This is a genomic window from Enterobacter sp. BIDMC93 (assembly GCF_001037805.1).
GTDB classification, from domain to species: domain Bacteria; phylum Pseudomonadota; class Gammaproteobacteria; order Enterobacterales; family Enterobacteriaceae; genus Enterobacter; species Enterobacter hormaechei_C.
Genome location: NZ_KQ089962.1, coordinates 2,276,777 through 2,333,472 on the forward strand (window position 1 = coordinate 2,276,777; position 56,696 = coordinate 2,333,472).

Here is a 56,696-nt window from a genome sequence, read left to right on the forward strand (position 1 = left end):
CAGAGAGACGCTGAATATCGCCCGTGTTCAGTTTGGTATGGCGGATAGTCCGGTCGACTTCGTAGTTGGTCGTTTCGTTACGGCTGCTGTTACGCGGGCCGGTACTGTTCGCAGTCGAGGTCGTCTGCTGATTCGTTTGCTGACCGTTCTGCGGGTTTGCCGGCGGGGTGGAGATTGGCGCGGCGTTGGCAGGCGCAGGCTGGTTAGAGAGCGCGCCCGGCACACCGCCAGGATACTGTCCGCCGACCTGTTCCGTCTCATTGATCTGACGCGAGCGTAACACGGCGCGGGAGGCATCCCCGTTCGGAGCGTACTGCTCTTCGGTCTGTTCTTTATTCGAGAAATCAATCTGCGCGGTGACCTGCGCGTGTACGTTGCTGCTGCCGACCACCGGGCCCAGAATCGCTTCGATGCGACGCTGGAGACGGCCTTCCACGTCGGCGGCGTATTTCAACTGGGCGTCGTTGAGATCGCGCCCTGCGGTGTTGGACTGCGTCAGCAGATGACCACTCTGATCGACAAGCGTAACGTTACCCGGCGGCAGACCGGCCACCGCACTGGAGACCAGGTGCGTGACGGCGCTGATCTGCCCTTCATCCAGCGCACGGCCAGGTTCGAGGTTAACGGTCACAGAGGCCGAAGGGGACTTTTGTTCACGGACAAACAGGGACGGCTTAGGCATCGCCAGGTGCACGCGGGCACTTTTCACCGGGCCTAAGGTTTCAATCGTACGGGCCAGCTCACCTTCCAGTGCGCGCTGATAGTTAACCTGCTCGCTGAACTGACTGATGCCGAATTTTTCCTGATCCAGCAGCTCAAACCCAACCGCGCCGCCTTTTGGCAGCCCCTGCTGGGCGAGACGCAGACGAAGCTCGTGCACTTTATCTGCCGGTACTTCAAGCGCACCACCGTTATCGGCAAAGCGATACGGGATGTTCATCTGGGTCAGCTGGGTGACGATGGCGCCGCCATCTTGATCGGAAAGGTTGCTGTAGAGCGTGCGGTAATCCGGACTTTTTGCCCATAAGACCATCGCGACAACGATCGCAATGGCGGCAGCGCCTGCCACAATCAACGGGATCTTAGGGTTGGCGCGAAGGCGGTTCATCCACTCGAGTGATTTATTCTGCGGCGCTGTCGATGCTGCTGTCGCACTCATTGCGCACCTCTTAAATCCTGGTGGTTTACGTTATTCGTGTAGAGAAACAAAACTGACTCCCGGGTCGGCAAACACGACAAAAGTTCCATACTGATGGCCCTGCCATTATTTGATGATTCGGGATTTTCTATGCGTCAAATAACCTGGTTTTTTAACGCTATTTACCGCCATTATCTTATTGACAAGCTGTTAGTCTTGACCTCGTAAAAAACCATCAAGGGGAGAGTCATGGCTATACAGGGCATTGAAGGGGTACTCAGTCAGTTACAGGCAACGGCGATGACCGCCCGTAACCAGAGCGTGGCTGACCAGCCGCCGGGCGTCAGTTTCGCCGGTCAACTGCATGCGGCGCTGGACCGGATCAGTGACAAGCAAAACGCGGCCCGTACCCAGGCTGAGAGATTTACCCTTGGCGAACCCGGCGTGGCGCTCAACGATGTGATGGCCGATCTGCAAAAAGCGTCGGTGTCTTTGCAGATGGGGTTGCAGGTGCGTAACAAGCTGGTGTCGGCATACCAGGAAGTGATGGGGATGCAGGTTTAATCAATACCTATATTACGCTGGCAGCCTGATGGCTTTAATGCCACAATATTTTTTTCTTCGCATGCAGGAAAGATGATGAAAAAAGTAGCAATTGTGGCTGCGATGCTGACGTTAGCGGGATGTGTTCAGGTCGATAACTATCAGGAAGTAATTAAGCACCCGGTACCTTCGCAACTGGCAGGTTACTGGCAGTCGAAAGGGCCGCAGAGCGCGATGGTGAGCCCGGAAGCGATCGCCACGCTGGTGGTGACGCCAGAGGGGGATACGCTGGATTGCCGTCAGTGGCAGCGCGTTATCGCGGTGCCGGGTAAGATCATGCTGCGTTCAGATGATTATTATAACGTGACGCGTAAGCTGGATGTCTATCCGCTGGAGCGTGATGGAGCGGCGCTGGAGTATGACGGTATGGAACTGTACAAGGTTGACCGTCCAACGGTGGAATGCGCAGATTACCTGAGCAAGAATCCGCTGGAGAGTAAGCTTCCGTAGCGGTAAAAGCAAAACGGCAATCATATTGCCGTTTTTAGGGTTTGCTCCCTCTCCCGGTGGGAGAGGGTCGGGGTGAGGGCATCAGACCGCACTTTCCCAGCACTACAGCGCGTCCTCAATCACCCAGACGCTGACGCTGCCCCCGTTACAGAAGAACGTCCCTTCGCCATCCGCCGCCGTGGTCACGGTTTCCTCGCGGTTGCCTAAAAAATCACGCCAGGTCTTATTGCCGTAATTCTCCCCGAGGCAGATCGTCTTCTCGCCGTCATCGCCATTCGACAGCACCACCACACAGCCCGGGTGTTCCTCAGTCCCGCTGCGGCTGAACGCAATACAGTTTGGATGATCGAAAAACAGCGTCTGCACGCCGTGGGCAAAACGCTGCCGGGCGAGGATAAGCTCGTGGAGTTGTTCAATCACCGGCATATCGATGTGATACGTCTCGCCATCCCCGCCGGTGTCGTCATAGCTGGCGCCAAAAAGATCCGGGTAGAACACGCTCGGCACGCCGTTTTCACGCAGCAGGATGAGCGCGTAGGCCAGCGGTTTGAACCAGGCTTCAACCGGGGCTTCCAGCGCCTGCAAGGGTTGGGTGTCGTGGTTGGCAACCAGCGTCACGGCATGGAACGGATCGGCTTCCACCAGCGTACCGGTGAAAATCTGGCTCATATCGTAGTCGCGTCCCTGGCGTGACGCTTCGTGAAATTTCATTTGCAGCGGCGCATCAAACAGCATGGTTTTACCGTCCACCTGATTGATGTAGTGCTGCAATTTATCCACTTCGTGAGACCAGTATTCCGCCACGATAAACAGCGGCTGCGGGGCCACCTCCTGAACGTGCTCAATCCACTCTTTGTAGAACCAGGCCGGGATGTGTTTTACCGCGTCCAGGCGGAAGCCGTCGCAGTGGGTTTGCTCCATCACCCAGCGCGCCCAGTATTTGATCTCCTCCGTCACCGCGTGGTTGCGAAAATCAATATTTTCACCCATCAGGTAATCGAAATTGCCCATCTCGTCGTCGACCTGATCGTTCCAGCCTTCGCCGGTGTAGTCGTTCACGATTTTGAAGATACCGTCCTCATTGGGGTTTTCAATGTGGTCGATACCGCTGAAGCATTTGTAATCCCAGATGAACTGCGAATACTGCCCGGCCCGAACGGGGAAGGTGTAGCGCGTCCAGGCTTCACATTCGATGATCTCATCGCTGATTTGGGTGCGATCCTGAGCATCCACGCGCTGCACGCGGACGGGTTCCTTTTCATCGGCCCCCATTTTATGGTTGACCACCACGTCCAGAAGCACCGCAATCTGGTTGCTTTTTAAGGCGTTGATGGCCTCCAGCAGCTGGGCTTTATCGCCGTATTTGGTGGCGACGCTGCCTTTCTGGTCAAATTCACCGAGGTCGAAAAGGTCATAAGAGTCATACCCGACGGAATAGCCGCCGGATGCCCCTTTGTAGGCCGGCGGTAACCAGACCATATTGATGCCGATTTCGTTCAGGTTGGGGGCTAATGCCGTGACTTCTCGCCACAATTCGCCCCCGGTGGGGTAGTACCAGTGAAAACATTGTAAAAGTGTTGGGTTGCGCATGCACCATCTCCATGAGGTCGCGAAACTCAAGTATGGAGCAGGTTTGGCAGAAATGCCTGGCGAACGAAACGGTTAACGTTTGCCCGCCAGTTAAATGGCTAATTGATATCGCTATTACTTTGCGGAACCAGGACATGACCGCCCTGGTTACCGTAGGTGGAGAGAACGGTTTTCTGGATGGAGGATTGCCCGACCAGCTTCGCCAGCTCATCCATTCTGGCTTGCAGCAACGTTTTTACCTGGCCTTCGTTGTCCAGGATCACCCGCAGCGTCGGGCGAAGCTGCTCCTGAATCTGCATCGAAGGTTCACTTTCCTGAGTGAGACGAGCCAGTGAGTGCACCGCATTAACATAGTCGGTTTCACAGATGATCAGATCATCCCATAGTCCCTGCCGGGCCAGTCGCAACATCAACTGGCTCTGCTCAAGGAGTTGCTGATAAAGGGCATAAAGTTGCGGTGCGTTACTCATTAGACGGCGTCCTGGACAAGAGTTGGTATACCTGCTGCCTCCTTCCAGCCATCCGCAATATTGCGCAGTAAATTTTCCACCTCTTCGATGGCACTGGCATCATTGCGAAGGTTGGCCTGAAGCAGGCGACGAACCATATAGGCATAGAGAGCGATCAGGTTTTGTGTTAACTCGTCTTTACTCTCTTCATCCAATCCGACCTTCAGGCCATTTTCGATGATATTAATCGCTTTGGAGAGTGCCAACCCTTTTGCCGGGATATTACCGTCTGCTAGGAACAGACGCGCGCGTACCAGCGCGCTGAGGGCACCATCAAATAGCATGATAACCAGTTGCTGCTGGCTGGCGCTCATCACCGCGCTTTCAACTTCTATCTTTGCGTAGGCTTGCGTGCCTTTTGCGCCGTACATGTTATCCCCCTCGGGTCTGATTATCTGTTACTACTTGTTGGAAGACGTATTTTCGAACTGCTGTGTAAGGTAGCTGCTCGTAGAGTTCAGCGAGTTCATCATGACGTCCAATTGCGTAAACTGTTCTTTATAACGCGCTACCATGGTGTCGATACGCTCGCTGGCCGCGTTGTATTGCTTAGTTAAATTGTTCAGGGTTTTACTGACGCCATCTTTTGCAGCCTGAATGATGCCGGTGCTGGAGAGCCAACCAGTCAGATTCGTCCCAACAGTGGTAGTGATCCCCGATGTCTTACCGTCGCCTACCAGCAGATCCTTCATACCAGCGGAATTTGTCTTCATTGCTGCGCTAAGTTTGTCATCATCCACTTTTAGTTTGCCGGTGCTTGGGTCTGTCGTAATGCCAGCTTGTGCCAGGGTCTTAATATTGGAACTGGTGTGAGGGTTATTCAGCACGCTTTTCAACTGAGTCTGAATAGTGCGTAGTGTACTGTCGCCTAACAACGCGCCGTTGCTGGTATTCTGTGCGTCTGAACCCGCATCCACAGCAGTATATTTTGTGAGGCTGCTGAAAGTATCTTGCAGGGAGTTATACGCCGTAACCCAATCGTTTATCGCTTTGGTCGCTTTAGTGTTATCGGTAGTGATCGTTAAGGTCTGATTACCGGTAGTCACGTCGTTCAGGTTGAGGGTGATATCTTCCAGCGCATCACTAATGGTATTGCTGCTGTTTTCAATATCAACGTTATTAACTTTCAACAGCGCATTTTGAGCCGTAACGCTTTCCAGCATACCGTTAGCGGTGTCTGCGCTATTACCGTTGTAGCCCATGAAGGACTCAAGTGCCGTATCACCGCTGACACTAATGGTCATGGCATTGTCTTTACCGGTATCTTTCGACGTAATGGACAGACGATACTCACCATTTCCGACGTTAATAATGCTGGCACTTACGCCGGCATCCGCTTTGTTGATTGCATCTCGGATACCCGTTAGAGAACTGTTTTCTGCACTGATATTAATGGTGACAGGTTTCTTGTCACCACCTTGCTGAATGGTGATGGTGCTGTCTGCTGTCGCAATCGCCGTTTTATTATCGCTTTGCGTTTTTGCTGTTGTCAGGGTTTGCGCCTGCGCCAGCTGCGATACGTTAATGGTGTATTTACCCGCAATCGCGCTGCCGGTGGTTGTGGCACTGAAGGCTGTGCTGCTGCTGGCGGTGGTAGTCGCTGTAAACAGATCGGCTTTGCTAAGTGCAGTATTTGCCGTCTGGAAGGATTCCAGTGCACTTTTCAGCGTGCCGTAGGCACTAAGTTTTGCTGTATAGGAAGTTTGCTGCTTAGAGATCGGCGCCAGCTGTGCTTTTTGTGCAGCGGTCAGACTGTCCAGAATGTCACCTAACTGCAAACCTGAACCGACTCCCAACGTAGAAATACTTGCCATATTTATTCCTTAATGTAACGACACGTAGAACGAATAGTGGGGTTATCGGCCTCAACTCAAGAAAGTTTACGGTTATGTTCTTTTTTTTAATGGCGAGAATAACGCTAATAGAGAAGAGTATTTCTGTGGCTAAAAAAAATGACGCGATCCTGAAAAAAAATCTAAAGGTTGTTTTGGACCAGACGATAACACCATTGACGGCGATGAAGCCGAAGGGTGGAAACCCAAATCTAACCCACAGATTTGATGAACAACAGGAAACGTAATCATGGCACAAGTCATTAATACCAACAGCCTCTCGCTGATCACTCAGAACAACATCAACAAGAACCAGTCTTCAATGTCTACCGCCATTGAGCGTCTGTCATCCGGTCTGCGTATCAACAGCGCAAAAGATGACGCTGCGGGCCAGGCGATTGCTAACCGCTTCACCTCTAACATCAAAGGCCTGACTCAGGCTGCACGTAACGCTAATGATGGTATCTCTGTTGCGCAGACCACTGAAGGTGCTCTGTCTGAAATCAACAATAACTTGCAGCGTATCCGTGAGCTGTCTGTGCAGGCTTCCACAGGCACCAACTCCGATTCTGACCTGGCATCTATTCAGGACGAAATTACATCTCGTCTGGATGAAATTGACCGTGTATCTGAACAGACTCAGTTCAACGGCGTGAACGTGCTGGCTAAAGACGGTTCAATGAAAATTCAGGTTGGCGCTAACGATGGCCAAACTATCGAAATCGACCTGAAAAAAATCGACTCTTCTACCCTGGGTCTTAAGGGTCTTAACATTCAGACTGCAAATGTTTCAACTGGTAAAGAGCTGACTACCGTTCCTACCGATGTGACATTAAACACCACTGCGTTTAATACTGCTGTCGATGGTTTAGAAACGGGTAACACTACTGCTACTATCGTAAAAGGTGAAGACGGTAGTTATTTTGCAAAAGTAACAGGTGCAACTACTGATGCAACCAAAAATGGTTATTACTCAGTTAGCATCGACAACGCCTCTGGTGCAGTGACTCTGGGTTCCAAAGTCGCAGACCAAACTTCTGTTAAATCAGATGATGTTGCGCTGACCAAAGTTACTGTAGACAAAGCTATCGACATGACCGATGCCTCTGTCGCTGCCATCCCAGGTGCAAAACTGTATCAAGTGACCAATGCTGCGGGCGATAAAGCTTATGCATTAAAAGGCACTGACAACAAACTCTATGCAGCTGATGTCACCAACGGCGTTGTAACAGCAAAAACTATCAACTATACCGATGCAGACGGTGCCGCTGTAACAGGCGCTAATGTAACATTGGGCGGGACTAACGGCCTGACCGAAGTGGTAACCGTAGGTTCAGGCGAAAATGCCAAAACTTACAAATCCTCTGACCTTGGCGGTGCTAATCTCCAGACTCAAACTCTGTCTGCAATCAAAACGTCTACCAGCAATCCTCTGGCAGCGCTTGATGATGCGATTTCAAGCGTAGACAAATTCCGTTCTTCACTGGGTGCTATCCAGAACCGTCTGGATTCTGCTGTAACCAACCTGAACAACACCACCACCAACCTGTCTGAAGCGCAGTCCCGTATTCAGGACGCCGACTATGCGACCGAAGTGTCCAACATGTCTAAAGCGCAAATCGTTCAGCAGGCCGGTAACTCCGTGTTGGCCAAAGCTAACCAGGTTCCTCAGCAGGTTCTGTCTCTGCTGCAAGGCTAATCGCCTGATTAAGCTCAAACCCCGCTTCGGCGGGGTTTTTTCTGTCCGCATTTACGCGTAACCCCCCAAATAACCCCTCATTTCACCCACTATTCACCCGATTAAAACCCCTCCAGAATCGGATAATCATGCCGATAACTCAACTAACGCAGGGCTGTTTATCGTGAATTCACTCTATACCGCTGAAGGTGTAATGGATAAACACTCGCTGTGGCAGCGTTATGTTCCGCTGGTGCGTCACGAAGCATTGCGCCTCCAGGTGCGTTTGCCGGCGAGCGTGGAACTGGACGATCTGCTACAGGCGGGCGGTATCGGGTTATTGAATGCAGTTGACCGGTACGACGCTCTGCAAGGAACGGCATTTACGACTTACGCAGTGCAGCGTATTCGTGGTGCGATGCTGGACGAGCTGCGCAGCCGCGACTGGGTGCCGCGCAGCGTTCGCCGCAACGCGCGCGAAGTGGCGCATGCGATGGGGCAGCTGGAACAGGAGCTGGGGCGCAACGCGACGGAAACCGAAGTAGCGGAGCGTCTGGGCATTCCTGTTGAAGAGTATCGCCAGATGTTGCTCGATACCAATAACAGCCAACTCTTCTCTTATGATGAGTGGCGCGAAGAGCATGGCGATAGCATCGAGCTGGTGACCGATGAACACCAGCAAGAAAACCCGTTACACCATTTACTGGAAGGGAATTTACGCCAGCGCGTGATGGAAGCGATTGAAGCTTTACCGGAACGTGAGCAACTGGTGTTAACCCTCTATTACCAGGAAGAGCTCAATCTCAAAGAGATTGGCGCCGTGCTGGAGGTGGGCGAGTCACGGGTGAGCCAGCTGCACAGCCAGGCCATTAAACGCCTGCGCACAAAACTGGGTAAGTTATAGGTGAGTTATTCGCCTTGGAAATGCCGCACAACGTATTGACAACCAGGAGTTATCATGACGGTGCAGCAATCTAAAAGACGGCCTTTAAGCCGCTACCTGAAAGACTTTAAACACAGCCAGACGCATTGCGCCCACTGTAAAAAATTACTCGACCGCATCACGCTGGTTCGTCGCGGTGAAATCGTGAATAAGATTGCGATTTCCCGCCTCGACACGCTGATGGATGAAGCCGCCTGGCTTGAAGAGCAAAAAGAGTGGGTAGCGCTTTGCCGTTTCTGTGGCGATCTCCATTGCAAAGAGCAAAGCGACTTCTTCGATATTATCGGCTTCAAGCAATTCCTGTTTGAACAAACGGAGATGAGTCACGGCACCGTGCGTGAATACGTGGTTCGCCTGCGCCGCCTGGGTCAGCATTTGACCATGCAAAATATCTCCCGCGATCTGCTGACGACCGGATACCTGGATGAAAATCTGGAACCCTGGTTGCCCGCCACCAGTACCAATAATTACCGCATCGCGCTGCGAAAGTACGCGCAATATAAAGTCCAGATGCCGGGCGTCATAAAGCAGAAAGTCCGCGCCGGAACAACTTCTGATATATATTAAAAAAGAATAAGATGTAGCGCAGCCGCCTTTGACGTTGCAGGCGATTTCTCTACACTACTCAAAAATTCCACTGTATCGGGGTACTTATGAAATTAGCACTTCTGGGTCGTCAGGCGCTGATGGGGATGATGGCCGTTGCGCTGGTCGCGGGGATGAGTGTGAAAACGTTCGCGGCAGAGAATCTGCTCAACAAAGTTAAAGAGCGCGGCACGCTGCTGGTTGGGCTGGAAGGAACCTATCCTCCGTTCAGCTTCCAGGGCGACGACGGTAAACTGACCGGTTTTGAAGTGGAGTTTGCGCAGGAGCTGGCAAAACACCTCGGCGTTAAAGCCTCCCTGAAACCCACCAAATGGGACGGGATGTTGGCGTCACTGGATTCCAAACGTATTGACGTGGTGATTAACCAGGTAACCATTTCTGACGAGCGTAAGAAGAAGTATGACTTCTCCACGCCGTACACCGTGTCCGGTATTCAGGCGCTGGTGAAGAAAGGTAACGAAGGCAGCATCAAGTCCGCAGCGGACCTGAAAGGTAAGAAAGTCGGCGTCGGTCTGGGCACCAACTACGAAGAGTGGCTGCGCCAGAACGTGCAGGGCGTGGACATCCGTACCTACGATGATGACCCGACGAAATACCAGGATCTACGCGTAGGCCGTATTGACGCCATTCTGGTTGACCGCCTGGCAGCGCTGGATCTGGTGAAGAAAACCAACAATACCCTGGCTGTCGCGGGTGATGCGTTCTCCCGTCAGGAGTCCGGCGTGGCGGTGCGTAAAGGTAACGAGGATCTGCTGAAAGCCATCGACGGCGCCATTGCTGAGATGCAGAAAGACGGCAGCCTGAAGGCGCTTTCTGAGAAGTGGTTCGGCGCAGACGTGACGAAATAAGTCTCTGACTGACAAAAAAAGGCGCTTTTAAAAGCGCCTTTTTTATTTCTCGCGCGTCTGCGTGCATAATGAAATAACAATTGTTTGCGTGACCGGAGGAACCATGTCACTACAGAATTTAACGCGCTTTCCCCGTCTGGAATTTATCGGCGCACCCACGCCGCTGGAGTATCTGCCGCGATTTTCTGACTACCTGGGGCGCGATATATTCATTAAGCGTGACGATGTGACGCCCATGGCGATGGGCGGAAATAAGCTGCGCAAGCTGGAATTTCTCGCCGCCGATGCCCTGCGCGAAGGCGCGGACACGCTGATCACCGCCGGGGCAATTCAGTCTAACCACGTTCGCCAGACGGCGGCAGTGGCGGCGAAGCTGGGACTCCACTGCGTAGCCCTGCTGGAGAATCCGATCGGCACGCAGGCAGAGAATTACCTGACTAACGGTAACCGTCTGCTGCTGGATCTGTTCAACGTGCAGGTTGAAATGGTCGACGCGTTGACCGACCCGGCTGCACAGCTCGACGAGCTGGCGACGCGTCTGGAAGCGCAGGGTTTTCGTCCGTACGTGATCCCGGTTGGCGGCTCGAATGCGCTGGGTGCCCTCGGCTATGTTGAGAGCGCGCTGGAATTCGCTCAGCAGTGCGAAGGCGCGGTAAGTTTATCCTCGGTGGTGGTGGCGTCCGGCAGTGCGGGAACCCATGCCGGTTTAGCGGTCGGGCTTGAGCAGCTGATGCCAGACGTCGAGCTGATTGGCGTGACCGTTTCCAGAAGCGTTGCGGACCAGAAGCCGAAAGTCGTCACCCTGCAACAGGCGGTGGCTGAACAGCTTGCGCTTCAGGCGAAGGCGGAAATAGTGCTGTGGGATGACTATTTCGCGCCGGGCTATGGCACCCCCAATGATGAAGGGATGGAGGCGGTTAAGCTGCTGGCCCGTCTCGAAGGTATTCTGCTCGACCCGGTCTATACCGGCAAGGCAATGGCGGGCCTGATCGACGGCATCGCCCGCAAGCGCTTTAAGGATGAAGGACCCATTTTGTTTGTTCATACTGGCGGAGCGCCTGCGCTGTTTGCCTATCATCCTCATGTCTAAAAATCAGGTAGAAAAATAATAATGCAAGAAAGTATTCAACTGGTTATTGATTCGCTGCCGTTCTTGCTTAAGGGCGCGGTGTTTACTTTACAGCTCAGTATCGGCGGGATGTTCTTCGGGCTGGTGCTCGGGTTTGTGCTGGCACTGATGCGCATGTCGAACATCTGGCCGGTGCGGTGGCTGGCGCGGTTTTACATCTCCGTGTTCCGCGGAACGCCGCTTATCGCCCAGCTGTTTATGATTTACTACGGTCTGCCACAGTTCGGTATTGAGCTGGATCCGATCCCGGCGGCGATGATAGGCCTGTCGCTGAATACCGCGGCGTACACCTCTGAAACGCTGCGTGCGGCGATCTCCTCCATCGATAAAGGACAGTGGGAAGCGGCGGCCAGTATCGGGATGACCCCGTGGCAGACGCTGCGCCGGGCGATCCTGCCCCAGGCGGCGCGCGTGGCGCTGCCGCCGCTGAGCAACAGCTTTATCAGCCTGGTGAAAGACACCTCGCTTGCGGCGACCATTCAGGTGCCGGAGCTGTTCCGTCAGGCGCAGCTGATCACCTCGCGCACGCTGGAAGTGTTTACCATGTATCTGGCGGCCTCTCTGATTTACTGGGTGATGGCGACGGTGCTGTCCGCTCTGCAAAACTATTTTGAAAACCAGCTTAACCGCCAGGAGCGTGATCCAAAATGAGTGCAATTGACGTTAAAAACCTGGTGAAAAAATTCCATGGACAAACGGTGCTGCATGGCATTGACCTTGAAGTTGAGCAGGGCGAAGTGGTGGCCATTATCGGCCCGAGCGGATCAGGCAAAACCACGCTGCTGCGCAGCATCAATTTACTGGAGCAGCCCGAAGGCGGGACGATCCGCGTGGGTGATATCACCATTGATACCGGGAAACCCATCAGCCAGCAAAAAGGGCTGATTCGCCGCCTGCGCCAGCATGTCGGCTTCGTGTTCCAGAGCTTTAATCTCTTTCCGCACCGCACGGTGCTGGAAAACATTATTGAAGGGCCGGTCATCGTCAAGGGGGAACCTAAGGAAGACGCGACGGTCCGCGCCCGCGAGCTGCTGGCGAAGGTTGGGCTGGCAGGGAAGGAGACGAGCTATCCGCGTCGCTTATCTGGCGGGCAGCAGCAGCGTGTCGCCATTGCGCGCGCGCTGGCGATGCGCCCGGATGTGATCCTGTTTGACGAACCCACATCCGCGCTCGATCCTGAGCTGGTCGGGGAAGTACTGAACACGATCCGACAGCTGGCGCAGGAGAAACGCACGATGGTGATTGTGACGCATGAAATGAGCTTCGCTCGCGACGTTGCCGATCGGGCTATTTTCATGGATCAGGGGAGAATAGTTGAGCAGGGGCCGGCTAAAGCGCTGTTTGCCAATCCGCAGCAGCCCCGAACCCGTCAGTTCCTTGAAAAATTCTTAATGCAGTAGCATTTTAGCGTTCAATTTGCTCCAGATGCCGCTTCTGGAGCAAATTATCCTCCCTTAAACTCCGTTCTGTTGCTTTTTTATTCCGCCTGATGTGGATAAGCCATCGCCAAATTAAAGATAATCTGCCTGTGGCCGATATTTTATATAAATAATCATGCTTTATGTGTTAGGTTATATTCACCATAATAATGATTATCTTTATCAGAGGCTTCATTCAGTAAGTATGAGGGATATAGACTTTTTCACCTGGCGACGGGAATGCTTCCTCCGGTTTCAGGAAATGACCTGTGCCGAAGAGGTATATCAGGAACTTCAGCGACAAACGCAGGCGCTTGAATTCGATTATTATGCGCTTTGTGTTCGACACCCTGTGCCATTTACCCGCCCGCGAACCTCCGTCCATTCCAGTTATCCGCAACAATGGATGGCGCAATATCAGTCCGAGAATTATTTCGCCATTGACCCGGTGCTGAAGCCCGAGAATTTCATTCAGGGACATTTGCCCTGGACGGATGAATTATTCACGGATGCCCAGCAATTATGGGACGGCGCGCGGGACCACGGATTACGCAAGGGAATAACGCAGTGTCTGATGATGCCAAATCATGCGCTCGGTTTCCTCTCCGTGTCATGTACCAGCTTACAGGCACACTCGATATCCAGTGAAGAAGTTGAGCTGCGTTTACAAATGCTCGTCCAGATGGCGCTCACCACACTGTTACGCTTTGAACATGAGACGGTGATGCCGCCTGAAATGAAATTCAGCAAGCGTGAGCGGGAAATTCTGAAGTGGACCGCAGAAGGGAAGACGTCGGCAGAAATCGCCATCATTCTCTCCATCTCGGAAAATACCGTCAATTTCCATCAAAAGAATATGCAGAAGAAATTCAACGCACCGAATAAGATCCAGATAGCGTGTTATGCCGCGGCGACGGGGCTTATCTGACTGATATCACGTTCTGCGTGTCAGACGAGAAAACGGCTGAATGCTTTGCATCCAGCCGTTTTTGTTACTGGCGGTAGGCTTGTTTAATTTGCTTAACCGTATTGGCAAAAACAGCGGATTCCGCCTGGTCTTCCATCTGCGCGATCTGTTTTTCCATTTTAATGATCACACGACCAGCATCAGCCTGGCCCATCGCTTGTAGCATAAGCGTCAGCAGCGACTTCAGGCAGTTTACTTCCTGTGCCAGTTCCTGGTTATTCTCGGCAGTGGCAAATTCAGGTGTGCTCATTTATTTTCCTCATTATAAAACAGCGCATGAGCGCGACGATGAAAGTTAAGGCGGCGGAGTATACCACAAGCTACGGCAAAAAATGCAGTGGTTGTTTTTTATACTTATCGCGCAGTGATTATTGGGCGGCGCGGATTATGAAGGTACTCTGTCCAATATGTTAGCGACAATTAAATGTTTATCCCCGGTTCGCCATTCGTTAATTGTTGTTACAAAAAATCGCGCGCTCTTTTTCGTTTGAGTTAACAACTGTTTTAGTAACTTTTCGAATGTCGATGCTTTAAAATAGAGGTAAAAGCCCAGCGGGCAAGGGTTTTCTTTCCACTTACTGTACAGCTTAATTTCCAAAAACGAGACCAGAATCGAATAGCCGATTTTTTAGCGTTTTAATCTTGCATGGAAAACCGTTAATATAAACCCAATTAGCAGTCAGTAGCGTTATCCCTATTCTGGAGACATTTCCTTTGATCAACGTCCTTCTTGTTGATGACCACGAACTGGTGCGCGCAGGGATACGACGCATTCTTGAAGATATAAAGGGTATTAAAGTTGCCGGCGAGGCGTGCTGTGGCGAAGATGCCGTTAAATGGTGTCGCGCTAACTCCGCAGACGTGGTGCTGATGGATATGAACATGCCCGGTATTGGCGGGCTTGAAGCCACGCGCAAAATCGCGCGCATGTTTGTTGATACCAAAGTTATCATGCTGACCGTCCATACCGAAAATCCGCTGCCTGCCAGGGTTATGCAGGCGGGTGCTGCCGGGTATCTCAGTAAAGGCGCCGCGCCGCAGGAAGTCGTCAATGCGATCCGCACCGTACACGCCGGGCAGCGCTACATCGCTTCTGATATTGCTCAACAGATGGCTCTGAGTCAGATTGAACCGGAAAAAACGGAATCTCCGTTTGCCAGTTTGTCTGAGCGCGAATTGCAGATTATGCTGATGATCACTAAAGGTCAGAAGGTGAATGAGATCTCAGAGCAGCTGAATCTCAGCCCGAAAACGGTCAACAGCTATCGCTATCGAATGTTCAGTAAACTGAACATTCACGGTGATGTCGAACTGACTCACCTGGCCATTCGCCATGGTTTGTGCAATGCGGAGTCGTTAATAAGTCAGTGAGTGAAGCGTTCGATTCAAAAGCATTTCTGAAAACCGTCACCAGCCAGCCAGGCGTCTACCGTATGTACGATGCTGGCGGTACGGTTATCTATGTCGGTAAGGCGAAAGATCTGAAGAAACGCCTTTCCAGCTATTTCCGCAGCAACCTTGCCTCTCGTAAAACCGAAGCGCTGGTCGCACTTATACACAACATTGATGTCACCGTAACGCATACGGAAACGGAAGCGCTGCTCCTTGAGCACAACTACATTAAGTTGTATCAGCCGCGCTACAACGTTCTGCTGCGCGATGACAAATCCTATCCGTTTATCTTCCTGAGCGGCGACACGCACCCGCGGCTGGCGATGCATCGTGGCGCTAAGCATGCGAAAGGTGAATATTTCGGCCCGTTCCCGAACGGTTATGCCGTGCGGGAAACGCTGGCGCTTTTGCAAAAAATCTTTCCTGTTCGCCAGTGCGAAAATAGCGTTTATCGCAACCGCTCCCGGCCATGCCTGCAATATCAGATTGGCCGCTGCCTGGGGCCGTGCGTTGAAGGGCTGGTGAGCGAAGAAGAGTACGCGCAGCAGGTGGAATATGTCCGCCTGTTTTTAGCCGGGAAAGACGATCAGGTGCTGACGCAACTGATTGCCCGTATGGAAAAAGCCAGCACGGCGCTGGAATTTGAGGAGGCCGCACGCATCCGCGACCAGATTCAGGCGGTGCGCAGGGTGACCGAGAAGCAGTTTGTTTCCAATACGGGCGACGACCTCGATGTTATCGGCGTAGCCTTTGACGCCGGTCTGGCCTGCGTTCATGTGCTTTTTATTCGTCAGGGCAAAGTGCTCGGCAGCCGCAGCTACTTCCCGAAAGTGCCGGGCGGCACTGAGCTGGGTGAAGTGGTGGAGACCTTCGTCGGCCAGTTTTATTTGCAGGGCAGCCAGATGCGTACGCTGCCCTCGGAGATCCTGCTCGACTTCACGCTCGATGATAAAACCCTGCTGGCGGAGTCGCTTTCAGAGCTGGCAGGCCGCCGGGTGAATGTTCAGACGAAACCGCGCGGCGATCGCGCGCGTTATCTGAAGCTGGCGCGAACCAATGCCGCCACGGCGCTGACCACCAAACTGTCCCAGCAGTCGACCGTCAGCCAGCGTTTAACCGCGCTTGCTACGCTGCTTAAGCTGCCGGAAGTGAAACGCATGGAATGCTTCGACATCAGCCATACGATGGGTGAGCAGACCGTGGCGTCGTGTGTGGTCTTTGATGCCAACGGTCCGCTGCGGGCAGAGTATCGTCGCTATAACATCACCGGCATTACGCCCGGTGACGATTATGCCGCCATGAACCAGGTGCTGCGCCGTCGCTATGGTAAAGCGATTGAAGAGAGCAAAATCCCGGACGTTATCCTTATCGACGGCGGGAAAGGGCAGTTGGGGCAGGCGAAGGCGGTATTTGAATCGCTCGACGTGGAGTGGGATAAGAACCATCCGCTGCTGCTAGGGGTAGCGAAAGGGGCAGATCGTAAGGCTGGCCTGGAAACGCTGTTCTTTGAGCCGGAAGGCGAGGGCTTTAGCCTGCCGCCGGATTCCCCTGCGCTGCATGTGATCCAGCATATCCGCGATGAGTCGCACGATCATGCCATCAGTGGGCACCGTAAAAAACGGGCGAAAGTGAAAAATACCAGTACCCTTGAGACGATTGAAGGCGTCGGGCCAAAACGTCGCCAGATGCTGTTGAAGTATATGGGCGGATTGCAAGGATTACTCAACGCCAGTATGGACGAAATTGCAAAAGTGCCGGGTATTTCGCAAGGGCTGGCAGAAAAGATCTACTACTCGTTGAAACATTGAGGGCTCTGTAGCAACATAGAGCTAAATTTTACTGACAACAGACAGTTACCGTCATCATGCGATTTAATATCCCTACGTTGCTCACTCTTTTTCGCGTTGTGCTCATTCCGTTCTTCGTCCTGGCATTTTACCTGCCGGTCGTCTGGGCGCCTTTTGCCTGTGCGCTTATTTTCCTGATCGCTGCCGTGACGGACTGGTTTGACGGTTATCTGGCGCGTCGCTGGAACCAGAGTACCCGCTTTGGCGCGTTCCTCGATCCGGTTGCGGATAAGGTGATGGTGGCAATCGCGATGGTGCTGGTGGCGGAACATTATCATACCTGGTGGGTAACGCTGCCTGCCGCGACCATGATTGGCCGTGAGATTATTATCTCTGCCCTGCGCGAGTGGATGGCGGAGCTGGGTAAACGCAGTAGCGTGGCGGTGTCCTGGATCGGTAAAGTTAAAACCACCGCACAGATGGCGGCGCTGGTATGGATGCTGTGGCGTCCGAATGCCTGGGTAGAGTGGGCCGGCATTGGTCTGCTGTGGGTTGCGGCGGTGCTGACGCTGTGGTCAATGCTGCAATATTTGAACGCTGCGCGCGGTGATTTGCTTGAACAGTGATCGTTTCGGCTTAATTTTCAGCAAACGATCCTGAGATGCAAAAAATAACGTTGACTCAAAACGTCATATCAGTAGAATGCAACGCATCGAACGGCGGCACAGTTAGCCGGACGACAATGAAATCAAGTGGTTAGGAAGTAGTTAAATAGTTACTTGATGACATGCGGGAATAGCTCAGTTGGTAGAGCACGACCTTGCCAAGGTCGGGGTCGCGAGTTCGAGTCTCGTTTCCCGCTCCAGATTAATGCATCGGCAGCTTGCGGGTGCAGGTCGAAAGACAACAGATTTAAGGCGCGTTAGCAAAGCGGTTATGTAGCGGATTGCAAATCCGTCTAGTCCGGTTCGACTCCGGAACGCGCCTCCACTTTCTTCCCTGGCCGGATGGTGGAATCGGTAGACACAAGGGATTTAAAATCCCTCGGCGTTCGCGCTGTGTGGGTTCAAGTCCCACTCCGGCTACCATGGGAAAAAGCAGAATAATCAAAGCAATAAGCAGTGTCGTGAAACCACCGAAAGGTGGTTTTTTTGTGCCTGCCATTCTGCTAATCAACAACCTTCATTTCTGACCCTCACGTAATAAAACAACGATCCTTTTCAACGGAATTAAACAGATACCCATTATGCTATCGTGTAGCGGGCGCGATTTGCAGTGTGAAGATTTGCAGGTTTGCGATCCTGATTCCCCATGCCATCACCTCATTTAAGGGACGCTATGTCTTTACCGCCATTGTATGCACTGCGTGCGTTTGAAGTTGCTGCGCGGTTGAACTCCTTCAGTAAAGCCGCTGAAACGCTCAATATTACGCCGGGCGCGGTCAGCAGACATGTTCGTACCCTTGAACTGTGGTTCGACTGCGAGCTTTTCAAAAGGCAAGGTCCTCGCGTGGAGGTCACTGAAGCCGGGCGAGTGCTTGCCGGGCAGCTGAACGAAAGCTTCACGAGCATTGAATGGGCCTGCCGGGCATTTCGCAGTGAAAACCACCTGCTGCGGTTAAAAGCGCCCAGCACCCTGACCATGAGATGGCTTCTCGACGTGCTGCGATCTTTTCGCAACAACCATGCAAAACCACAGGTTGAGATTGCCAGCGTCTGGATGGACATTGACACCGTTGATTTCAATCTTGAGCCCTACGATTGCGCCATTCTTCTCGGCAATGGGCGTTTTGGTGACACAACGGAAAGCCAACTGCTATTTCATGAATGGCTTATCCCGGTTTGTACTCCATCGCTTATCGAACCGGCCCGGCAGCGGCTTCCGCAATGCGATCTGATCCATCCTTCACCGGACAGACGTGACTGGCGGCGCTGGCTGCGAAGAACAGGATTGTTCCCGGGGCTCGATATGAGCAGCGGTATGGTGTTCGATACCCTTGAACAGGGAAGTATTGCCGCGATGAACGGGCACGGCATCGCTATCGCCGACCTGCATCTCACGCTTGATGCCCTGAAAAGTGGCCTGCTGGGCCTGCCTTTCAGGGAAGCTATCGCGACGGGGGATGGCTACTACCTCGTCTGGCCAAAAAATTCACTCAAAAGAGAGAGCATTCAGCATCTTCTGGCCTGGCTGCAAAACCATACCCCGGTCGTTCCGGCGCTGGATATCGATTATCTGGCATACGATGACAGTCGGATTTATTAATACCGTTATGAATAAGATATATTTGCCATCTTTTTATAACGTTCTGGCAGAGCGCTGTTCAGGTTGAGCACCTTATCCAGAATATAAAATGCTGGCGTGTTTTTCTGCTGTTCAGCGTCAATGATTGCCGCACGTAATAGCGTGGCGGCAGACGAAATCTTGTGAAAATAGTCCTCAGACTCCTGCGTCTGTAATTCACCAGAGGTGGCATAACGCACGTCCGGCCAGCCAGAGAAGTTGAGCAGCGGGAGAGGGTTGCCTGCTTCGGGCTGGCAGGATGAAAGCAACGCAGCTGCTTTTTGGGGATCGCGATAGGCAACTGAAAGCATATACGCGCGCTGCGAAAACGGTAACAGGGCGTCAGAATGATTTTTGGTGGAGATAAGCAGGGTCATAAAATTCGCTAAATCGCCATCTGATGGAGTTTCAGATGGCGATATAATTTTCATTAACTGAAATAAAGCATCAAGTGTCATGTTTGCCCCGGTTCCTCTCATTATGACTATTCAGTTTGCGCCTGAATGTTTTAATTGGCCCACCGTCAGGGTAGGTCGAGAGGATAATATTGGAAGGCGTGCGTTTTTGAAAAACGATTAATAATGACAATCACTGTGAGTTTTTCTCACTATAACTTTTTCGTTTCACACGCCCCCCAGATACGCCTTCCTCACCTCCGGATCCTTCAGCAACGCCTCGCCGCTGCCGCTTAACCGAATCTGGCCGTTAACCATCACATAGCCGCGGTCGGACAACTTCAGCGCGTGGTGCGCATTCTGCTCGACCAGAAAAATCGTCATTCCGTTACGGGCCAGTTCGCGCAGCGTCTGGAAAATCTGTTTAACCACGATTGGCGCGAGGCCGAGGCTGGGTTCATCCAGCAGCAGAAGTTTAGGACGGCTCATCAGCGCGCGGGCGATAGCCAGCATCTGCTGTTCACCGCCGGAGAGCGTCATCGCCCGCTGGTTACGTCGCTCCTTGAGGCGGGGGAAGAGGTCGAACATGCTTTGCATATCTTCCGCTGCATGCTGATTGCCGACGGGGATTGTCCCCATCAGCAGGTTCTCTTCTACAGACATATCCGGGAAAATGCGTCGTCCCTCAGGTGCCTGCGCGATGCCACCGGTGGCAACATAGTGGGTGGATTTGTGGCTGATATCCTCGCCGCAGAAGAGGATCTGCCCGTTGCGGATCCGGGGCTGACCAAAGACAGACATCAGTAATGTTGACTTCCCCGCGCCGTTAGCGCCAATCAGGGCCACAGTTTCCCGTTTGTTAACCTCAAGCGAAACCTGCTTCAACGCCTGGATCACCCCGTAGAAAACATCCACATCCTGAAACTGAAGCATCGGTTCGCTCACAGATTTACCTCGCTTTCGTCGGTGCCCAGATACGCGGCAATCACTTTTTCATTGTGCTGGATCTCAGCCGGTTTACCTCTGGCAATCACATCGCCATGATCGAGCACAATGATGTCATCTGAAATGCCCATCACCATCCCCATATCATGCTCGATCAGCAAAACCGTGATGTCATGGTGGTCGCGCAGGAACCGGATGATCTCACTCAGCTTGTGCGTTTCCACCGGGTTCAGGCCGGCAGCAGGTTCATCGAGACAAATCATCTCCGGGCCGGTACACATGGCGCGGGCGATTTCGAGGCGTCGTTGCTGGCCATAGGACATTTCCCCGGCCAGACGGTTCGCGCAATCCACCAGATCCACCACCTCCAGCCAGTAAAACGCCCGGTCCAGCGCATCGTTCTCTGAGCGACGATACGCAGGGGTGTTCAGCACCCCCGCCAGCAGATTGCGGTTGACGCGCATGTGCTGTGCCACCAGCAGGTTTTCCACAACGGACATCTCGCGGAACAGGCGGATGTTCTGAAACGTGCGCGCAAGACCCGCGCGGTTCACCAGATGCGTGCCGCCAAACATCTTATAGAACAGGCGTTGACCAAGCTGCGCCGGGTTGAGCCAGTCGCCCGGCTGGAATTTCTGGCCGAGCACCTGAATGACATTGGTGGTTTTATTTCGTGCATTGAACAGAATGTTGCCGCCGGAGGCCCGGTAGAAACCGGTCAGGCAGTTAAAGACGGTCGTTTTTCCCGCGCCGTTAGGCCCAATGAGTGCGGTAATGGAGCCGCGTTGCACCTCAAGATTGACGTCGTTTAAGGCCTTGATCCCGCCGAAGTGCATCATCAGATGTTCTACACGTAAAATCGTTGCGTTCATGGCGCCACTCCTTTACGCACGGCAAATCCGCTGCGGTTGATGCGGATCAGACCGCGAGGACGCCAGATCATCATCACCACCATCAGCATGCCAAACAGCAGCACGCGATATTCCGCAAAGCTGCGCAGCAGTTCCGGCGTGACGGTCAGCACAAAGGCGGCCAGTACGACGCCGACGGTGGAGCCCATCCCGCCCAGGACCACAATGGCGAGGATCAGGGCCGATTCAAAAAAGGTGAAAGAGGTCGGGTTAACAAATCCCTGGTAGGTGGCAAAAAACACTCCGGCGATACCTGCCGTCGATGCGCCCAGGGTGAAGGCCGAGAGTTTGACCAGAACGTGATTCAGCCCCATTGAACGGCAGGCAATCTCATCCTCACGGAGCGCTTCCCACGCCCGTCCAATGGGCATTCGGGTCAGCCGGTGTTTAATGTACAGCACCAGCATGACTACCAGGAACAGCACCGCATAGATGAAGATAAACTTCAAGTTGGGGTTATAGGTCAGGCCGAAGAACTCGTGGAAGGGGACGCCGCCTTCTTTGGCGCGTCGGCCAAACTCCAGGCCAAAAAAGGTCGGGGCAGGGGCTGAAACGCCGTTAGGCCCGCCGGTGAAGGTGAGCCAGTTGTTCAGCACCAGGCGGATGATCTCGCCAAACCCGAGCGTGACGATGGCGAGATAATCCCCGTGCATGCGCAGCACCGGAAAGCCGAGCAGGGCGCCCGCGCCCGCGGCCATTAGCGCCGCCAGCGGCAGCATGCTCCAGAACCCAAGCCCCAGATACTGATACCCGAGCGCTAGCCCGTAAGCGCCGATGGCATAGAAGGCGACATAACCCAGATCCAGCAGCCCTGCCAGGCCAACAACAATGTTCAGCCCAAGACCGAGCAGGACGTAGATCAGTCCGAGAATGGCAACCGTCAGAACGTATTTAGTGGCCACAAACGGGAAGCAGATCGCCAGCGTGACAATCAGCGGAATGATCCAGCGCATGCGGCTTTTATACGCCGGCGGCCGGACATACACCCCCGCATTGTCGGATTCAAACCGTGCCTGTAAACGTCTTCCGGCCGCCGTAGCTGAAAAGGCGCTCAGTAAAAAGCGTCCCACCATCACCGTGCCTACAATCCACGCCAGCCGCTGGCCGTCAAAGGTAAAGCTGTAACCATCCAGTATCACGCCCGCAATCGGGCCGAAAATAATCAGGGCGATCATTCCGGAAAAAATCGAGTCCAGAATGCAGCGCTTCAGGGAAAAACCGTCAGAGGTCATCGCGTTGTTCCTTACACTTTAGCCACGACAGGGCGGCCCAGCAGCCCCTGAGGACGGAAGATCAGAATTAAGACCAACAATCCAAACGAGAACACGTCTTTATAATCCGAGTTCACCATCCCGGAGAATTGCGCCTCTGCGACGCCCAGAATCAGCCCGCCAAGCATCGCACCGGGCAGAGAGCCGATGCCGCCCAGCACCGCCGCCGTAAAGGCCTTGATGCCGATAACAAACCCGACGTAAAAATCAAAGGTGCCGTAATTCATGGTGATTAGCACGCCCGCCAGCCCGGCCATGGCTGCGCCGATAACAAACACCAGCGAAATAATTCTGTCGGTGTTGATACCCAGGATGGAGGCCATCTTACGATCCTGCTGTACCGCACGGCACATGCGTCCTAAGCGGGTACGGTTGATAATCCAGGTCAGCACCAGCATGCCCGCGAACGAGGCGATGAGAATAAAGACTTTGGTATAGGTTATCTGGACAAACCCTTCGCCGAGGTGAAAACGCAGCACGCCATCAAGCATGGTGGGCACGCCCTGCTGGCGCGGGCCCTGGCTGAGCTGGACGTAGTTTTGCAGTATCAACGACATCCCGATGGCCGAAATCAGCGGTGCCAGACGCGTCGAGTTGCGTAGCGGCTTATAGGCGATGCGCTCAATCGTCCAGCCGTAAACCCCGGTGACCACGATGGTGAAAACCAGCGTCCCCAGGATCAGCAGCGGAAAGGAGTGGAGTCCAAAAAACGCCAGCAGGGCCAGGCCAATGGCCGAGAGATAGGCGGAGATCATATACACTTCGCCATGGGCGAAATTGATCATACCGATGATGCCGTACACCATGGTGTAGCCGATGGCGATAAGACCGTAGACCGAACCCAGCGTTAAGCCATTAATTAATTGTTGCAGGAAGAATGTACTCATGGTCGCGCACCTGAATAAAGGGTTACGCCGACAGTCAGACCTGCCGGCGCTGAGCAGATTCCGTCCCGTTATGGCACTTCTTTATATTTGCCTTTGTCATCCCACTGGTAGACCACGTAGTCAGAGACTTTGAGGTCACCTTTGCTGTCCCAGGCTTTTTTACCCATCACCGTGTCGACAGGGTTGGCCTTCAGCCACTCACTGGCTTTTGCGGAATCCGTACCTTTCGTGGCCTTGAATGCCGCCGCGATAGCCTGCACAGACGCGTAGGCGTAGAGGGTGTATCCCTCTGGTTCAAATTTACCAGCGCGGAATTTCTCGATGACGGCTTTTCCGTCCGGGATCTGGCGCGGATCTTTACCGAAGGTCATGTAAATACCGTTGGTGTACTGCGCCCCACCGGCGGCGGTGACCATCTCTTCATTGACGATACAGTCTCCCGAGAAGAACTTCGCCTGCACGCCCTGTTCACGCATCTGGCGAACCAGCGGGCCTGCTTCCGGGTGACAGCCCCCGAAGAACACCACGTCCGGTTTTTGTGCGCCAATTTTGGTCACCAGCGCGTTAAAGTCTTTCTCCCCGCGGGATAACCCTTCGTACATCACCTCCTTCACGCCGCGTTTCGCCAGCGCCGCCTTAGTGGCGTCCGCCAGCCCCTGACCGTAGGTGTCTTTATCGTGGATGATGACCACCCGTTTGGCTTTCAGCTTATCAAGAATGAAATCGCTGGCGACCTGGCCCTGCTGGTCGTCACGTCCGCACATGCGAAATATATCGCTCATGCCACGTTCGGTAATCAGCGGGTTCGTTGAGCCGGGGGTGATGGAGAGGATCCCGGCATCGCTGTAGACCTCGGAGGCGGGCATGGTCGACGAGGAGCAGAAGTGGCCGACGACCGCTTTCACTTTATCCTGATCGACTAAGCGGTTGGCAACGGCGACGGCCTGTTTGGGCTCGCAGGCGTCGTCGCCCTGAACCAGTTTGATTTTCTCACCGTTGATCCCACCGGCGGCGTTAATGTCTTCCGCCGCCTGCGTAGCGCCATGCCAGTATTGATCGCCGTAGGTTGCGTTCGGGCCTGTGAACGGCCCGGCCACGCCGATGACGATATCGGCCTGCGCGGAAAAGGCCGTCACCAGACAACCGGCCAGCACCAGGGAGAGGGGAGTTTTGATAAATTTCAGCGACATTATTATGTTCCTTAGCAAAGAGGTTTTTGCACCAGGTATAAACCCGAACGCCTGATGGCATCGTAAATCCAAAAACAAGAGCGAGAACAAAATGCACTTTAGAAGCAATCTCATGCTTAATACGGCGAGGATCCCACGCACCGCGAAGCGCGCAGAACATTAAGCAAAAAGGTTGCCAGAATGGTTAATCCCTTGACCGGGTCACAACACGTTGAGTATAGAGCGCCGTTTTATGCGCCTTTGCGGGATGAGATGAATTTACAGCGGAGATCACATCTCCTTAACAACAAAGCCCATAAGTTGTGCAACGGTCACGATTTGCACGTTTTTGCAGCAATAAAGACCTAAACTTCAGATAGGCACGCGCGGCGATATATGTCAGGATCGTTTTTTTTATCAGGAGTATCAGCAATGGCTGAAGGCCCATTAAATGAAAGCGAGATGGCGTGGCTGGAAGAGACATTAATCTCTTACGGTCACGACGATGCATCCGTGATTGACGTGTCCGAACTGGACGGCATGCTTACCGCAGTACTTTCCGGTCCCGTTGTGGTGGAGCCCGACACCTGGCTGGTGGCGGTCTGGGGTGGTGAGAAATATATTCCGCGCTGGAAAAACGATCGTGAGATGAACCGTTTTATCGATCTCTGCTTTAAGCACATGAACGATATTGCCGAGCGTTTGAGCGAATACCCGGATCAGTTTGAACCGCTGTTTGGCTATAACGACGTTGACGGTCAGAGCTATACCGTGGTGGAAGAGTGGTGCTATGGCTACATGCGCGGCGTGGCGCTGACGGACTGGTCATCCCTGTCGGAAGCGCTGGAAGCGGACCTGGCGGTGATTGCCCTGCACGGGACGGAAGAGAACAGCGAGAAGCTGGATGCGCTGACCGAAGAGGAGTACATGGCCAGCATCGAGAGCATTCAGCCTGCGGCGCTGCGTTTGTATAACTACTGGGTGGCTAACCCGCAGCAGCCGGAAGCGAAAAAGCCGATCGTGAACGGGTCGAAGGTGGGGCGTAACGATCCGTGCCCGTGCGGGAGTGGGAAGAAGTTTAAAAGCTGCTGCCTGCATTAAATCATTAATTACTGTGGCCTGAATGGGGCACGGGTGTTGAGTCCCCGCTAAAATCGGCGAACCGGAGACCAGATGACAAGGGCTGGACGCCATGGATGGCGGCCAGAGGCGAATCGAGACAGGATGTCGAGTTGAGCCGACCGCAGGCAGATGGTCGGGAGGTGAGCGCAGTGCGAAGCACCGATTTTCCGCGGGGCCGCGGGGATTGATAAGGGGGCCGCGGCGGCCCCCTTATCCCGTTCACATGCTGTGAAAAAATTATATTCTGTTGATCTTAAGGTGAACGGAACAGTACCTCAGGACCTGTATAAATAAGTTATCCCACTTCCGGCAGCATCCCCGCTGCAATCAAAATCTGCACCAGAATAATCACCACCCCACAACCAAACACCGCGCAAAGCATTGGCGTACCGCCCGCTACGCGATACCCCTGCTGCGGATGTTGCTGGCGGCTCTTCCACGCCAGCAGGGAAGGCAGCAGCAGGGCCAGTACCGATAACGCCACGCCAGCATACCCCAGCGCCATCACAAACCCGCGCGGGTAAAAGAGCGCGAAGGCCAGCGGCGGCAGGAAGGTCATCGCCCCCGTCTGTAAGCGTCCGGCAACGGTATTGCGACGCTGGAACAGATCCGCCATATAGTCAAACAGGCCAAGCGCTACGCCGAGGAAGGAGGTTGCCAGCGCCAGGTCTGCAAACAGATGTACCGCCAGCTCCACGTGTGAAGAGGCCACCACGTTACGCAGGGCAACCAGGAATCCATTCAGACCAGAATGCTCTGCCATCAGGCCGATAAAGGTATTGGAATCAATACTGCCCAGCGTCACCAGCTGCCAGAACAGGTAAGCAATCAACGGAATGGCGCTGCCGATAACAAAGACGCGGCGCAGCTTGCGAATATCACCGTTCATATAGCTCACGATGCTCGGCACGCTGCCGTGAAAACCGAAGGAGGTGAAAATAACCGGGATGGCCGAAAGCGCCAGACCTTTCTCCAGCGGGAGGGAGAGCAGGTTAATCTTGTGAACATGCGGTGCCAGCAGCACCAGCATCACAATCAGGAAGAGAATTTTGGCGCTGAACAAAAAACGGTTAAACAGATCGACCAGCGATGTGCCCGCACAAACCACGCCGCCACCGATCAGCGTAAAGACAATGGCGCCTGTTTCCGGTGAAAGTGACGCACCGAAGCCGTCATTGATACTTGACGCAATCAGCTCCCCGGCGCCGCTGATGTAAGCGGCAGTCAGGGCGTACATCAGGAACATCATGCTGAAACCGGTGATCCACTGCCCGTAGCGTCCAAGATAGCGTGCAGCCAGGGAGCCTAAGCCAGTATCGGCAGGGACATGCTGATAAACCTCCAGCAATAATAGCGCGGTGTAACACATCAGGGCCCACAGACCGCCCAGCAGCGCTACGGTAACCCCAAACCCGACGCCGGCGGCAGCCAACGGCATGGCCAACATTCCTGCGCCAATTGTCGTTCCGGCGACGATAAAAATACTTCCCAGAGTTCTGTTCTTCACGCTTTCCTCTACAACGCTTCCATACCGCGACTCATTCTGCGGCGCAGAGTAAGGGAAAAGCACCATCTCGTCAAATCACCGTTACATAGGGTGTAATAATTAATTTACAAAAAGAAAAGGGTAACCTGCGCCAGCGCAAAGCGTGCCGTAGAGGGAACGTTTAGTCTGCTTTTTATTTGCGAGAGGTAACCATGTCAATTCACGGACACGACGTGCTGAATATGATGATTGAGTCAGGTGAGCGCTATACGGAGGAGAGTCTGGTTGAGGCGATACATGCCCGCTTTGGCGAAGCGGCGCGTTTCCATACCTGTTCAGCTTCGGAGATGACGGCCGCGGAGCTGGTGGCGTTTCTGGCGGCGCGCGGAAAATTCATTCCAGCAGCAGACGGATTTTCCACTCACGAAAGTAAAATCTGCCGCCATTAAATAATGCGGTGCTGAAAACTCAGCACCGCTTTTCTGTTAATTCTGGGTATCGAGCGTCGACAGCTCTTTATCAATGAAGTACAGACCTTCCCCGGATTTACCTGCCAGAGATAATTTATCCAGCACGGATTTAAACAGCTTCTCTTCTTCGTGCTGTTCAGCCACATACCACTGAAGGAAATTAAAGGTTGGATAATCTTGGCTGGTCATGGCGGCATGAGCCAGTTCATTAATTTTCTGGGTGATCAGCTGTTCATGCTCATAGGTGGCGCGGAACAGTTCATCAAGAGAGCCGTATTCGGCAAAAGGCGATGCCACGTTATCAATGCGCGGCAGGCTGCCGGTGTCCGTCAGGTAATCAAACAGACGCTGCATGTGCGTCATCTCTTCCTGGGCATGACGACGCAGGAAGGCGGCCGCCCCTTCAAAGCTGTGATAGCTGCACCAGGCGCTCATCTGCTGATAAAGCAGGGAAGAAAAAAGCTCAAGATTCATTTGCGCATTGAGCTTGTCGATCATTTCAGTTTTTAACATGGTGCAGCTCCGGTTTATTAATTCTGGTTCACGATGAGCGACACTATAATTTGTTATTTAATTATTTGCAAAAAGTAAAATAAATATTTATTTATTAAAAATACGAATGGGAATAAAACGCATTGCCGTCATTTATATTTATTAATGAGAATTGTTTTAGTTCTTGTTAAATAAACTGCCAGCGTGACTGGCAGTAGCGGTTAATACCACGGATTCTGGCTGGAAGAGGTAACAGCATATCCCTGACATTTATACTGAATGGTCACACTTTCGTTCAGACAGAGTGAACCGCTGATCAGGGTGCAGGTTTTAATTGGCTGCCCGTAGGCTGACGCAGTGGCGTAGCCCATATGTTGACAGGCTTTGGTTGCCGTACCGTTATTAACATACTCATCAGACCAGGCGTTTTGCAGCATGGCCTGGCCATAGTCGAGGCGCACAATTCCGTTTGGGGCATCCGTACTGCTGACTTCTGCCTGACGGTTGATACTGCACCCGGCGAGCAACAGGATCGTTCCGGCTATGATTACACGTTTCATGGTTCACTCTGCGTGACGGGAAATACGCCATTGTAACCAACGCGATGGTACGCAATGGCTGGAATAGCCGGAGGATCTGCCCTCTCACTGTGCAACGAGCCGGGCCACCGCGCGAAATTGTGAGCGCATCTTTGTTTTTTAAAACAAGTTTTCACTTAATTTGAAAGTGCGTTTGTTTGATAGTAAGGTTAAGTTGAAAAGGTATCCACAGCGGGATCGCCCGCCATGCATTCAGGAGAGACAAGATGAAAATTGCACTGATGATGGAAAACAGCCAGGCCGCTAAGAATCCCATCATCCTTAATGAGCTGAAAGCCGTTGCTGATGAGAAAGGTTTTCCGGTCTATAACGTCGGTATGAGTGATGAGAACGATCATCATCTCACCTATATTCACCTGGGCATCATGGCGAGCATTCTGCTTAACGCTAAAGCCGTTGATTTTGTTGTTACCGGCTGCGGTACCGGGCAGGGCGCGCTGATGTCCCTGAACATCCATCCGGGTGTGATTTGCGGTTACTGCATCGATCCTGCGGATGCTTTCCTGTTTGCGCAAATCAACAACGGTAACGCGCTTTCTCTGCCGTTTGCGAAGGGCTTCGGCTGGGGGGCAGAACTGAACGTACGCTTTATCTTTGAGAAAGCCTTTACCGGACGCAATGGCGAAGGCTATCCACCAGAGCGTAAAGAGCCGCAGGTGCGTAACGCCGGGATCCTGAACCAGGTGAAAGCGGCGGTGGTGAAAGAAAACTATCTGGATACCCTGCGAGCAATCGATCCTGAGCTGGTTAAAACCGCCGTATCAGGCCAGCGCTTCCAGCAGTGCTTCTTCGAGAACTGCCAGGACAAAGAGATTGAAGCCTTCGTGCGCGGTATTGTTGGCTGATTTACTTTGCCGGGCGGTGCGTTGCCTGCCCGGCAGATAGCGTTACTTTTTCGATGAGACCGCGCTGCCCGCATCTTTAGTCAGCCGCAGCGTGTCAACCATTCCCACCAGGCAGATCAGCGCGATTGCCACAAATGCCAGCCGGAAGCTCATTCCCGGCATACCGGCAATCCCCATCGCCTCACTGACTTTTTCCCCGATACGAATACCAATCGCCCCGAGCGTGATCCCAAGCCCCACGGCAAGCTGCGTTGCGGTTGAAAACAGAGTATTGGCATAGCTCATCTGCGCCGATGGCACATCCGCAAAAGCCAACGTACTGATGGCTGTAAACTGAATCGAACGGAAAACGCCGCCCAGATAAAGGATCAGCATGATGAGCCACGCGGGCGTCTGCGGCGTAAGAAACGCGCAGGCCAGCAACGCCAGGACATTCAACGCACCGTTAATCAGCAACAGCCGCTTAAACCCCAGGCTGCGGATCAGCGGCGTCGTCGCCGGTTTAATGGTGAGATTGCCAACGAAAACCGCCAGCACCAGCAGGCCAGAATGGAACGCGTCCATGCCAAAGCCGACCTGGAACATCAGCGGTAACAGGAACGGAACCGCGCTGATGGAGGCGCGAAACAGCGATCCGCCGTACAGGGTGACGCGAAACGTCGGCACCTGCATCGCATCGAGCCTGATCATCGGCCAGGTTGCCCGCTTAAAGTGACGCAGCGCCAGGCTTAAGGCGACGACACCGACGATAAACAGCGTGGCGGTTAATCCTGTTCGCAGAGGCTCTGCGCCCATCAACTCCATCGCATAAACCAGGCTCACCATGGCAAGGGTGGTGACAACAAAACCCGGTAAATCAAACGGTCGGCGCGTATCTTCATGCAGGTCTGGAATGATGCGCAGTGCCAGCAAAATGGCGATTATCCCCAGCGGCACGTTAATAAAGAAGATCCAGCGCCAGTCGGCATAGCTGGTAATGAACCCACCCAGCGGCGGGCCGATGATCGGCGCGACCAGCGCAGGCCACGTCAGGGTGGCGATTGCCGTGATGAGCTGATGTTTTGGCGTGGTGCGTAGCACGGCCAGGCGACCTACGGGCACCATCAGCGCGCCACCCATGCCCTGGAGGACGCGCATCGCAACGAACTGATCGAGCGTGGTGGACAGGCCGCAAAATACCGAGGCCAGCGTGAAGATCGCCAGCGCGAGGGCAAACACTTTTCGCGCGCCGAAGCGGTCGGCGATCCAGCCGCTGGCGGGGATCAGTACGGCCAGGGTGATCAGATAGGCGCTGATGCCGATATTCAGATCCACCGCCTGGTCGCCGAAGCTTTTTGCCATATCCGGCAACGCGGTGGCGATCACCGTCCCATCCAGAAACTCCATAAAGAAAGCACCGGCCACCAGCAGCGCCGCAGGCGATAATCCACGGCTCTCTTTGCCGGATACGTTTTCACTCATTCTCTTCCTGCCCGCTCAAAAAATTTTATAAACATTTACTGGAATTTATAAGCCTGTAACGTGCGGATTTATCATGGCTTTTTTTAACAAACCAGCAGCACTGAGGGTTTAATAACCGTGACGCAGGTCACAAAATGGTTGATTTTTGTGATGGTGGTCATATTATAAGCGTATTGACAATAACACCTGCATAACACGTTACTGGAGCAACATAATGAAACTGCGCAAAATCCTGAAAAGCATGTGGGCAAACTACTGCACAACGTTTAAAGACGTCCCACCGGGCGCGATGTTCTGATAAAAAAACCTGCTTCGGCAGGTTTTTTTATGTCTGCGGACGACGAGAGGGAGATGGAAGGGCGTCTGTTTTGCTACTATGGCGGCCTTTGAATAAGGAGAACCCCATGTCACAAAACCTGAGCGCCGATCAGGAACTGGTATCTGACGTCGTCGCCTGCCAGCTGGTTATCAAACAAATCCTTGATGTGATTGACGTTATCGCGCCGGTTGAGGTACGCGAAAAGATGTCGACCCAACTGAAAAACATCGATTTCACCAACCATCCTGCTGCGGCGGACCCGGTTACGCTCCGCGCGATCCAGAAAGCGATTGCGCTGATTGAACTCCGATTCACACCGCAGGGTGAGTCTCACTAAAATAAACCGATGTTTTAAAATTAGAAACTCTTTTCTGCTTTTACGTCGAAGGGCGACAGAGCCTGTCGCCCGCAGAAGGATCAGAAGAACGTCTGCACCAGCAGATAGCTCACCACGCAGGCACAGCTGACGCCAATCAGCCCCGGCAGAATAAAGCTGTGGTTGATGATGAATTTACCGATGCGGGTGGTGCCGGAGCGATCGAACCCGATACAGGCCAGATCGCTCGGATAGGTGGGCAGCACAAAGTAGCCGTAGGATGCCGGGAAGAAGGCCACCAGCATTTTCGGATCGATGCCCAGCATCAACCCCATCGGGGCGACCGCGGTCAAGGCCGCAGCCTGGCTGTTGACCAGTTTTGATACCAGGAACAGCACGATGGCATACGTCCAGGGATGACTCTTCACCACCCCCTCCAGCGCCATTTTCAGCTCGTCGAGATGCGCCTGAAAAAAGGTATCGCTCATCCACGCCACGCCAAACACCGAGAAAATCGCGACCATCCCCGCCTTAAATACCGCCCCGTTTGAAATGGCCGACGCATTTACCTTGCAGGTCATCAGCATAATGGCCCCGGCGATCAGCATCATCATTTGAATGACAAGGTTCATCGACAGGGCCGTCATTTTGCCTTTGATCTCAAACGCCGGACGCAGCTCGGGCAGCGCACCCAGCAGGACCACTACGGCAATCCCGGCGAAGAAGATCCACGTGGACCAGTAGGCCTGTTTCGGGAAACGTTGATCCATCAACGTCTCCGTTCCTCCATAGATAAACTCCCGCTGTTTCGGATCTTTCAGCTTTTCCTGAAATTCAGGATCGTCTGCGAGGTTTTTCCCGCGACGCAAGCTCCACAGTGCCGCAATGGCGACGCCAGACAGTGAGGCCGGTACGGAGACCGCAAGAATTTCAAGGATCCCCCACGCGTGGCCGATACCGTGCTGCGCACCAAGAATCGAGACCAGCGAAACGACGGCCACGGAAACGGGGGAGGCGGTGATCGCCATCTGAGATGCCACCGAGGCCACCGCCATCGGCCGTTCCGGGCGTATGCCTTTTTTCAGGGCGATATCCGCGATAATGGGAAACATGGTGTAGACGACGTGCCCGGTCCCGCACAGGAAGGTCAACATCCAGGTGGTAAACGGTGCGAGAAGGGTGATGTGCTGGGGATGTTTACGCAGCAGGCGCTCTGCAAACTGCATCATTACATTCAGGCCACCGGCGGTCTGTAGCGTGGCCGCACAGCCGATGACGGCGAGGATCGTGAGCATCACGTCAACCGGCGGTTTACCGGGTTGCAGACCAAAGACAAAACTCAAAACAAACAGGCCGATGCCGCTTATCAGCCCCAGGCCCATCCCGCCGAAGCGGGTGCCTATCAGCAGGCAGAGGATAATGACAATAAACTCAATGGTGATCATGATGCTCCCTCGTTAATGAATGTAATTAAACAAATCATTACACGATGCATGGTTATTCATTGGGAGCAAGATCTGATTTGTTAAATGTCAGCAAAAGCAGGGAGTTGGTACCCACTCCCTGACGGACTGAGGGATCCCCAGTAATTTGAAAGCAAAAGCGATAACGTTGCCTTCAGAATAACTGAAGGCTTTCAGCGATGCCTCGGTCCGGCTGTAAATCGCTGAGGTGTTTCCTGTAGGCCGGGGCGAGGCGCAGGGATGCGCCGAGAGGGCGGGCTTTACAGGGATGTTACCTCCGCCCGTCCCCGATAAGCCGGAAGGAATAAGCCGAAGGTACCGCGAAGCGGCGATTTTCCGCCGGAAGCCCGGGTCGCCAGGGTGGTGGCGACTGAGCCACCCTGGCACGTTCACCGGTTATGCCGTGACAGAGTAGCAAGGAACATAAAGTGAACGGAATGACCACCAGAGCCGTATGTTCCCCCTCACCCCAGCCCTCTCCCTCAAGGGAGAGGGGGCCGTCTGTGCAGGCATTATTTTGTGGGGAACTCTCAGCCCTGACGGGAGCGGGTGAAGGACTTAGTGGTGTTGCACGGTAGCAATGTCGAGAAGATGGCGGTCCGTCTGCTCCAGACAAATCCCCGCGCGTTTCGCGTTGCGGATTTCATCTGCGAGCGTCTTCAGCATCATGCCATCCTGCTGCTGCTCTCTGTCCATATCACGTAAAAACTTGAGGGTAATGGTGTCCCGTTGCGCTTTGGCTTCATCAGCCAGTTTGCTCAGCTTCGCACAACGTTGCTCATACTCTTCGAGCGTTTTCTGAAACAGTTCTTCCAGAGAAGTGTAATTATCTTCAATCGTTTCAAGCTCTTTGACGGTAGGGTTTGCCCCGACAGCTTTCAAAAAGTTAAAGACGCGCATCATGTGCGTGACGTTACTTTGCGCCTGAGTACGAAAGAAGGTGGCAGTGCCGTTGAGGCTTTTTCTGGAACACCACGCGCTCAAATGCAGATGCAGATTTGAAGCATAAAACTCCAGGTTCATCTGGGCATTCAGTTTTTGCATCATCGTTTGGGTAGTCATTCTCATATCCTTATTGACTGTGGGACTTGATGTCCGCTACTTAACCTGACCCGGCAGGTATTGACGATTGAATGGCAGAAATAGATTTCTGCAAGGTAAAAAACTCGAAAATTCACTTCCTGTGTTCGATTAAAATAAGCATACGCTTCTCTTTGACTTAAGAAAACTCTTAATTGGGCTGTGTTTACCATACATTACAAATTTAAATATAGCCCAGAACAGAAAGAGGGTTAAGAGATTGGATTTGATATAACTTGTTGATTTTAATGGGTGTGAAATTAATATCGCTCATTTTTATCGTTTCAGGAAACGTTCTTTGGCGGGAAATTCTGTAAAAGTGTTAAATCAGAAATAATATCTGCAAATATATCCTGTCGTATCAAATTTGAGCTAAATCAATTTTCACTCAATATACGGTTCTGTGATCGCGTCGCAAGATTGTGATCTGATAAAGAGTGAAAATGAAACACTGTTTTACATCGTTTCATTCGTTGAGGTTTATGATGGCTAACGTTGCGGTGCTGCTGGCACCCGGTTTTGAAGAAGCAGAAGCGATTATCACGATTGATATTCTGCGGCGTTTACAGATTGAGGTGGAGACGCTGGCCTGTGCGGAGTCCCGTGCGGTAGTGAGTTACCACAATATCCCCATGGTGGCTGACAGTACGTTAACGGAGCGCATTAATACGCTGTATGACGCAGTCGTGTTGCCCGGTGGGCCGCAGGGGAGCGTCAATCTTGCGGCTAGCCAGGAGGTGCTCCGCTTTGTTTCCGCCCATGACGAGCAGGGCAAACTCATCTGCCCGATCTGCTCTGCGGCCGCGCGGGTGCTGGGCGGTAACGGGCTACTGAAGGGGCGTCGCTACGTCTGTTCCGGCGATCTCTGGCAGAGCGTTGATGAGGGAGTATATGTGGATGCGCCGGTCGTGGTGGATAATAACCTCATCAGCGGCAAGGGGCTGGGGCACGCTTTTGACTTTGCGCTGGCGCTCTCTGCTCGTCTGTTGGGTGACGACGCCCCCGTGCGCGATCATGCTGAACACATCTATTACCGCTGGTAATTTTTTCTGCCGGGCGCTAAGGCGTCCGGGTTACAGGGATTTCTTAGCTGACCTTATGGATAATCCTGCTTAACTCCTTTCCATTTGTAGGACAATTACGTCCTTTTTTATGTCATTTTTCGCTGAATTTATGTACGCAATTACTGTAATTCTGCGGTGTGATGTCGCTCTCTTATGGATGATTAATTTCCCGCTAAAACTATCTCCAGCAATAACGCTTATGACGAGGTAAGCGCTAATGCCTTGTTTTAAGTCCGATTAAATAAGTTGTTCGCCATTATTCCCTACAGATAAGAATGCTAAAGCTGGAGTTTACCATGCACAAATTTACTAAAGCGCTGGCGGCCATCGGCCTGGCTGCCGTTATGTCACAATCCGCTATCGCTGAAAATTTAAAGCTCGGTTTTCTGGTTAAACAGCCGGAAGAGCCGTGGTTCCAGACCGAATGGAAATTTGCTGATAAAGCCGGAAAAGATTTGGGATTTGAGGTAATTAAAATCGCCGTACCTGACGGTGAGAAAACGCTGAACGCCATTGATAGCCTGGCGGCCAGCGGCGCGAAAGGTTTCGTTATCTGTACGCCGGATCCAAAACTGGGGTCAGCGATTGCCGCGAAAGCGCGCGGTTACGACATGAAAGTGATTGCGGTGGACGATCAGTTCGTGAACGCCAAAGGTAAACCGATGGATACCGTTCCGCTGGTAATGATGGCGGCCACTAAAATCGGTGAGCGTCAGGGCCAGGAGCTCTACAAAGAGATGCAAAAACGCGGCTGGGATGTCAAAGAGACCGCCGTGATGGCCATTACCGCTGACGAGCTGGACACCGCCCGTCGTCGTACCACCGGGTCCATGGACGCCCTGAAAGCGGCTGGCTTCCCGGAAAAACAGATCTACAAAGTCCCGACCAAATCCAACGATATTCCGGGCGCCTTTGATGCGGCGAACTCCATGCTCGTCCAGCATCCGGAAGTGAAGCACTGGCTGGTGGTGGGGATGAACGACAACACCGTGCTGGGCGGCGTGCGTGCAACGGAAGGCCAGGGCTTTAAAGCGCCGGACGTAATCGGGATCGGCATCAACGGCGTTGACGCCGTGAGCGAACTGTCAAAAGCGCAGGCGACCGGCTTCTACGGCTCTCTGCTGCCAAGCCCGGATGTCCACGGCTATAAATCCAGCGAAATGCTCTACAACTGGGTGACCAAAGGGGTTGAACCGCCGAAATTCACTGAAGTGACCGATGTGGTGCTGATCACCCGCGATAACTTCAAAGAGGAGCTGGCGAAAAAAGGACTGGGCGGTAAGTAATACGCTGTGATTGCGCCCCTCACTCACCGTGAGGGGCCAGACGTACACACTACAGGAATCACGGAGTCGTTATGCAACAGTCTGATCCGTATCTCTCTTTCCGCGGCATCGGTAAAACGTTCCCCGGTGTAAACGCGCTGACCGATATCAGCTTCGACTGCTATGCCGGCCAGGTTCACGCCCTGATGGGGGAGAACGGCGCGGGAAAATCCACGCTGCTAAAAATTCTCAGCGGCAACTACACGCCCACCACCGGCACGCTGGCTATTCGCGGCGAAGAGGTGGCCTTTGCCGACACCACGGCAGCGTTAAATGCGGGCGTCGCTATCATCTATCAGGAGCTGCATCTCATTCCTGAAATGACCGTGGCGGAGAACATCTATCTGGGCCAGCTTCCGCATAAAAGCGGCGTGGTCAACCGCTCGCTGCTCAACTATGAAGCGGGCTTGCAGCTCAAGCACCTTGGGCTGGATGTCGATCCGCAAACGCCCCTTAAGTATCTCTCCATCGGCCAGTGGCAGATGGTGGAAATTGCCAAAGCGCTGGCACGTAACGCCAAAATTATCGCTTTTGACGAGCCAACCAGTTCGCTCTCGGCGCGTGAAATAGAAAATCTCTTTCGCGTGATCCGCGAGCTGCGCAAAGAGGGCCGCATCATTCTGTACGTTTCTCACCGAATGGAAGAGATTTTTGCCTTAAGCGATGCCATCACCGTGTTTAAAGATGGCCGCTACGTGCGCACCTTCACCGATATGCAGCAGGTCAACCATGACCAACTGGTGCAGGCGATGGTCGGACGCGATCTGGGGGATATTTACCACTGGAAACCGCGCGAGTATGGCCCTGAGCGTCTGCGTCTGGATAACGTCAAAGCCCCGGGCGTGCGCACGCCCATTTCACTCTCGGTGCGCAGCGGCGAAATCGTCGGGCTGTTTGGCCTTGTGGGGGCAGGGCGCAGCGAGCTGATGAAAGGGCTGTTTGGCGGCACCCGAATAACCCAGGGCCAGGTTTTCGTCGACGGGAAAAAGGTCGATATTCAGAAGCCTGCGCAGGCGATTAACGCGGGGATTATGCTCTGCCCGGAGGATCGAAAGGCCGAGGGCATTATTCCGGTGCACTCGGTGCGCGACAACATCAACATCTCTGCCCGGCGCAAGTTCATCCGTGCGGGATGTCTGATTAACGACGGCTGGGAGGCGAGCAACGCGGATCACCATATCCGTTCGCTGAACATCAAAACCCCCGGGGCTGAACAGCTGATCATGAACCTGTCCGGCGGCAATCAGCAAAAAGCCATTCTGGGGCGCTGGCTGTCGGAAGATATGAAGGTCATTTTGCTGGATGAGCCAACGCGCGGTATCGACGTGGGGGCGAAACACGAAATCTATAACGTCATCTATGAACTGGCAAAACGCGGTGTGGCGGTCCTGTTCGCCTCCAGCGATCTGCCTGAGGTGCTGGGCGTCGCCGACCGCATTGTTGTGATGCGTGAAGGTGAAATTGCCGGTGAATTGCTGCATGAACAGGCGAATGAACAACAGGCGTTGAGTCTCGCCATGCCTAAAGTTAGCCAGGCTGTCGCCTGAGTAAGGAGTCAATGATGTCCTCTGTTACTACATCCGGAGCGCCGAAGTCGGCTTTCAGTTTTGGCCGCATCTGGGACCAGTACGGCATGCTGGTGGTCTTTGCTGCCCTGTTCGTCGCCTGCGCGATTTTTGTGCCGAATTTCGCCACGTTCATCAATATGAAGGGGCTGGGGCTGGCTATCTCCATGTCCGGCATGGTGGCCTGCGGAATGCTATTCTGCCTGGCCTCCGGCGATTTTGACCTGTCGGTTGCCTCGGTGATTGCCTGTGCTGGCGTCACCACTGCCGTGGTGATCAACATGACCGAAAGCCTGTGGATCGGCGTGCTGGCCGGGCTGCTGCTCGGCGTGCTGAGCGGCCTGGTGAACGGGTTTGTCATTGCGCGCCTGAAGATTAACGCCCTGATTACGACGCTGGCGACCATGCAAATCGTGCGTGGTCTGGCCTATATCATCTCCGACGGGAAAGCCGTGGGGATTGAAGACGAGCGTTTCTTCACGCTGGGCTATGCCAACTGGCTGGGGCTGCCTGCGCCAATCTGGCTGACGGTAGGCTGTTTGATCCTGTTCGGTTTCCTGCTTAACCGCACCACGTTTGGCCGTAACACGCTGGCGATTGGCGGCAATGAAGAGGCGGCGCGTCTGGCGGGTGTTCCGGTCGTACGGACCAAGATCATTATCTTCGTGCTTTCCGGGCTGGTATCGGCGGCGGCGGGGATTATTCTGGCGTCGCGTATGACCAGCGGCCAGCCAATGACCTCCATTGGTTATGAGCTAATCGTCATCTCAGCCTGCGTTTTAGGGGGCGTTTCCCTCAAGGGCGGCATCGGAAAAATCTCATATGTGGTGGCGGGGATCCTGATTCTGGGGACCGTGGAGAACGCCATGAACCTGCTTAATATTTCTCCGTTCTCTCAGTACGTCGTACGCGGCCTGATCCTGCTGGCGGCGGTGATCTTCGACCGTTACAAGCAAAAAGCGAAGCGTACCGTCTGATTTATTTTTAGCCATCAATATGCTCAACTATTAACCATAGTTGACCCCCTGACCGGCCCGCCAGTTTTGCTGACGGGCCGGTTGCCAAATGGCGAGCACCGTCACACTGTCTATACTTACATGGCTGTTTTGTTCACTGTAAGGAGGATTAGGGTGGCTGACTTGTTAACCGCACCGCCTGTACTGCCCGGAAAATTTGCTTTCTTTTTTGACCTCGACGGGACGCTCGCCGGGATTGAACCGCATCCGGAAGACGTCGTTGTACCGGACACGGTGTTAGAGAATTTGCAGCAGCTCTCCCGACAGAACGAGGGGGCACTGGCATTGATTTCAGGGCGCTCAATGGCCGAGCTGGACGTGCTCGCCAGTCCTTATCACTTTCCGCTGGCCGGTGTGCACGGAGCGGAGCGCCGCGATATCCATGATCAACTGCATATAGTTTCACTCCCCGACACGCTGATTCAGGCGCTGCATACGCAACTCTCTTCGGCTCTGGAAATGCTTCCCGGTACGGAACTGGAAGCCAAAGGCATGGCCTTTGCGCTGCACTACCGTCAGGCGCCCCATCATGAGGCGGCGATCTTTGCGGTGGCAAGAAGCGTGGCGGAAGCCCATCCGGAGCTGGCGTTACAGCCGGGTAAATGTGTGGTCGAGATTAAACCGGCAGGAATTAATAAAGGCGCTGCCATTGCAGCGTTTATGGCGGAAGCGCCGTTCAAAGGGCGTACGCCAGTCTTTTTTGGGGATGACCTGACCGACGAGGCCGGGTTCAGGGTGGTAAACCAGGCCCAGGGCATGTCTGTTAAGGTTGGATCTGGTGAAACCATTGCCGGATGGCGGCTGGAAAATGTCGCCAGCGTCTGGCAGTGGATATCTGACGTCGCTAACCAGCAACAACAACAAATAGCGCAAAACAACGGGAGAAATCATTATGGGTCGCTTAGTCGTCGTCTCTAATCGCATCGCACCGCCGGATGATAAAAAAGCCAGTGCCGGTGGCCTGGCGGTCGGGGTATTAGGTGCCCTCAAAGCCGCGGGTGGTCTCTGGTTTGGCTGGAGCGGGGAAATCAGTAATGATGAGAAACCGCTAAAAAAGGTGTCACGGGGCAATATCACGTGGGCCTCCTTCGCCCTTAGTGAGAAGGACTACGATGAATATTATTCCGAGTTCTCAAACGCCGTGCTGTGGCCAGCGTTTCACTATCGTCTGGATCTGGTGAAATTCCAGCGTGAATCCTATGAAGGCTACATGCGCGTAAACGCGCTGCTGGCAGATAAACTGCTGCCGCTGATCGAAGATGACGATATTTTATGGATCCACGATTACCATCTGCTGCCCTTCGCCAGGGAGCTGCGTAAACGGGGTGTGAAGAACCGGAGCGGCTTCTTCCTGCATATTCCGTTCCCGACCCCAGAGATCTTTACGGCGCTGCCGCAGCATGATGAAATTCTTGAAGCATTGTCTGATTACGACCTGCTCGGTTTCCAGACGGAAAATGACAGGCTGGCGTTCCTCGACAGCGTGTCGGGTAAAACCCGGCTGGTCACTCACGGCGGCAAATCTCACACCGCGTGGGGACGAAATTTCCATACCGAAGTCTACCCGATTGGTATTGAGCCAGACGAAATCGCCGAGCAGGCCTCTGGTCCGCTGCCGCCGAAGCTTGCCCAGCTCAAGGACGAACTCAAGCACGTTAAGAATATCTTTTCGGTTGAACGACTGGATTATTCCAAAGGGTTGCCGGAGCGATTCCTCGCTTATGAAACCCTGCTGGATAAATTCCCGCAGCATCACGGCAAGATCCGCTATACCCAGATAGCGCCGACCTCGCGCGGTGAGGTTCAGGCTTACCAGGATATTCGTCACCAGCTGGAGACCGAAGCAGGGCGCATCAACGGGCGCTATGGTCAGCTTGGCTGGACTCCACTTTTCTATCTGAATCAGCACTTTGAGCGCAAAATCCTGATGAAAGTGTTCCGCTATGCGGACGTCGGGCTGGTCACCCCGCTGCGCGACGGGATGAATCTGGTGGCAAAAGAGTATGTAGCAGCACAAGATCCTGCTGACCCGGGCGTGCTGGTGCTGTCCCAATTTGCCGGTGCGGCAAACGAGTTAACCTCGGCGCTGATTGTGAACCCTTACGATCGCGATGATGTGGCAAATGCCCTGAACCGCGCGTTAACCATGCCGCTTGCGGAACGTATTTCACGTCATTCAGAAATGATGGAGACCATCGTTAAGAATGATATCAACCGCTGGCAGGCGCGTTTTATTGACGATTTGCGCGCGATCCAGCCGCAAACTCAGGAAGGTGATCTGCAAAAAAAGATCGCGACCTTCCCTAAACTCGCCTGATTTTCTCCGGGGGCATTAATTGCCCCCGAGAGGCACCAGCAGGACATCCACCTGGCTTGACGAAACGATGGATTTTGCCGAGCATGCCGCCCGGGAAAAAAAGCTCTGGTTATGATTTCCGCAAATGACCAGGTCAACATTCTGTTTCTGACAAATGTCCAGAATATGTCCACTTAACTCGCCGGTGGCAATCACCGTCTGGTGGACAGGATATTTTGCCCGCTCAACCAGCTCGCGCAGAAATTGCTGCGTTTCCTCCTGAAGAACCTCACGAATATCTTCCAGCATTGGCGCTGCCAGTTGATTATACATTTCGGGTTCAGCAGCCAGGGTAATCAGACTTATGCGGGCATTATTCGGGCGGGCAATGGAAACGGCACGGGCGACGAGTTGATGACTTTCGGGGGAAACCGCAACAGAAACAAGAAGATGGGAGTAACTCATCACACACTCCTTTTATGTCAGAATGACACCTTTCTCAAGCTTTACCGCGAATCTGCCGCTTCTGCAAGAGGCACATGCGACAATAGTGTGAAGCTTATCATAATTATTCATTAATTATTCTTATAAGAAGAATAACGAAATGGGGACGCTAAATGAAAGTAATTAACAACTTAACGTAAATCACACATTTAGCCTTCCGTGCTGTTAAATCGCGTTAACCGATCGTCAACGCAAGCGTGATGGTTACCCATGGAAACTTTTTTCTCGAAAGGAAAACTTAAGCTGCTGTTTTTACTTAATTAACTCCGCCTCTTCTCTGGCGTTCGCGCCCGTTGTGACGCGAAAGGGCAGTGCTTCTTCGACGTAGCAATTTTCATACCCGATCCCCTCATCCCTCTGCATGAGTATTCGTTCCATAAGAATATAAACAAGGTTCAGTTGCTCAATAAATAGTCAAATTACAAGTCACGCTGATGGATTTATGGGTTACATTCGCGTAAATTATGTGACAGAGATCACATTTTTTTAAATTCCAGAGGGGGCTGCATTGTATGTGTCAAAACTGACGAGTAGAGTTTGCGTCGAATTAGGAAAAATCTTAGTTATTTGTAAGAAAAGATAAAATGTGTAACCGACATTTTGGCCATGTTAACCGGTCACGCGCTTTACGACGTACAAACCTAAATTCAACTATGCATTTGGCCTTTTCTTTTTATACCGGGTGATTTCCCGGCGACATCACGGGGTGCGGTCTTTCCGCATAAAAATAATAGTTGGTTATTCGGGATGGGAAAAATGCATACATCCGAGTTGCTAAAACATATTTATGACATCAATTTGTCGTATTTATTGCTCGCGCAGCGTTTGATTAGTCAGGACAAACCGTCAGCGATGTTTCGTCTGGGTGTTAACGAAGAGATGGCAACCATGCTGGGTGGATTAACCCTCCCGCAAATGGTCAAGCTGGCTGAAACCAATCAACTTGTCTGCCAGTTCCGTTTTGATAACCCGCAGACCATTACGCGTCTGACTCAGGAATCCCGCGTGGACGATCTGCAACAGATCCACACCGGTATTCTTCTCTCCACCCGCCTGCTCAACGAAATCAGCCAGCCTGATGACGTAGCCCGGAAGAAAAGGGCTTAACAATGAGCGAAAAAAGCATTGTTCAGGAAGCCCGTGATATCCAGCTGGCGATGGAACTCATCACGCTCGGTGCGCGTTTACAAATGCTGGAAAGCGAGACGCAGCTGAGCCGTGGTCGTCTGATCAAGCTGTACAAAGAATTGCGTGGTAGCCCGCCGCCAAAAGGCATGCTGCCGTTTTCGACTGACTGGTTCATGACCTGGGAGCAGAACATTCATGCTTCCATGTTCTGTAACGCCTGGCAGTACCTGCTTAAAACGGGCTTATGCAGCGGCGTTGATGCCGTGATCAAAGCCTACAAACTTTACCTTGAGCAATGCCCGCAGCAGGAAGAGGGACCCCTGCTGGCGCTGACCCGCGCCTGGACGCTGGTGCGTTTTGTTGAAAGCGGAATGCTTGAATTGTCCCGCTGCAACTGCTGTGACGGCAATTTCATTACCCACGCGCACCAGCCTGCGGGCAGCTTCGCCTGTAGTTTGTGCCAGCCTCCATCCCGAGCCGTAAAAAGACGTAAACTTTCCCGGGATGCTGCCGATATTATTCCACAACTGCTGGATGAACAGATCGAACACGCTGTTTAACCCGAACCTGTGGGCAAGATTCCAGCAGCGGTAAGCGATTACCGCTGCTTTTTTTTACCCTGCGTTCAGGTCATGCGCTCGAAATGAACGTCCTGCCATAGTCACTAGCGGAAGGATGATGTCGTGCTTATCTTATTAGGTTACCTGGTAGTTCTCGGTACAGTTTTCGGCGGTTACATGATGACCGGCGGGCACCTTGGAGCACTCTATCAACCGGCTGAACTTGTCATCATCGGCGGTGCAGGGGTAGGGGCTTTTATCGTTGGTAACAACGGCAAATCGATCAAGGGCACGCTGAAGGCAATTCCGCTGCTGTTTCGTCGCTCGAAATACACCAAAAGCATGTATATGGATCTGCTGGCGCTGCTCTATCGCCTGATGGCGAAGTCACGTCAGCAGGGGATGTTCTCGCTGGAGCGGGACATCGAAAACCCGAAAGAGAGCGAAATTTTCGCCAGCTACCCGCGTATTCTGGCCGACGCGATGATGCTCGATTTTATCGTCGATTACCTGCGACTGATCATCAGCGGCAACATGAACACCTTCGAAATTGAAGCCCTGATGGACGAAGAGATCGAAACCCACGAGAGCGAATCCGAAGTACCGGCCAACAGCCTGGCGCTGGTGGGCGACTCGCTTCCGGCGTTCGGCATCGTGGCGGCGGTCATGGGTGTGGTGCATGCCCTGGCCTCGGCGGATCGCCCGGCGGCTGAGCTGGGGGCGTTGATTGCCCACGCGATGGTGGGGACGTTCCTCGGTATTTTACTGGCCTACGGCTTTATCTCCCCGCTGGCGAGCGTGCTGCGCCAGAAGAGCGCCGAAACCACCAAAATGATGCAGTGCGTGAAAATTACGCTGCTCTCAAACCTCAACGGCTATGCGCCACCGATTGCCGTCGAATTTGGTCGTAAGACGCTTTACTCCAGCGAACGTCCGTCGTTTATCGAACTGGAAGAGCACGTGCGCGCGGTGAAAAACCCTAACCAACAGACGACAACTGAGGACGCATGAAAAACCAGTCCCATCCGATCGTCATCGTAAAAAAGCGCAAGCATAAGGGGCACGGGCACGGTTCTCACGGCTCCTGGAAGATCGCGTACGCCGACTTTATGACCGCCATGATGGCCTTCTTTCTGGTGATGTGGCTAATCTCCATCTCCAGCCCGAAAGAGCTTATTCAGATTGCGGAATATTTCAGAACGCCGCTGGCGACGGCGGTTACCGGCGGGCCGCGCATTTCTAACAGCGACAGCCCGATCCCCGGCGGCGGTGACGATTACACCCAGCAGCAGGGTGAAGTGAAAAAACAGCCTAACATCGACGAGCTGAAAAAAAAGATGGAGCAGGCGCGTCTGAAAAAACTGCGCGGTGACCTGGATCAGCTGATTGAAGCAGACCCTAAGCTGCGCGCGCTGCGTCCGCATCTGAAAATTGACCTGGTACAGGAAGGGCTGCGTATTCAGATCATCGACAGCCAGAACCGGCCGATGTTTAAAACCGGCAGCGCCGACGTGGAGCCCTACATGCGCGATATTCTGCGTGCGATTGCACCGGTGCTGAACGGTATTCCAAACCGCATTAGCCTGTCCGGACACACGGATGATTTCCCGTACGCCACGGGAGAGAAAGGATACAGCAACTGGGAGCTTTCTGCCGATCGCGCCAACGCCTCGCGTCGCGAGCTGGTGGCGGGTGGGCTTGATGATGGCAAGGTCCTGCGCGTGGTCGGCATGGCTGCAACCATGCGCCTTACCGACCGCGGACCGGATGACGCCATCAACCGTCGTATCAGTCTTTTAGTGCTGAACCAGCAGGCGGAGCAGGCCATCCTGCATGAAAACGCCGAAAGTCAGAATGAGTCACTGGACGATTTAAAACAGCCTGGGGCCGTCCCTTCGGCTGCCGTTCCAACATCGCCACCAGCCAATCCGAGGTGATAGCGTGAGCATGGATATTACCGATTTTTACCAGACATTTTTTGATGAAGCCGACGAATTGTTGGCCGATATGGAGCAACATTTGCTGGATCTGGTGCCCGAGGCACCGGACTCAGAACAGCTCAATGCCATCTTCCGTGCGGCGCATTCCATTAAAGGCGGTGCCGGAACGTTTGGATTTACCATTTTGCAGGAAACCACCCATTTAATGGAAAACCTGCTGGATGAAGCACGACGCGGTGAGATGCAGCTCAATACCGACATTATCAACCTGTTTTTGGAAACGAAAGATATTATGCAGGAACAGCTCGACGCCTATAAAAGTTCGGCAGAGCCTGATGCCGCCAGCTTTGAATACATCTGCAACGCGCTGCGTCAGTTAGCGCTGGAAGCCAAAGGTGAGGCGTCTGCGCCCGCTGTCCCTGCGGCAAAACTGAGCGTTGTTGACGCCGGGGCCGAACCCGATACGGCGCCTGACGCGCCCGCAGGAAAACTGCGCGTGGTGCTGTCACGTCTGAAGGAGAACGAGGTCAACCTGCTGGAAGAGGAGCTGGGGAACCTGGCGACGCTCAGCAACGTGGTGAAGGGCAAAGACAGCCTGGCCGCGACGCTTGACGATGGGATTGGCCAGGATGAGATCGTGGCGGTGCTCTGCTTCGTGATTGAAGCGGATCAGATTGCGTTTGAAACCGAGGCGGCGGCCGTTGAAGCGCCTGCTCCGGCAGAGAATACCCCTGCGGTAGTTGCCGCTGCCCCGGCCCTGAAAGCCGTGCCAAAAGAGACGGCCGCTCCGGCCCGCGGTGAAAAACCGGCGGCGCGTTCCAGCGAGTCCACGAGCATTCGCGTGGCGGTGGAGAAAGTGGATCAGCTGATCAACCTGGTGGGTGAACTGGTCATCACCCAGTCGATGCTGGCCCAGCGCTCCAACGAGCTGGACCCGGTGACCCATGGCGATCTCATCACCAGCATGGGCCAGTTACAACGTAACGCCCGCGATTTACAGGAATCGGTGATGTCCATCCGCATGATGCCGATGGAATATGTCTTCAGCCGCTTCCCGCGCCTGGTGCGCGACCTGGCCGGCAAGCTCAACAAACAGATCGAACTCACGCTGATGGGCAGCTCCACCGAGCTGGACAAGAGCCTGATTGAACGCATTATCGATCCGTTAACGCACCTGGTGCGTAACAGCCTCGACCACGGCATCGAGCTGCCGGAAAACCGCGTAGCAGCTGGAAAATCGCCCGTGGGCAACCTGATCCTGTCAGCGGAACATCAGGGCGGCAACATCTGCATCGAAGTGACCGATGATGGCGCGGGCCTGAACCGCGAGCGCATTCTGGCGAAGGCGATTTCGCAGGGAATGGCGGTTAACGAAAACATGACCGACGAAGAAGTGGGCATGCTGATTTTTGCCCCGGGCTTCTCAACCGCAGAGCAGGTCACCGACGTTTCCGGCCGCGGCGTGGGCATGGACGTGGTGAAACGTAACATTCAGGAGATGGGCGGTCACGTTGAGATCCAGTCTAAGCAGGGCGCGGGCACCACGATTCGCATCCTGCTGCCGCTGACGCTGGCCATTCTTGACGGCATGTCCGTTAAAGTGGCGGACGAAGTCTTTATTCTGCCGCTGAACGCGGTGATGGAGTCCCTCCAGCCGCGTGAAGAAGATCTGCATCCGCTGGCGGGCGGCGAGCGCGTGCTCGAAGTGCGCGGCGAGTACCTGCCGCTGGTGGAACTGTGGAAAGTGTTTGAAGTGGACGGGGCAAAAACCGAGGCCACGCAGGGTATCGTTGTGATCCTGCAAAGCGCCGGACGCCGCTACGCGCTGCTGGTCGATCAGCTGATTGGTCAGCATCAGGTGGTGGTTAAGAACCTGGAAAGTAACTACCGCAAAGTGCCGGGGATCTCTGCTGCCACCATCCTTGGTGATGGTAGCGTCGCGCTGATCGTCGATGTATCGGCACTTCAGGGATTAAATCGTGAACAACGTGTGGCGAACACAGCCGCCTGATTAAGTAAAAGGTAATAACATGACCGGTATGAGTAACGTAACGAAACTGGCGGGCGAGCCATCTGGACAGGAATTCCTGGTTTTCACTTTAGGGGATGAAGAGTACGGTATCGACATCCTGAAAGTGCAGGAAATTCGCGGTTACGACCAGGTAACGCGCATTGCGAATACGCCAGCGTTTATCAAGGGTGTGACCAACCTGCGCGGTGTGATTGTGCCTATCGTGGACCTGCGCGTGAAGTTTAGCCAGGGCGATGTGGAGTACAACGATAACACGGTGGTGATCGTCCTGAATCTGGGGCAGCGCGTGGTGGGGATCGTGGTGGATGGCGTGTCTGATGTACTGTCGCTGACCGCCGATCAAATCCGTCCTGCGCCGGAGTTTGCGGTCACGCTGTCGACGGAATACCTGACGGGGCTGGGTGCGCTCGGCGAGCGTATGCTGATTCTGGTGAATATTGAGAAGCTGCTGAACAGCGAAGAGATGGCGCTGCTGGATATTGCGGCGAATCACGTGGCATAAAATAAAGCCGGGTGGCGCTGACGCTTACCCGGCCTACGTGTTCGAGCCATTCGTAGGCCGGGTAAGGCGAAGCCGCCACCCGGCTCTTTTGTATCCTTACGCCTCCTGCTCCACCAGCGCTGATTCCGCTTCCCGCGCCCCTTCATTCTGCGACAGCATCGCCGTCGCAATCCCGTTCCCCAGCACGTTAATGGCCGATCGTCCCATATCCAGGAAATGGTCAATCCCCATCAGCAGCAAGATCCCGGCCACCGGAATGTTAAAGCTCGGAATAGTTGCCGCCAGCACCACCAGCGACGAGCGCGGTACGCCCGCAATCCCTTTCGAGGCCAGCATCAACGTTAACATTAGCACCGTCACCTCGGTGAAACTCAGGTGAATGTTGTATGCCTGGGCGATAAACATCGAGGCGAACGAGCAGTACACCATGGAGCCGACCAGGTTAAACGAGTAGCCGATCGGCAGGACGAAAGAGGCGATATTACGTGAACAGCCGAAGCGCGCTAACTGCTCCAGCGTTTTCGGGTATGCCGCTTCTGAGCTGCTGGTGGTAAACGCGACCAGCACCGGATCTTTCAGCATCGCCACCAGACGGAAAATCTCTTTTTTCAGTACCATGTAACCTACCGCCAGCAATACCAGACAGGTCAGAAGGATCGCCACATAGTAACCGCCAATGAACGAGGCATAGTTCAGCAAAATGCCCAGACCCTGAGTGGCAATCACGGACGAAATCGCGGCAAAAATGGCCAGCGGCGCAACGTACATCACATAGCCCGTCACTTTCAGCATAATGTGGGAGACCACATCCAGCGCCGCCACCAGCGGGGCGTTGAATTTTTGACCTAATGACGCGCCGCCGATGCCGAAGAACATCGAGAAGACCACAATTTGCAGGATCTCATTGTTCGCCATAGCGCCGGCAATGCTGGTTGGAATAGTGTGTGACAGGAAGGCTTTCAGCGACATCCCGCTAACGGCCAGGCCGGTATCAACCGTCTCTGTCGGAATGCTCAAGTTCAGACCGCTGCCGGGTTGTTCAAGGGTAACAATAAACAGCCCCACCAGAATGGAAAGCACGGATGAGCTGATAAACCACACCATCGCTTTACCCCCGACGCGCCCAATCGTCGACGTTTCACCCAGCTTCATAATGCCCACCGTCAGGGTGCTGAACACCAGCGGGGCAATCACCATCTTAATCAGCCGCAGGAAAATATCGGTCAGCAGGGTGATGTTCTCCGACCAGGCCTGTATCGCGTCGGGCGAAGCATACTCATGGATTGCCGCACCTGAAAGAATGCCCGCCAGCATGAAAATCACGATGAAGAGCGTGAGTTTGTTTGCACTTGCCACAAAAAGATCCTCTATGCGCTAAAAGAGTTTCCTGCGTCAATGCATACAAAATTTTTATTTAAGCGCAGGAAAATATTCGGGGCATAAATTGAAGTAAAGCTGCGTGAGTTACAACTTGTTTTTAATTTTTATGAAATTCGTTGTTTTTACGATGACGATATATTGTGACGAGGATCACATTACAGGCGATATATCCTCAAATTAAGCAAGAATAATGCCCGTTTTATTTTGCTAACTCTTTGTAATGTTTGTTAATAGTCTGTTAATTGGAGGGCGGGTGTCTCACTTTCGCTGAAAGTGGTTGAAGCGTGAACCATAAACTAAATTCTCAGTAACCGCGCCGGGGAATGTTTAAGCGGGGCTAACATACTGAACAGTATGAATAAAATAGGGTAAGCGGACCATTATTTCTTCTGGAGGGTGGTAAATGAAAAGAACACATCTTTTTATCTGCGCGGGTACACTGCTGACGGCGGCGACTGTCGGTCAGGCGCTGGCAGTCACCAGTAGCGGTACTATCGGGGCGACGCTGACGCTGACGAACGGTTGTTTGATCAACGGCTCGCCAACGCAAAACGGCATTAACTTCGGGACACTCGATTTCGGGACCCATCCTGCGACATTCTCCACCCTGACAACCCAGTTAACCGGGGCCAGCGGCGGAAACACCTTTACCATTCAATGTACCACTGCCAGTTACACGGTGGCGATCACCGGCAACACCAACGCGACCGCACCCGGAACCGTTGTCGGCACCCCCGGCACACCCTCCCGCTATCTGGTGAACACCGCCAATGCGGCACAGGGCGTGGCATACAGCCTCTATAGCGACAGCGGGTACAACAACGTGATCGCTAACAACGCCGCGTTGCCCGTTGCCTCCACGGCGGGCGGGGTGGACAGCTATACCCTCTACGGACGCATAACGGGCGGTGGCAATAGCGTAACGGTTGTACCGGGAACCTATACCGACACGATTAACGTCAGCGTCACCTACTGATTCAGCCATGAAGGCATTGTGTTTATGTCTGCGCGAAAGCGCAGAGGGCGTCGTGCACCCTTTTTTGGCCCTGATCGTCGGGCTGATGATGAACTGCGACGCCGGGGCGGTGACCTCCCAGTCCTTCAGGGTGAGCGCGACGGTAGTACCAGGGTGCTCGGTGAGTACCGGCACGGGCGGGCGCTTTGGGACGCTGGATTTTGGAACCCGTAACGGCGTGGACAACACGCCGGTCAGCACCAGCTTTGTCGCCGACGGCGCGTTGTCCATCGCCTGCACGCCGGGCGTGGCGCTGAGCATGAGCATTGACGGCGGCCAGAATTACAGCTCGGTGCGACGGATGACGCGTTCAGGTGGGACCGAAGTTGTTGGTTACCGGCTCTTCAGCAGCAGCTCTCTGGCGGCGAACAGCGAAATTGGGGTTAACCAGGCCATACCGATTACCTATACCAACAGCAATAACATCGCGCTGCCTCTTTTTGGCGTCGCGCTCCTGACGGGGTTTAGCCTGCCGGGAACATATTCAGATCAACTCACCGTGACCTTGTCATGGTAGGAAAGGGAGAACATCGATGAAGCCATTTTTCAGACGATCAGGCCTGGTGGGTCTGTTGGGGGCAACGGCTCTGGCAGCGGGCCAGGCGCAGGCAGCGGCAACCATTCTTTTGTGGCCCATCGATCCGTGGCTTTCGGCAGAGGCCAGAGCAACTGAATTGTGGATCCAGAATCAGGGCAACAGCGCCACGACAATGCAGGTGCGTATTGTGCGCTGGAAGCAGGAGGGCGGATATGAGCGTTACACCGCCCAGCAGGATGTGGTTGCCAGCCCGCCGATCGTGACCATCGCCAAAGGCAGTAAACAGCTTATTCGCCTGATCAAGCAGGGGACGATCCCGTCGGGGGTTGAGCAGGCCTACCGCATTATTGTGGATGAAATTCCCCAGCCGGATGCCAAAGCGGAACCGTCCATGGGCCTCAAACTGCAAATGCGCTATTCCATTCCCTTATTTGTTTATGGGCAGGGGATCCCCACCCTCAACGAAGGGGCGCACCACGCGCTGGCGAATACTCAACAGCTGAGCTGGCGGGTCGTTCAGGAAGGGGGGAAACCCGCGCTTCAGGTCCGTAATCAGGGGGATGTGCACGTCCGGCTCAGCCAGGTTGCGGTTGAGCAGGGCGGGCAAAAACGCACGGTTGCCGAGGGGCTGCTGGGTTATGTGCTGCCAGGCAGCACCCGAAGCTGGCCGCTTCCGGCTGGGATTTATCAGCCGAACCGGATGAGCGCGCAAATTAATGCCAGGGATACGCAATGGCAATCGACGCCCGTCAACTGAAACCGGCGATGATGATCCTGCTTTGCGTCAGTACCAGCGCCTTTGCCGAAACCGGCGACGACAGTTTACCGCCGCCGCCGGATGCACGGACGATAAACGGCGAAGCAGTATTCCAGCTCGCCCTGGTGCTGAACCACTATGACACGGGTCTGGTGGTGCCGGTGACGCAGCGTGAGGGCGCCTGGTTTATTTCGGGCGCGGATTTGCTCCGCGCCGGGCTGCCGCCCGCGCATGTGCCAGCCGGAGAGGTGAATCTCTCGACGCTTACGTCGGTACGCGCAGAGTACGACAGCACGGCCCAGCGCCTGTTGCTGACGGTCCCCCGGGACTGGGTCGCGGCGCGGGTCACGCCTTTCAGTGAGCAGAGCACGCAAAGCAAACCGCACTATGGCCGCGGCGCGCTGCTCAATTACGACGTTTATACCAACCATTCCGAACACACGGGCGGCCAGGCGTCGGTCTGGCACGAGTTCCGCTATTTCAATGAGGATTATTCATTTTCATCGACGGGTTACGCCCGGCAGAATTTCACCGGTAACAGCGGGCAGCAGGAAGGGTACGTGCGTTATGACTCTACGTTACTGATCACCAACGAAGAGGATGCCACCACCTGGTCCGCCGGGGACGTCATCAGCGATGCGCTGAGCTGGAGCACCAGCGTGCGCATGGGCGGGATCAGCTACGGGCGCGACTTCTCCCTGCGTCCGGATCTGGTGACCTGGCCGCTGCCGGCGTTTTCCGGCGAGGCGGCTGTCCCGACCTCGGTCGATCTCTTTATTAACGGCTACCGTTCCGGCTCCACCCGCCTTCAGCCGGGGCCGTTTACCCTCACCAATCTGCCGTATATCAACGGTGCTGGCGATGCAGTACTGGTTACCACTGATGCGCTGGGTCGTCAGGTGAGTACCACGCTGCCGTTTTATGTCAGCAGCGATCTGCTTAAGCAGGGGTTAAGCGACGGCGCCGTGACGCTGGGCAGCCTGCGGCGTAACTACGGTATTGAGAATTTTGACTATGGCCCGGCGGCGGGCAGCGGATCGTACCGCTACGGGGTGACCGACTGGCTGACGCTGGAGGGGCATGCGGAAGGGGCGGAGTCGCTGGCGCTTGGCGGCGCGGGCACGGTACTGAAGCTCGGGCGTTTTGGCGTGGTAAATACCTCGTGGACCCAAAGCCGCATGCGCGGCGACAGCGGCGGCCAGATAAACTGGGGCTATCAATACAACACCAGCGAGTTTAGCGTAGCGACCCAGCATACCCGACGTGATCGTGGTTTTGGCAATCTCGCCCTGTACGATCAGCCCACCGTTTATGATGAAAATGATAACCCCGTTGCCAGCCTGAGCCGCAATACCGACCAGTATTCCTTAACCTTTAACCTCGGCGGATACGGCAATATCGGCGCGGCGTGGATCGGCGTTGAGAGTTTTGACAGCCAGAAAACTGAACTGCTCAACCTCTCCTGGAGCCGTAATCTGTGGGGCTCAAGCAGTATTTATCTGGCTGCCAGCCGTGACCAGCAGCGAGGCGACTGGACGGTTGCGTTGTCGTTGCAGGTTCCCCTCGGCGAACGTGACAGCGCCGCCGTCACCTTTGAAAACACCCCTGACGCAGGCAGCACTCAACGCATTAACTACAACCACTCGATGCCTTCAGACGGCGGCTTTAGCTGGAACATGGCCTGGGCCAACCAGTCGCGGTCGAGTAACTATCAGCAGGCCACGCTCGGCTGGCGGAATAACAACGTGGAGCTACAGGGCGGCGGCTACGGTGAGAAGGGCATGATGACCTGGTGGGGCGAGGCGATGGGCTCTGTCGTGCTGATGGACGGTGAGCTGTTTGCGGCGAACAAAATCAACGATGCGTTTGTGGTGATCAGCACCGACGGACATCCGGATGTTCCCGTCAGCTACGAAAACCAGCCGGTCGGAAAAACCAATAACAAAGGCTATCTGCTGGTGAGCGGCGTTTCCGCCTATTACCCGGCAAGTTACCGCATTGATACCCTGAACTTACCCGCGGATACCCGGCTGAAAGAGACCGAGCGTCGGGTGGCGATTCGTCGGCATAACGGTTATCTGGTGGATTTCCCGATGGAGCAGGAGCGGGTTGCCAGCGTGATCCTGCACGATGCGCAGGGCAATGCGATCCCGGTAGGAAGCCAGGTCAGACGCGCGTCCCGCAGCAGCGCGGTTGTCGGCTACGACGGCCTCGCCTGGCTGGAAAACCTCAACGACGTGAATCCGCTCGAGGTCATCACCCCGGAGGGTAAACGCTGTACGGCAACGCTGACCGTTGGCGCAAACCCTGAACATAAGCTGCAAACCTACGGTCCGCTGACCTGTCGGGAGGCGCCGTGAGACGCCTGTTAATCGCGCTCCTGCTGCTGTGCTCCGGCGGCAGCTGGGCGGCCTGTACCGTCAGTACGGTGAATGCCTCGTTTGGCAGCGTCACCTCGTTCGCACTCAGCGGCACCGGGGAAGTGGAAACGACGGGCACGCTGGTGGTGACCTGCGATACCGTTCTCAACCTGTTAACTAACGACTCGGTGACGCTGAATTACACCTCGGCATCCGTCTTCGCGAATAGCCGGGCGACCATGAAGCGTACGGACAACGCGGCTATTACCGATGTCATCCCTGCGCGGCTGTGCGGGACGTCCGGCTGCGGCGGAAACAGTGAAATACAAATCAGCAAAGCCTATACCTGGAGCGGAAACACGCTGCTCGGGCTGCTGGGTTCAAGGCGCTACAACATTCCCCTTTATTTCCGGACCGTAATGGGGCAGAACGTCACCGCCGGGCCGTATCAGGTGTTGTTAACGTTCAGCATTAACTACAACGTGTGCGCCGTTGGCGCGGTCGGAGCGTGCCTGACCCCGCAAACCGGCACGGCAACCACCTCGATCCTCCTCAACATGACCGTCACCAACGATTGCAGCACCATGACCACGCCGGACGTGAATTTTAACAGCGCGCCGCTGGTGCAAAATTTTCCCACTGTTTCACAGTCGGTCGCCGTCACCTGCACCAAGGGCAGCACCTACACCATAGGCATTAATAATGGGGCAAACGCCCTGAACAACGTGCGTCGTATGGTCAGCGGCAGCAACTTCATGAGTTACGACATCTATAAAGAGGCGACCAGCAACCGCTGGGGCGGCAGCGGCAGCGAGCGCTGGGCCAGCGCCAGCTCATCGCAGGTCAGTACGGACGGGCTTTTACGTACCTACAACTATACCGCCAAAGTTCTGACCAGCCAGGCCACGCCGCCTGCCGGAACCTACACCGACACGCTGATTGTCGACGTCGCATTCTGACTCCCGCGCTTTTCCCTTTCGCAAATGTAAAGTTCCTGTGGCCTGTGCCGATAACACCGTTAATAAATCTATGAGAAGGTGTTGTATGTTGAACCGTATCCGCGTTGTCACAATGCTTATGATGGTGCTGGTCATTTTCGCACTTCTTCAGCTTATTTCTGGCGGCCTCTTTTTCTCGTCGTTAAAACAGAACCAGGACAGCTTCGCGGCCTCGAACGATTTGCGAATGCAGCAAAGCGAACTGACCACGACCTGGGATCTGATGTTGCAGACGCGTATCAACCTGAGCCGCTCGTCTGCCCGCATGATGATGGACCCGAATAACCAACAGAGCAGCGCAAAAACGGAACTGCTGAAGAATGCGCGCGCCACGCTGGCAGACGCGGCGAAACATTACGACGCCTTCAAAAAAATCGCCCCTCAGCCAGCAATGGCGCAGGCGAGCGCGAACATAGATGAAAAATATCAGGCCTACTTCGCCGGCCTCACGGAGCTGGTACAGTTCCTGGAGCAGGGCAATATGGACGCCTATTTCGCGCAGCCGACCCAGGGAATGCAGAACGCCCTCGGCGCGGCGCTCGGCGAGTACGCCAAAGCCAGCGGCGAACTTTATCACTCCGCCTTTACGCAAAGCCAGAACGACTACCGTTTCGCGAAATGGCAGATGGCGGTTCTCGCCCTCGCGCTGGTCATCGTGCTGGTGGCCGTGTGGTACGGCATTCGTCATATCCTGCTTAACCCGCTTGGCCGCGTCATTGCCCATATCCGTGATATTGGCCGGGGCGATCTCACGAAAACGCTGACCGTTTCTGGCCGCAATGAGATCACCGAGCTGGCAACCAGCGTCGACCATATGCAGCGTTCGCTGATTGATACCGTCGCCAACGTGCGCGAGGGGGCGGATGCCATCTATACCGGCACGAGTGAAATCGCGATGGGCAACAACGATCTCTCGTCCCGTACCGAACAGCAGGCATCCGCACTGGAAGAGACGGCGGCCAGCATGGAGCAGCTCACCGCGACCGTGAAGCAGAATGCCGACAATGCCCGCCAGGCGTCGCAGCTTGCAGAAAGCGCGTCCGACACCGCCCAGCGCGGCGGTCGGGTGGTCGACGGCGTGGTGAAAACCATGCATGACATTGCCGACAGCTCGAAGAAAATTGCCGACATCATCAGCGTAATCGACGGCATCGCCTTCCAGACCAATATCCTGGCGCTGAACGCGGCCGTTGAAGCGGCGCGTGCGGGCGAGCAGGGGCGCGGGTTTGCCGTGGTCGCCGGCGAAGTGCGTAACCTCGCCAGCCGCAGCGCCAATGCGGCGAAAGAGATCAAAGCCCTGATTGAAGACTCT

General features: G+C 54.2%; 57 protein-coding genes and 3 tRNA genes (2 of these 60 running past the window's edge). 40 read left to right on the forward strand and 20 right to left on the reverse strand.

The genetic code is table 11. From position 1 onward, the window contains the following. Positions 1-1,159 carry the 5' portion of a flagellar basal-body MS-ring/collar protein FliF gene (gene fliF / locus SK58_RS10685; RefSeq protein ID WP_017383346.1) on the reverse strand. It extends 524 nt beyond the left edge of the window, so only the first 1,159 of its 1,683 coding nucleotides appear in the window; its start codon is at positions 1,157-1,159; its stop codon lies off the left edge, out of view. A 228-nt stretch (positions 1,160-1,387) separates the two neighbouring features. On the opposite strand from fliF, the gene fliE reads away from it, so the two are divergent. Both fliE and yedD read left to right on the forward strand, forming a co-directional pair. Next, positions 1,388-1,702, forward strand: coding sequence for a flagellar hook-basal body complex protein FliE (fliE, locus tag SK58_RS10690; protein WP_003859612.1), 315 nt, complete (start codon positions 1,388-1,390; stop codon positions 1,700-1,702). A 75-nt stretch (positions 1,703-1,777) separates the two neighbouring features. After that, a complete protein-coding gene (gene yedD / locus SK58_RS10695) occupies positions 1,778-2,191 on the forward strand; it encodes a lipoprotein YedD (protein ID WP_003859613.1) in 414 nt (137 codons plus the stop codon). A 102-nt stretch (positions 2,192-2,293) separates the two neighbouring features. Here the strand turns inward: yedD and amyA are convergent, their stop codons facing one another. From amyA to fliD, 4 genes are all read right to left on the reverse strand, one after another. Continuing rightward, positions 2,294-3,781, reverse strand: coding sequence for an alpha-amylase (gene amyA, locus SK58_RS10700; protein ID WP_003859614.1), 1,488 nt, complete (start codon positions 3,779-3,781; stop codon positions 2,294-2,296). Positions 3,782-3,879: 98 nt separating this feature from the next. Next, positions 3,880-4,251 (reverse strand): flagella biosynthesis regulatory protein FliT, encoded by a 372-nt coding sequence (gene fliT, locus SK58_RS10705; protein WP_006811148.1) that lies wholly within the window; start codon positions 4,249-4,251, stop codon positions 3,880-3,882. After that, positions 4,251-4,661 (reverse strand): flagellar export chaperone FliS, encoded by a 411-nt coding sequence (fliS, locus tag SK58_RS10710; RefSeq protein WP_045333310.1) that lies wholly within the window; start codon positions 4,659-4,661, stop codon positions 4,251-4,253. The genes fliT and fliS overlap by 1 nt, the downstream gene beginning before the upstream one ends. A gap of 30 nt (positions 4,662-4,691) precedes the next feature. Then, a complete protein-coding gene (gene fliD, locus SK58_RS10715; RefSeq protein ID WP_048219857.1) occupies positions 4,692-6,104 on the reverse strand; it encodes a flagellar filament capping protein FliD in 1,413 nt (470 codons plus the stop codon). A gap of 268 nt (positions 6,105-6,372) precedes the next feature. Between fliD and SK58_RS10725 the strand changes: the two genes are divergently transcribed. The 8 genes from SK58_RS10725 to sdiA all read left to right on the forward strand — a co-directional run bounded on the left by SK58_RS10725 (position 6,373) and on the right by sdiA (position 13,672). Next, positions 6,373-7,821, forward strand: coding sequence for a flagellin N-terminal helical domain-containing protein (locus SK58_RS10725; RefSeq protein ID WP_045333307.1), 1,449 nt, complete (start codon positions 6,373-6,375; stop codon positions 7,819-7,821). Positions 7,822-7,984: 163 nt separating this feature from the next. Beyond that, positions 7,985-8,704 (forward strand): RNA polymerase sigma factor FliA, encoded by a 720-nt coding sequence (locus SK58_RS10730; protein ID WP_003859623.1) that lies wholly within the window; start codon positions 7,985-7,987, stop codon positions 8,702-8,704. A gap of 54 nt (positions 8,705-8,758) precedes the next feature. Beyond that, positions 8,759-9,310 carry a flagella biosynthesis regulatory protein FliZ gene (gene fliZ, locus SK58_RS10735; RefSeq protein ID WP_015570235.1) on the forward strand — a complete coding sequence of 184 codons (552 nt, stop codon included), beginning with the start codon at positions 8,759-8,761 and terminating at the stop codon, positions 9,308-9,310. Positions 9,311-9,396: 86 nt separating this feature from the next. Then, positions 9,397-10,197, forward strand: a complete 801-nt coding sequence (gene tcyJ, locus SK58_RS10740; protein ID WP_003859627.1) for a cystine ABC transporter substrate-binding protein — start codon at positions 9,397-9,399, stop codon at positions 10,195-10,197. A gap of 103 nt (positions 10,198-10,300) precedes the next feature. Further along, the gene (gene dcyD, locus SK58_RS10745) at positions 10,301-11,287 is read left to right on the forward strand and encodes a D-cysteine desulfhydrase (RefSeq protein ID WP_032104236.1); all 987 of its coding nucleotides are present in this window, start codon (positions 10,301-10,303) and stop codon (positions 11,285-11,287) included. A 21-nt stretch (positions 11,288-11,308) separates the two neighbouring features. Then, entirely contained in the window at positions 11,309-11,977 is a 669-nt protein-coding gene (tcyL, locus tag SK58_RS10750) for a cystine ABC transporter permease (protein WP_003859632.1), read from the forward strand. Continuing rightward, positions 11,974-12,726: an L-cystine ABC transporter ATP-binding protein TcyN gene (gene tcyN, locus SK58_RS10755; RefSeq protein WP_003859634.1), complete on the forward strand. Its 753-nt coding sequence runs from the start codon at positions 11,974-11,976 to the stop codon at positions 12,724-12,726. The genes tcyL and tcyN overlap by 4 nt, the downstream gene beginning before the upstream one ends. Positions 12,727-12,949: 223 nt before the next feature. Continuing rightward, positions 12,950-13,672, forward strand: coding sequence for a transcriptional regulator SdiA (gene sdiA / locus SK58_RS10760; RefSeq protein WP_017384479.1), 723 nt, complete (start codon positions 12,950-12,952; stop codon positions 13,670-13,672). 64 nt (positions 13,673-13,736) lie between these two features. Here sdiA and SK58_RS10765 read toward each other — a convergent pair whose 3' ends face one another. Then, a complete protein-coding gene (locus SK58_RS10765; RefSeq protein WP_003859644.1) occupies positions 13,737-13,961 on the reverse strand; it encodes a DUF2594 family protein in 225 nt (74 codons plus the stop codon). 464 nt (positions 13,962-14,425) lie between these two features. Here SK58_RS10765 and uvrY point away from each other — a divergent pair, with 464 nt between their 5' ends. The 7 genes from uvrY (at position 14,426) to SK58_RS10800 (ending at position 19,155) form a co-directional block, all read left to right on the forward strand. Further along, positions 14,426-15,082: a UvrY/SirA/GacA family response regulator transcription factor gene (uvrY, locus tag SK58_RS10770; protein ID WP_017384478.1), complete on the forward strand. Its 657-nt coding sequence runs from the start codon at positions 14,426-14,428 to the stop codon at positions 15,080-15,082. Further along, positions 15,079-16,911: an excinuclease ABC subunit UvrC gene (gene uvrC / locus SK58_RS10775; RefSeq protein WP_048219859.1), complete on the forward strand. Its 1,833-nt coding sequence runs from the start codon at positions 15,079-15,081 to the stop codon at positions 16,909-16,911. The genes uvrY and uvrC overlap by 4 nt, the downstream gene beginning before the upstream one ends. Before the next feature lie 56 nt (positions 16,912-16,967). Beyond that, complete coding sequence (pgsA, locus tag SK58_RS10780) at positions 16,968-17,516, forward strand: CDP-diacylglycerol--glycerol-3-phosphate 3-phosphatidyltransferase (protein ID WP_003859652.1); 549 nt, start codon at positions 16,968-16,970, stop codon at positions 17,514-17,516. A gap of 163 nt (positions 17,517-17,679) precedes the next feature. After that, positions 17,680-17,755, forward strand: a tRNA-Gly gene (locus tag SK58_RS10785). 51 nt (positions 17,756-17,806) lie between these two features. After that, positions 17,807-17,880: transfer RNA gene (locus SK58_RS10790), tRNA-Cys, on the forward strand. 11 nt (positions 17,881-17,891) lie between these two features. Then, positions 17,892-17,978 (forward strand) — tRNA-Leu (locus SK58_RS10795). Positions 17,979-18,228: 250 nt separating this feature from the next. Next, entirely contained in the window at positions 18,229-19,155 is a 927-nt protein-coding gene (locus tag SK58_RS10800; protein ID WP_048219861.1) for a LysR substrate-binding domain-containing protein, read from the forward strand. A gap of 5 nt (positions 19,156-19,160) precedes the next feature. On the opposite strand, the gene SK58_RS10805 is transcribed toward SK58_RS10800, so the two are convergent. The 6 genes from SK58_RS10805 to SK58_RS10830 form a co-directional block, all read right to left on the reverse strand. After that, entirely contained in the window at positions 19,161-19,631 is a 471-nt protein-coding gene (locus SK58_RS10805; RefSeq protein WP_048219863.1) for a hypothetical protein, read from the reverse strand. 165 nt (positions 19,632-19,796) lie between these two features. After that, a complete protein-coding gene (locus tag SK58_RS10810; protein ID WP_032619512.1) occupies positions 19,797-20,513 on the reverse strand; it encodes an ABC transporter ATP-binding protein in 717 nt (238 codons plus the stop codon). Beyond that, positions 20,510-21,385 carry an ABC transporter ATP-binding protein gene (locus SK58_RS10815; protein WP_015570244.1) on the reverse strand — a complete coding sequence of 292 codons (876 nt, stop codon included), beginning with the start codon at positions 21,383-21,385 and terminating at the stop codon, positions 20,510-20,512. Before SK58_RS10815 ends, SK58_RS10810 begins: the two co-directional genes overlap by 4 nt. Then, positions 21,382-22,656 carry a high-affinity branched-chain amino acid ABC transporter permease LivM gene (gene livM, locus SK58_RS10820; RefSeq protein ID WP_015570245.1) on the reverse strand — a complete coding sequence of 425 codons (1,275 nt, stop codon included), beginning with the start codon at positions 22,654-22,656 and terminating at the stop codon, positions 21,382-21,384. Before livM ends, SK58_RS10815 begins: the two co-directional genes overlap by 4 nt. 11 nt (positions 22,657-22,667) lie before the next feature. After that, positions 22,668-23,582, reverse strand: coding sequence for an ABC transporter permease subunit (locus SK58_RS10825; protein WP_003859667.1), 915 nt, complete (start codon positions 23,580-23,582; stop codon positions 22,668-22,670). 68 nt (positions 23,583-23,650) lie between these two features. Further along, on the reverse strand, positions 23,651-24,772 hold the full coding sequence (locus SK58_RS10830) for a branched-chain amino acid ABC transporter substrate-binding protein (protein WP_047716603.1): 1,122 nt from the start codon (positions 24,770-24,772) through the stop codon (positions 23,651-23,653). 411 nt (positions 24,773-25,183) lie between these two features. Here SK58_RS10830 and SK58_RS10835 point away from each other — a divergent pair, with 411 nt between their 5' ends. Then, positions 25,184-25,852 (forward strand): YecA/YgfB family protein, encoded by a 669-nt coding sequence (locus SK58_RS10835; RefSeq protein WP_047365525.1) that lies wholly within the window; start codon positions 25,184-25,186, stop codon positions 25,850-25,852. A gap of 316 nt (positions 25,853-26,168) precedes the next feature. Here SK58_RS10835 and tyrP read toward each other — a convergent pair whose 3' ends face one another. Next, a complete protein-coding gene (gene tyrP, locus SK58_RS10840) occupies positions 26,169-27,380 on the reverse strand; it encodes a tyrosine transporter TyrP (RefSeq protein ID WP_048220429.1) in 1,212 nt (403 codons plus the stop codon). A 191-nt stretch (positions 27,381-27,571) separates the two neighbouring features. Between tyrP and SK58_RS10845 the strand changes: the two genes are divergently transcribed. After that, positions 27,572-27,808, forward strand: coding sequence for a YecH family metal-binding protein (locus SK58_RS10845; RefSeq protein WP_003859673.1), 237 nt, complete (start codon positions 27,572-27,574; stop codon positions 27,806-27,808). A gap of 36 nt (positions 27,809-27,844) precedes the next feature. Here SK58_RS10845 and ftnA read toward each other — a convergent pair whose 3' ends face one another. Both ftnA and yecR read right to left on the reverse strand, forming a co-directional pair. After that, complete coding sequence (ftnA, locus tag SK58_RS10850) at positions 27,845-28,342, reverse strand: non-heme ferritin (RefSeq protein WP_003859676.1); 498 nt, start codon at positions 28,340-28,342, stop codon at positions 27,845-27,847. 200 nt (positions 28,343-28,542) lie between these two features. Continuing rightward, entirely contained in the window at positions 28,543-28,881 is a 339-nt protein-coding gene (gene yecR, locus SK58_RS10855) for a YecR family lipoprotein (protein ID WP_015570249.1), read from the reverse strand. Between the two features lie 245 nt (positions 28,882-29,126). Here yecR and SK58_RS10860 point away from each other — a divergent pair, with 245 nt between their 5' ends. Continuing rightward, on the forward strand, positions 29,127-29,765 hold the full coding sequence (locus tag SK58_RS10860; RefSeq protein WP_003859680.1) for an RpiB/LacA/LacB family sugar-phosphate isomerase: 639 nt from the start codon (positions 29,127-29,129) through the stop codon (positions 29,763-29,765). Between the two features lie 42 nt (positions 29,766-29,807). Here SK58_RS10860 and SK58_RS10865 read toward each other — a convergent pair whose 3' ends face one another. Beyond that, positions 29,808-31,226 (reverse strand): MFS transporter, encoded by a 1,419-nt coding sequence (locus SK58_RS10865; protein ID WP_017384426.1) that lies wholly within the window; start codon positions 31,224-31,226, stop codon positions 29,808-29,810. Between the two features lie 214 nt (positions 31,227-31,440). Here SK58_RS10865 and azuC point away from each other — a divergent pair, with 214 nt between their 5' ends. After that, positions 31,441-31,524: a stress response protein AzuC gene (gene azuC, locus SK58_RS22875; RefSeq protein WP_003859682.1), complete on the forward strand. Its 84-nt coding sequence runs from the start codon at positions 31,441-31,443 to the stop codon at positions 31,522-31,524. 106 nt (positions 31,525-31,630) lie between these two features. Further along, on the forward strand, positions 31,631-31,882 hold the full coding sequence (locus SK58_RS10870) for a DUF2766 family protein (protein WP_003859683.1): 252 nt from the start codon (positions 31,631-31,633) through the stop codon (positions 31,880-31,882). A gap of 80 nt (positions 31,883-31,962) precedes the next feature. On the opposite strand, the gene SK58_RS10875 is transcribed toward SK58_RS10870, so the two are convergent. Next, positions 31,963-33,306, reverse strand: a complete 1,344-nt coding sequence (locus SK58_RS10875; protein ID WP_017693227.1) for an anaerobic C4-dicarboxylate transporter — start codon at positions 33,304-33,306, stop codon at positions 31,963-31,965. A 576-nt stretch (positions 33,307-33,882) separates the two neighbouring features. Beyond that, complete coding sequence (locus tag SK58_RS10880) at positions 33,883-34,386, reverse strand: non-heme ferritin-like protein (RefSeq protein WP_048219865.1); 504 nt, start codon at positions 34,384-34,386, stop codon at positions 33,883-33,885. A 503-nt stretch (positions 34,387-34,889) separates the two neighbouring features. On the opposite strand from SK58_RS10880, the gene SK58_RS10885 reads away from it, so the two are divergent. The 6 genes from SK58_RS10885 to otsA all read left to right on the forward strand — a co-directional run bounded on the left by SK58_RS10885 (position 34,890) and on the right by otsA (position 41,691). Continuing rightward, positions 34,890-35,447, forward strand: a complete 558-nt coding sequence (locus tag SK58_RS10885; protein ID WP_047728096.1) for a DJ-1 family glyoxalase III — start codon at positions 34,890-34,892, stop codon at positions 35,445-35,447. Positions 35,448-35,764: 317 nt separating this feature from the next. Then, entirely contained in the window at positions 35,765-36,754 is a 990-nt protein-coding gene (gene araF, locus SK58_RS10890) for an arabinose ABC transporter substrate-binding protein AraF (protein ID WP_017384422.1), read from the forward strand. 71 nt (positions 36,755-36,825) lie between these two features. After that, the gene (gene araG, locus SK58_RS10895) at positions 36,826-38,340 is read left to right on the forward strand and encodes an L-arabinose ABC transporter ATP-binding protein AraG (protein WP_003859688.1); all 1,515 of its coding nucleotides are present in this window, start codon (positions 36,826-36,828) and stop codon (positions 38,338-38,340) included. Between the two features lie 14 nt (positions 38,341-38,354). After that, positions 38,355-39,335 (forward strand): arabinose ABC transporter permease AraH, encoded by a 981-nt coding sequence (gene araH, locus SK58_RS10900; protein ID WP_003859689.1) that lies wholly within the window; start codon positions 38,355-38,357, stop codon positions 39,333-39,335. A gap of 153 nt (positions 39,336-39,488) precedes the next feature. Then, entirely contained in the window at positions 39,489-40,292 is an 804-nt protein-coding gene (gene otsB, locus SK58_RS10905; RefSeq protein ID WP_017693229.1) for a trehalose-phosphatase, read from the forward strand. After that, positions 40,267-41,691 (forward strand): alpha,alpha-trehalose-phosphate synthase, encoded by a 1,425-nt coding sequence (gene otsA / locus SK58_RS10910; protein ID WP_048219867.1) that lies wholly within the window; start codon positions 40,267-40,269, stop codon positions 41,689-41,691. The genes otsB and otsA overlap by 26 nt, the downstream gene beginning before the upstream one ends. Before the next feature lie 15 nt (positions 41,692-41,706). Here the strand turns inward: otsA and uspC are convergent, their stop codons facing one another. Then, positions 41,707-42,135, reverse strand: a complete 429-nt coding sequence (gene uspC / locus SK58_RS10915) for a universal stress protein UspC (RefSeq protein ID WP_017384418.1) — start codon at positions 42,133-42,135, stop codon at positions 41,707-41,709. Between the two features lie 795 nt (positions 42,136-42,930). Here uspC and flhD point away from each other — a divergent pair. The 6 genes from flhD (at position 42,931) to cheW (ending at position 48,336) form a co-directional block, all read left to right on the forward strand. Further along, a complete protein-coding gene (gene flhD, locus SK58_RS10920; RefSeq protein WP_003859693.1) occupies positions 42,931-43,281 on the forward strand; it encodes a flagellar transcriptional regulator FlhD in 351 nt (116 codons plus the stop codon). A 2-nt stretch (positions 43,282-43,283) separates the two neighbouring features. Beyond that, entirely contained in the window at positions 43,284-43,862 is a 579-nt protein-coding gene (gene flhC, locus SK58_RS10925; protein ID WP_003859695.1) for a flagellar transcriptional regulator FlhC, read from the forward strand. Positions 43,863-43,985: 123 nt separating this feature from the next. Next, a complete protein-coding gene (gene motA, locus SK58_RS10930; protein ID WP_003859696.1) occupies positions 43,986-44,873 on the forward strand; it encodes a flagellar motor stator protein MotA in 888 nt (295 codons plus the stop codon). Beyond that, positions 44,870-45,799, forward strand: a complete 930-nt coding sequence (gene motB / locus SK58_RS10935) for a flagellar motor protein MotB (protein ID WP_017693230.1) — start codon at positions 44,870-44,872, stop codon at positions 45,797-45,799. Before motA ends, motB begins: the two co-directional genes overlap by 4 nt. A gap of 4 nt (positions 45,800-45,803) precedes the next feature. Continuing rightward, entirely contained in the window at positions 45,804-47,813 is a 2,010-nt protein-coding gene (gene cheA, locus SK58_RS10940) for a chemotaxis protein CheA (protein ID WP_045907563.1), read from the forward strand. A gap of 19 nt (positions 47,814-47,832) precedes the next feature. Further along, positions 47,833-48,336, forward strand: a complete 504-nt coding sequence (cheW, locus tag SK58_RS10945; RefSeq protein ID WP_003859699.1) for a chemotaxis protein CheW — start codon at positions 47,833-47,835, stop codon at positions 48,334-48,336. Between the two features lie 96 nt (positions 48,337-48,432). Here cheW and SK58_RS10950 read toward each other — a convergent pair whose 3' ends face one another. Beyond that, positions 48,433-49,692, reverse strand: a complete 1,260-nt coding sequence (locus tag SK58_RS10950; protein WP_017384415.1) for a dicarboxylate/amino acid:cation symporter — start codon at positions 49,690-49,692, stop codon at positions 48,433-48,435. 427 nt (positions 49,693-50,119) lie between these two features. Between SK58_RS10950 and SK58_RS10955 the strand changes: the two genes are divergently transcribed. From SK58_RS10955 to tar, 6 genes are all read left to right on the forward strand, one after another. Next, on the forward strand, positions 50,120-50,692 hold the full coding sequence (locus SK58_RS10955; RefSeq protein ID WP_048219868.1) for a Csu type fimbrial protein: 573 nt from the start codon (positions 50,120-50,122) through the stop codon (positions 50,690-50,692). A gap of 7 nt (positions 50,693-50,699) precedes the next feature. After that, complete coding sequence (locus tag SK58_RS10960) at positions 50,700-51,248, forward strand: Csu type fimbrial protein (RefSeq protein ID WP_048219870.1); 549 nt, start codon at positions 50,700-50,702, stop codon at positions 51,246-51,248. A 16-nt stretch (positions 51,249-51,264) separates the two neighbouring features. After that, the gene (locus SK58_RS10965) at positions 51,265-52,026 is read left to right on the forward strand and encodes a fimbrial biogenesis chaperone (protein WP_015570266.1); all 762 of its coding nucleotides are present in this window, start codon (positions 51,265-51,267) and stop codon (positions 52,024-52,026) included. Further along, positions 52,002-54,386 (forward strand): fimbria/pilus outer membrane usher protein, encoded by a 2,385-nt coding sequence (locus tag SK58_RS10970; protein ID WP_048219872.1) that lies wholly within the window; start codon positions 52,002-52,004, stop codon positions 54,384-54,386. Before SK58_RS10965 ends, SK58_RS10970 begins: the two co-directional genes overlap by 25 nt. After that, entirely contained in the window at positions 54,383-55,345 is a 963-nt protein-coding gene (locus tag SK58_RS10975; protein ID WP_048219874.1) for a Csu type fimbrial protein, read from the forward strand. Before SK58_RS10970 ends, SK58_RS10975 begins: the two co-directional genes overlap by 4 nt. Before the next feature lie 85 nt (positions 55,346-55,430). Then, a protein-coding gene (gene tar, locus SK58_RS10980) for a methyl-accepting chemotaxis protein II (protein WP_032648771.1) crosses the window boundary here: on the forward strand, positions 55,431-56,696 show its 5' portion. 402 nt of this gene lie beyond the right edge of the window; 1,266 of the gene's 1,668 nt are visible here — the first part of the coding sequence; the start codon lies at positions 55,431-55,433; its stop codon lies off the right edge, out of view.

What these genes read in the sequence shown, in the direction of transcription:
- fliE (WP_003859612.1), top strand. Translation starts at nt 1,388, where the DNA reads ATGGCTATACAGGGCATTGAAGGGGTACTCAGTCAGTTACAGGCAACG.
- yedD (WP_003859613.1), top strand. Translation starts at nt 1,778, where the DNA reads ATGAAAAAAGTAGCAATTGTGGCTGCGATGCTGACGTTAGCGGGATGT.
- amyA (WP_003859614.1), bottom strand. Translation starts at nt 3,781, where the DNA reads ATGCGCAACCCAACACTTTTACAATGTTTTCACTGGTACTACCCCACC.
- fliT (WP_006811148.1), bottom strand. Translation starts at nt 4,251, where the DNA reads ATGAGTAACGCACCGCAACTTTATGCCCTTTATCAGCAACTCCTTGAG.
- fliS (WP_045333310.1), bottom strand. Translation starts at nt 4,661, where the DNA reads ATGTACGGCGCAAAAGGCACGCAAGCCTACGCAAAGATAGAAGTTGAA.
- fliD (WP_048219857.1), bottom strand. Translation starts at nt 6,104, where the DNA reads ATGGCAAGTATTTCTACGTTGGGAGTCGGTTCAGGTTTGCAGTTAGGT.
- SK58_RS10725 (WP_045333307.1), top strand. Translation starts at nt 6,373, where the DNA reads ATGGCACAAGTCATTAATACCAACAGCCTCTCGCTGATCACTCAGAAC.
- fliZ (WP_015570235.1), top strand. Translation starts at nt 8,759, where the DNA reads ATGACGGTGCAGCAATCTAAAAGACGGCCTTTAAGCCGCTACCTGAAA.
- tcyJ (WP_003859627.1), top strand. Translation starts at nt 9,397, where the DNA reads ATGAAATTAGCACTTCTGGGTCGTCAGGCGCTGATGGGGATGATGGCC.
- dcyD (WP_032104236.1), top strand. Translation starts at nt 10,301, where the DNA reads ATGTCACTACAGAATTTAACGCGCTTTCCCCGTCTGGAATTTATCGGC.
- tcyL (WP_003859632.1), top strand. Translation starts at nt 11,309, where the DNA reads ATGCAAGAAAGTATTCAACTGGTTATTGATTCGCTGCCGTTCTTGCTT.
- tcyN (WP_003859634.1), top strand. Translation starts at nt 11,974, where the DNA reads ATGAGTGCAATTGACGTTAAAAACCTGGTGAAAAAATTCCATGGACAA.
- sdiA (WP_017384479.1), top strand. Translation starts at nt 12,950, where the DNA reads ATGAGGGATATAGACTTTTTCACCTGGCGACGGGAATGCTTCCTCCGG.
- SK58_RS10765 (WP_003859644.1), bottom strand. Translation starts at nt 13,961, where the DNA reads ATGAGCACACCTGAATTTGCCACTGCCGAGAATAACCAGGAACTGGCA.
- pgsA (WP_003859652.1), top strand. Translation starts at nt 16,968, where the DNA reads ATGCGATTTAATATCCCTACGTTGCTCACTCTTTTTCGCGTTGTGCTC.
- SK58_RS10800 (WP_048219861.1), top strand. Translation starts at nt 18,229, where the DNA reads ATGTCTTTACCGCCATTGTATGCACTGCGTGCGTTTGAAGTTGCTGCG.
- SK58_RS10805 (WP_048219863.1), bottom strand. Translation starts at nt 19,631, where the DNA reads ATGACACTTGATGCTTTATTTCAGTTAATGAAAATTATATCGCCATCT.
- SK58_RS10815 (WP_015570244.1), bottom strand. Translation starts at nt 21,385, where the DNA reads ATGAACGCAACGATTTTACGTGTAGAACATCTGATGATGCACTTCGGC.
- livM (WP_015570245.1), bottom strand. Translation starts at nt 22,656, where the DNA reads ATGACCTCTGACGGTTTTTCCCTGAAGCGCTGCATTCTGGACTCGATT.
- SK58_RS10825 (WP_003859667.1), bottom strand. Translation starts at nt 23,582, where the DNA reads ATGAGTACATTCTTCCTGCAACAATTAATTAATGGCTTAACGCTGGGT.
- SK58_RS10830 (WP_047716603.1), bottom strand. Translation starts at nt 24,772, where the DNA reads ATGTCGCTGAAATTTATCAAAACTCCCCTCTCCCTGGTGCTGGCCGGT.
- SK58_RS10835 (WP_047365525.1), top strand. Translation starts at nt 25,184, where the DNA reads ATGGCTGAAGGCCCATTAAATGAAAGCGAGATGGCGTGGCTGGAAGAG.
- SK58_RS10845 (WP_003859673.1), top strand. Translation starts at nt 27,572, where the DNA reads ATGTCAATTCACGGACACGACGTGCTGAATATGATGATTGAGTCAGGT.
- ftnA (WP_003859676.1), bottom strand. Translation starts at nt 28,342, where the DNA reads ATGTTAAAAACTGAAATGATCGACAAGCTCAATGCGCAAATGAATCTT.
- yecR (WP_015570249.1), bottom strand. Translation starts at nt 28,881, where the DNA reads ATGAAACGTGTAATCATAGCCGGAACGATCCTGTTGCTCGCCGGGTGC.
- SK58_RS10860 (WP_003859680.1), top strand. Translation starts at nt 29,127, where the DNA reads ATGAAAATTGCACTGATGATGGAAAACAGCCAGGCCGCTAAGAATCCC.
- SK58_RS10865 (WP_017384426.1), bottom strand. Translation starts at nt 31,226, where the DNA reads ATGAGTGAAAACGTATCCGGCAAAGAGAGCCGTGGATTATCGCCTGCG.
- azuC (WP_003859682.1), top strand. Translation starts at nt 31,441, where the DNA reads ATGAAACTGCGCAAAATCCTGAAAAGCATGTGGGCAAACTACTGCACA.
- SK58_RS10870 (WP_003859683.1), top strand. Translation starts at nt 31,631, where the DNA reads ATGTCACAAAACCTGAGCGCCGATCAGGAACTGGTATCTGACGTCGTC.
- SK58_RS10875 (WP_017693227.1), bottom strand. Translation starts at nt 33,306, where the DNA reads ATGATCACCATTGAGTTTATTGTCATTATCCTCTGCCTGCTGATAGGC.
- SK58_RS10880 (WP_048219865.1), bottom strand. Translation starts at nt 34,386, where the DNA reads ATGACTACCCAAACGATGATGCAAAAACTGAATGCCCAGATGAACCTG.
- SK58_RS10885 (WP_047728096.1), top strand. Translation starts at nt 34,890, where the DNA reads ATGGCTAACGTTGCGGTGCTGCTGGCACCCGGTTTTGAAGAAGCAGAA.
- araF (WP_017384422.1), top strand. Translation starts at nt 35,765, where the DNA reads ATGCACAAATTTACTAAAGCGCTGGCGGCCATCGGCCTGGCTGCCGTT.
- araG (WP_003859688.1), top strand. Translation starts at nt 36,826, where the DNA reads ATGCAACAGTCTGATCCGTATCTCTCTTTCCGCGGCATCGGTAAAACG.
- araH (WP_003859689.1), top strand. Translation starts at nt 38,355, where the DNA reads ATGTCCTCTGTTACTACATCCGGAGCGCCGAAGTCGGCTTTCAGTTTT.
- otsA (WP_048219867.1), top strand. Translation starts at nt 40,267, where the DNA reads ATGGGTCGCTTAGTCGTCGTCTCTAATCGCATCGCACCGCCGGATGAT.
- uspC (WP_017384418.1), bottom strand. Translation starts at nt 42,135, where the DNA reads ATGAGTTACTCCCATCTTCTTGTTTCTGTTGCGGTTTCCCCCGAAAGT.
- flhD (WP_003859693.1), top strand. Translation starts at nt 42,931, where the DNA reads ATGCATACATCCGAGTTGCTAAAACATATTTATGACATCAATTTGTCG.
- flhC (WP_003859695.1), top strand. Translation starts at nt 43,284, where the DNA reads ATGAGCGAAAAAAGCATTGTTCAGGAAGCCCGTGATATCCAGCTGGCG.
- motB (WP_017693230.1), top strand. Translation starts at nt 44,870, where the DNA reads ATGAAAAACCAGTCCCATCCGATCGTCATCGTAAAAAAGCGCAAGCAT.
- cheW (WP_003859699.1), top strand. Translation starts at nt 47,833, where the DNA reads ATGACCGGTATGAGTAACGTAACGAAACTGGCGGGCGAGCCATCTGGA.
- SK58_RS10955 (WP_048219868.1), top strand. Translation starts at nt 50,120, where the DNA reads ATGAAAAGAACACATCTTTTTATCTGCGCGGGTACACTGCTGACGGCG.
- SK58_RS10960 (WP_048219870.1), top strand. Translation starts at nt 50,700, where the DNA reads ATGAAGGCATTGTGTTTATGTCTGCGCGAAAGCGCAGAGGGCGTCGTG.
- SK58_RS10965 (WP_015570266.1), top strand. Translation starts at nt 51,265, where the DNA reads ATGAAGCCATTTTTCAGACGATCAGGCCTGGTGGGTCTGTTGGGGGCA.
- SK58_RS10970 (WP_048219872.1), top strand. Translation starts at nt 52,002, where the DNA reads ATGGCAATCGACGCCCGTCAACTGAAACCGGCGATGATGATCCTGCTT.